General features: G+C 44.9%; 71 protein-coding genes, 2 rRNA genes and 2 other annotated features (2 of these 75 only partly in view). Of the genes, 72 read left to right on the forward strand and 1 reads right to left on the reverse strand.

The window, feature by feature from the left end; all coding sequences use genetic code 11:
• The 70 genes from MHB72_RS00570 to rpsI form a co-directional block, all read left to right on the forward strand.
• Positions 1–259, forward strand: a 23S ribosomal RNA gene (locus tag MHB72_RS00570) (it extends 2,671 nt beyond the left edge of the window).
• A gap of 58 nt (positions 260–317) precedes the next feature.
• Positions 318–433: ribosomal RNA gene (gene rrf, locus MHB72_RS00575) — 5S ribosomal RNA — on the forward strand.
• A gap of 175 nt (positions 434–608) precedes the next feature.
• Positions 609–1,073, forward strand: coding sequence for a CtsR family transcriptional regulator (locus tag MHB72_RS00580; RefSeq protein WP_020449835.1), 465 nt, complete (start codon positions 609–611; stop codon positions 1,071–1,073).
• A gap of 14 nt (positions 1,074–1,087) precedes the next feature.
• Entirely contained in the window at positions 1,088–1,642 is a 555-nt protein-coding gene (locus tag MHB72_RS00585; protein ID WP_003178271.1) for a UvrB/UvrC motif-containing protein, read from the forward strand.
• Positions 1,642–2,733: a protein arginine kinase gene (locus tag MHB72_RS00590; protein ID WP_023855926.1), complete on the forward strand. Its 1,092-nt coding sequence runs from the start codon at positions 1,642–1,644 to the stop codon at positions 2,731–2,733. Before MHB72_RS00585 ends, MHB72_RS00590 begins: the two co-directional genes overlap by 1 nt.
• Positions 2,730–5,162 (forward strand): ATP-dependent protease ATP-binding subunit ClpC, encoded by a 2,433-nt coding sequence (gene clpC / locus MHB72_RS00595; protein ID WP_020449838.1) that lies wholly within the window; start codon positions 2,730–2,732, stop codon positions 5,160–5,162. Before MHB72_RS00590 ends, clpC begins: the two co-directional genes overlap by 4 nt.
• Positions 5,163–5,241: 79 nt before the next feature.
• On the forward strand, positions 5,242–6,621 hold the full coding sequence (radA, locus tag MHB72_RS00600) for a DNA repair protein RadA (RefSeq protein ID WP_020449839.1): 1,380 nt from the start codon (positions 5,242–5,244) through the stop codon (positions 6,619–6,621).
• A 3-nt stretch (positions 6,622–6,624) separates the two neighbouring features.
• The gene (gene disA / locus MHB72_RS00605) at positions 6,625–7,701 is read left to right on the forward strand and encodes a DNA integrity scanning diadenylate cyclase DisA (protein WP_020449840.1); all 1,077 of its coding nucleotides are present in this window, start codon (positions 6,625–6,627) and stop codon (positions 7,699–7,701) included.
• Positions 7,702–7,832: 131 nt separating this feature from the next.
• Positions 7,833–8,921, forward strand: coding sequence for a PIN/TRAM domain-containing protein (locus MHB72_RS00610; RefSeq protein ID WP_009330350.1), 1,089 nt, complete (start codon positions 7,833–7,835; stop codon positions 8,919–8,921).
• 16 nt (positions 8,922–8,937) lie between these two features.
• Positions 8,938–9,633, forward strand: coding sequence for a 2-C-methyl-D-erythritol 4-phosphate cytidylyltransferase (gene ispD, locus MHB72_RS00615; protein WP_020449841.1), 696 nt, complete (start codon positions 8,938–8,940; stop codon positions 9,631–9,633).
• Positions 9,626–10,102 carry a 2-C-methyl-D-erythritol 2,4-cyclodiphosphate synthase gene (ispF, locus tag MHB72_RS00620; protein ID WP_020449842.1) on the forward strand — a complete coding sequence of 159 codons (477 nt, stop codon included), beginning with the start codon at positions 9,626–9,628 and terminating at the stop codon, positions 10,100–10,102. Before ispD ends, ispF begins: the two co-directional genes overlap by 8 nt.
• 81 nt (positions 10,103–10,183) lie before the next feature.
• Complete coding sequence (gene gltX / locus MHB72_RS00625) at positions 10,184–11,641, forward strand: glutamate--tRNA ligase (protein ID WP_216922092.1); 1,458 nt, start codon at positions 10,184–10,186, stop codon at positions 11,639–11,641.
• Positions 11,642–11,872: a binding site (T-box leader), on the forward strand.
• Between the two features lie 74 nt (positions 11,873–11,946).
• Positions 11,947–12,597, forward strand: a complete 651-nt coding sequence (gene cysE, locus MHB72_RS00630; protein ID WP_020449844.1) for a serine O-acetyltransferase — start codon at positions 11,947–11,949, stop codon at positions 12,595–12,597.
• Positions 12,594–13,997, forward strand: a complete 1,404-nt coding sequence (gene cysS, locus MHB72_RS00635; protein WP_216922089.1) for a cysteine--tRNA ligase — start codon at positions 12,594–12,596, stop codon at positions 13,995–13,997. The genes cysE and cysS overlap by 4 nt, the downstream gene beginning before the upstream one ends.
• A gap of 2 nt (positions 13,998–13,999) precedes the next feature.
• Positions 14,000–14,416 carry a Mini-ribonuclease 3 gene (locus tag MHB72_RS00640; protein WP_003178284.1) on the forward strand — a complete coding sequence of 139 codons (417 nt, stop codon included), beginning with the start codon at positions 14,000–14,002 and terminating at the stop codon, positions 14,414–14,416.
• Positions 14,413–15,162: a 23S rRNA (guanosine(2251)-2'-O)-methyltransferase RlmB gene (gene rlmB / locus MHB72_RS00645; RefSeq protein WP_023855918.1), complete on the forward strand. Its 750-nt coding sequence runs from the start codon at positions 14,413–14,415 to the stop codon at positions 15,160–15,162. The genes MHB72_RS00640 and rlmB overlap by 4 nt, the downstream gene beginning before the upstream one ends.
• 5 nt (positions 15,163–15,167) lie before the next feature.
• A complete protein-coding gene (gene rae1, locus MHB72_RS00650; RefSeq protein ID WP_020449848.1) occupies positions 15,168–15,680 on the forward strand; it encodes a ribosome-dependent mRNA decay endonuclease Rae1/YacP in 513 nt (170 codons plus the stop codon).
• A 63-nt stretch (positions 15,681–15,743) separates the two neighbouring features.
• Positions 15,744–16,415, forward strand: a complete 672-nt coding sequence (sigH, locus tag MHB72_RS00655) for an RNA polymerase sporulation sigma factor SigH (RefSeq protein ID WP_003178288.1) — start codon at positions 15,744–15,746, stop codon at positions 16,413–16,415.
• A gap of 83 nt (positions 16,416–16,498) precedes the next feature.
• Positions 16,499–16,648, forward strand: coding sequence for a 50S ribosomal protein L33 (gene rpmG / locus MHB72_RS00660; protein WP_020449849.1), 150 nt, complete (start codon positions 16,499–16,501; stop codon positions 16,646–16,648).
• A gap of 35 nt (positions 16,649–16,683) precedes the next feature.
• Complete coding sequence (gene secE, locus MHB72_RS00665) at positions 16,684–16,863, forward strand: preprotein translocase subunit SecE (RefSeq protein ID WP_003178291.1); 180 nt, start codon at positions 16,684–16,686, stop codon at positions 16,861–16,863.
• Positions 16,864–17,039: 176 nt separating this feature from the next.
• Positions 17,040–17,573 carry a transcription termination/antitermination protein NusG gene (gene nusG / locus MHB72_RS00670; protein WP_003178298.1) on the forward strand — a complete coding sequence of 178 codons (534 nt, stop codon included), beginning with the start codon at positions 17,040–17,042 and terminating at the stop codon, positions 17,571–17,573.
• A 169-nt stretch (positions 17,574–17,742) separates the two neighbouring features.
• On the forward strand, positions 17,743–18,168 hold the full coding sequence (gene rplK / locus MHB72_RS00675; protein WP_003178300.1) for a 50S ribosomal protein L11: 426 nt from the start codon (positions 17,743–17,745) through the stop codon (positions 18,166–18,168).
• A 101-nt stretch (positions 18,169–18,269) separates the two neighbouring features.
• Positions 18,270–18,968: a 50S ribosomal protein L1 gene (rplA, locus tag MHB72_RS00680; RefSeq protein WP_020449850.1), complete on the forward strand. Its 699-nt coding sequence runs from the start codon at positions 18,270–18,272 to the stop codon at positions 18,966–18,968.
• Positions 18,969–19,018: 50 nt separating this feature from the next.
• Positions 19,019–19,160 (forward strand) — a sequence feature (ribosomal protein L10 leader region).
• Between the two features lie 69 nt (positions 19,161–19,229).
• Positions 19,230–19,730 carry a 50S ribosomal protein L10 gene (gene rplJ, locus MHB72_RS00685; protein WP_003178304.1) on the forward strand — a complete coding sequence of 167 codons (501 nt, stop codon included), beginning with the start codon at positions 19,230–19,232 and terminating at the stop codon, positions 19,728–19,730.
• 44 nt (positions 19,731–19,774) lie between these two features.
• On the forward strand, positions 19,775–20,146 hold the full coding sequence (rplL, locus tag MHB72_RS00690; RefSeq protein WP_003178305.1) for a 50S ribosomal protein L7/L12: 372 nt from the start codon (positions 19,775–19,777) through the stop codon (positions 20,144–20,146).
• Positions 20,147–20,285: 139 nt separating this feature from the next.
• The gene (locus MHB72_RS00695; protein WP_216922086.1) at positions 20,286–20,891 is read left to right on the forward strand and encodes a class I SAM-dependent methyltransferase; all 606 of its coding nucleotides are present in this window, start codon (positions 20,286–20,288) and stop codon (positions 20,889–20,891) included.
• Positions 20,892–21,141: 250 nt separating this feature from the next.
• Complete coding sequence (gene rpoB / locus MHB72_RS00700) at positions 21,142–24,723, forward strand: DNA-directed RNA polymerase subunit beta (RefSeq protein WP_020449852.1); 3,582 nt, start codon at positions 21,142–21,144, stop codon at positions 24,721–24,723.
• A 59-nt stretch (positions 24,724–24,782) separates the two neighbouring features.
• Positions 24,783–28,382: a DNA-directed RNA polymerase subunit beta' gene (gene rpoC, locus MHB72_RS00705; protein WP_020449853.1), complete on the forward strand. Its 3,600-nt coding sequence runs from the start codon at positions 24,783–24,785 to the stop codon at positions 28,380–28,382.
• Positions 28,383–28,502: 120 nt separating this feature from the next.
• Entirely contained in the window at positions 28,503–28,751 is a 249-nt protein-coding gene (locus tag MHB72_RS00710; protein WP_023855916.1) for a 50S ribosomal protein L7ae-like protein, read from the forward strand.
• Between the two features lie 104 nt (positions 28,752–28,855).
• The gene (gene rpsL / locus MHB72_RS00715) at positions 28,856–29,272 is read left to right on the forward strand and encodes a 30S ribosomal protein S12 (RefSeq protein ID WP_020449855.1); all 417 of its coding nucleotides are present in this window, start codon (positions 28,856–28,858) and stop codon (positions 29,270–29,272) included.
• A 165-nt stretch (positions 29,273–29,437) separates the two neighbouring features.
• Entirely contained in the window at positions 29,438–29,908 is a 471-nt protein-coding gene (gene rpsG / locus MHB72_RS00720) for a 30S ribosomal protein S7 (protein ID WP_003178317.1), read from the forward strand.
• Between the two features lie 49 nt (positions 29,909–29,957).
• Positions 29,958–32,036, forward strand: coding sequence for an elongation factor G (gene fusA, locus MHB72_RS00725; RefSeq protein WP_023855914.1), 2,079 nt, complete (start codon positions 29,958–29,960; stop codon positions 32,034–32,036).
• Positions 32,037–32,155: 119 nt separating this feature from the next.
• Positions 32,156–33,346: an elongation factor Tu gene (gene tuf / locus MHB72_RS00730; protein WP_023855913.1), complete on the forward strand. Its 1,191-nt coding sequence runs from the start codon at positions 32,156–32,158 to the stop codon at positions 33,344–33,346.
• Between the two features lie 290 nt (positions 33,347–33,636).
• Positions 33,637–33,945, forward strand: a complete 309-nt coding sequence (gene rpsJ, locus MHB72_RS00735; protein ID WP_003156464.1) for a 30S ribosomal protein S10 — start codon at positions 33,637–33,639, stop codon at positions 33,943–33,945.
• Positions 33,946–33,983: 38 nt separating this feature from the next.
• On the forward strand, positions 33,984–34,613 hold the full coding sequence (gene rplC / locus MHB72_RS00740; RefSeq protein WP_020449858.1) for a 50S ribosomal protein L3: 630 nt from the start codon (positions 33,984–33,986) through the stop codon (positions 34,611–34,613).
• Between the two features lie 27 nt (positions 34,614–34,640).
• Positions 34,641–35,264 carry a 50S ribosomal protein L4 gene (gene rplD, locus MHB72_RS00745; protein WP_020449859.1) on the forward strand — a complete coding sequence of 208 codons (624 nt, stop codon included), beginning with the start codon at positions 34,641–34,643 and terminating at the stop codon, positions 35,262–35,264.
• The gene (gene rplW / locus MHB72_RS00750; RefSeq protein ID WP_020449860.1) at positions 35,264–35,551 is read left to right on the forward strand and encodes a 50S ribosomal protein L23; all 288 of its coding nucleotides are present in this window, start codon (positions 35,264–35,266) and stop codon (positions 35,549–35,551) included. Before rplD ends, rplW begins: the two co-directional genes overlap by 1 nt.
• 31 nt (positions 35,552–35,582) lie before the next feature.
• Complete coding sequence (gene rplB / locus MHB72_RS00755) at positions 35,583–36,416, forward strand: 50S ribosomal protein L2 (protein ID WP_020449861.1); 834 nt, start codon at positions 35,583–35,585, stop codon at positions 36,414–36,416.
• Between the two features lie 57 nt (positions 36,417–36,473).
• Positions 36,474–36,752: a 30S ribosomal protein S19 gene (gene rpsS, locus MHB72_RS00760; RefSeq protein WP_003178334.1), complete on the forward strand. Its 279-nt coding sequence runs from the start codon at positions 36,474–36,476 to the stop codon at positions 36,750–36,752.
• Between the two features lie 17 nt (positions 36,753–36,769).
• Positions 36,770–37,114 (forward strand): 50S ribosomal protein L22, encoded by a 345-nt coding sequence (rplV, locus tag MHB72_RS00765; protein WP_020449862.1) that lies wholly within the window; start codon positions 36,770–36,772, stop codon positions 37,112–37,114.
• Between the two features lie 3 nt (positions 37,115–37,117).
• A complete protein-coding gene (gene rpsC / locus MHB72_RS00770; RefSeq protein WP_003178339.1) occupies positions 37,118–37,774 on the forward strand; it encodes a 30S ribosomal protein S3 in 657 nt (218 codons plus the stop codon).
• Between the two features lies 1 nt (position 37,775).
• A complete protein-coding gene (rplP, locus tag MHB72_RS00775; protein WP_020449863.1) occupies positions 37,776–38,210 on the forward strand; it encodes a 50S ribosomal protein L16 in 435 nt (144 codons plus the stop codon).
• Positions 38,200–38,400 (forward strand): 50S ribosomal protein L29, encoded by a 201-nt coding sequence (gene rpmC, locus MHB72_RS00780; protein ID WP_003178343.1) that lies wholly within the window; start codon positions 38,200–38,202, stop codon positions 38,398–38,400. The genes rplP and rpmC overlap by 11 nt, the downstream gene beginning before the upstream one ends.
• A 24-nt stretch (positions 38,401–38,424) precedes the next feature.
• Positions 38,425–38,688 (forward strand): 30S ribosomal protein S17, encoded by a 264-nt coding sequence (gene rpsQ / locus MHB72_RS00785; protein WP_003178345.1) that lies wholly within the window; start codon positions 38,425–38,427, stop codon positions 38,686–38,688.
• Positions 38,689–38,728: 40 nt separating this feature from the next.
• Positions 38,729–39,097, forward strand: coding sequence for a 50S ribosomal protein L14 (gene rplN / locus MHB72_RS00790; RefSeq protein WP_020449864.1), 369 nt, complete (start codon positions 38,729–38,731; stop codon positions 39,095–39,097).
• Between the two features lie 35 nt (positions 39,098–39,132).
• Complete coding sequence (gene rplX / locus MHB72_RS00795) at positions 39,133–39,444, forward strand: 50S ribosomal protein L24 (protein ID WP_003178350.1); 312 nt, start codon at positions 39,133–39,135, stop codon at positions 39,442–39,444.
• A gap of 25 nt (positions 39,445–39,469) precedes the next feature.
• A complete protein-coding gene (rplE, locus tag MHB72_RS00800) occupies positions 39,470–40,009 on the forward strand; it encodes a 50S ribosomal protein L5 (protein WP_020449865.1) in 540 nt (179 codons plus the stop codon).
• A 22-nt stretch (positions 40,010–40,031) separates the two neighbouring features.
• Positions 40,032–40,217 carry a 30S ribosomal protein S14 gene (gene rpsN, locus MHB72_RS00805; RefSeq protein WP_003178353.1) on the forward strand — a complete coding sequence of 62 codons (186 nt, stop codon included), beginning with the start codon at positions 40,032–40,034 and terminating at the stop codon, positions 40,215–40,217.
• Between the two features lie 31 nt (positions 40,218–40,248).
• The gene (gene rpsH / locus MHB72_RS00810) at positions 40,249–40,647 is read left to right on the forward strand and encodes a 30S ribosomal protein S8 (protein WP_003178355.1); all 399 of its coding nucleotides are present in this window, start codon (positions 40,249–40,251) and stop codon (positions 40,645–40,647) included.
• A gap of 29 nt (positions 40,648–40,676) precedes the next feature.
• On the forward strand, positions 40,677–41,213 hold the full coding sequence (gene rplF / locus MHB72_RS00815; protein ID WP_003178356.1) for a 50S ribosomal protein L6: 537 nt from the start codon (positions 40,677–40,679) through the stop codon (positions 41,211–41,213).
• A 31-nt stretch (positions 41,214–41,244) separates the two neighbouring features.
• The gene (gene rplR, locus MHB72_RS00820) at positions 41,245–41,607 is read left to right on the forward strand and encodes a 50S ribosomal protein L18 (RefSeq protein ID WP_020449866.1); all 363 of its coding nucleotides are present in this window, start codon (positions 41,245–41,247) and stop codon (positions 41,605–41,607) included.
• A gap of 24 nt (positions 41,608–41,631) precedes the next feature.
• Positions 41,632–42,132 (forward strand): 30S ribosomal protein S5, encoded by a 501-nt coding sequence (gene rpsE, locus MHB72_RS00825; RefSeq protein WP_023855910.1) that lies wholly within the window; start codon positions 41,632–41,634, stop codon positions 42,130–42,132.
• A gap of 13 nt (positions 42,133–42,145) precedes the next feature.
• A complete protein-coding gene (gene rpmD / locus MHB72_RS00830; protein WP_020449868.1) occupies positions 42,146–42,325 on the forward strand; it encodes a 50S ribosomal protein L30 in 180 nt (59 codons plus the stop codon).
• 30 nt (positions 42,326–42,355) lie between these two features.
• Entirely contained in the window at positions 42,356–42,796 is a 441-nt protein-coding gene (gene rplO / locus MHB72_RS00835) for a 50S ribosomal protein L15 (RefSeq protein ID WP_020449869.1), read from the forward strand.
• Between the two features lies 1 nt (position 42,797).
• Complete coding sequence (secY, locus tag MHB72_RS00840) at positions 42,798–44,093, forward strand: preprotein translocase subunit SecY (RefSeq protein WP_020449870.1); 1,296 nt, start codon at positions 42,798–42,800, stop codon at positions 44,091–44,093.
• 53 nt (positions 44,094–44,146) lie between these two features.
• Positions 44,147–44,800 (forward strand): adenylate kinase, encoded by a 654-nt coding sequence (locus tag MHB72_RS00845; RefSeq protein ID WP_020449871.1) that lies wholly within the window; start codon positions 44,147–44,149, stop codon positions 44,798–44,800.
• Positions 44,797–45,543, forward strand: coding sequence for a type I methionyl aminopeptidase (gene map, locus MHB72_RS00850; RefSeq protein ID WP_216922083.1), 747 nt, complete (start codon positions 44,797–44,799; stop codon positions 45,541–45,543). The genes MHB72_RS00845 and map overlap by 4 nt, the downstream gene beginning before the upstream one ends.
• 10 nt (positions 45,544–45,553) lie before the next feature.
• A complete protein-coding gene (locus MHB72_RS00855) occupies positions 45,554–45,883 on the forward strand; it encodes a KOW domain-containing RNA-binding protein (protein WP_023855908.1) in 330 nt (109 codons plus the stop codon).
• Positions 45,861–46,079 (forward strand): translation initiation factor IF-1, encoded by a 219-nt coding sequence (infA, locus tag MHB72_RS00860; RefSeq protein WP_003178377.1) that lies wholly within the window; start codon positions 45,861–45,863, stop codon positions 46,077–46,079. The genes MHB72_RS00855 and infA overlap by 23 nt, the downstream gene beginning before the upstream one ends.
• Before the next feature lie 33 nt (positions 46,080–46,112).
• Positions 46,113–46,226 carry a 50S ribosomal protein L36 gene (gene rpmJ, locus MHB72_RS00865; RefSeq protein WP_003156543.1) on the forward strand — a complete coding sequence of 38 codons (114 nt, stop codon included), beginning with the start codon at positions 46,113–46,115 and terminating at the stop codon, positions 46,224–46,226.
• A 22-nt stretch (positions 46,227–46,248) separates the two neighbouring features.
• The gene (gene rpsM, locus MHB72_RS00870; RefSeq protein WP_003178378.1) at positions 46,249–46,614 is read left to right on the forward strand and encodes a 30S ribosomal protein S13; all 366 of its coding nucleotides are present in this window, start codon (positions 46,249–46,251) and stop codon (positions 46,612–46,614) included.
• 20 nt (positions 46,615–46,634) lie between these two features.
• On the forward strand, positions 46,635–47,030 hold the full coding sequence (gene rpsK / locus MHB72_RS00875) for a 30S ribosomal protein S11 (RefSeq protein WP_020449874.1): 396 nt from the start codon (positions 46,635–46,637) through the stop codon (positions 47,028–47,030).
• Positions 47,031–47,204: 174 nt separating this feature from the next.
• The gene (locus tag MHB72_RS00880; protein WP_020449875.1) at positions 47,205–48,149 is read left to right on the forward strand and encodes a DNA-directed RNA polymerase subunit alpha; all 945 of its coding nucleotides are present in this window, start codon (positions 47,205–47,207) and stop codon (positions 48,147–48,149) included.
• 77 nt (positions 48,150–48,226) lie between these two features.
• Positions 48,227–48,589, forward strand: coding sequence for a 50S ribosomal protein L17 (gene rplQ, locus MHB72_RS00885; RefSeq protein WP_020449876.1), 363 nt, complete (start codon positions 48,227–48,229; stop codon positions 48,587–48,589).
• 141 nt (positions 48,590–48,730) lie between these two features.
• Positions 48,731–49,576 (forward strand): energy-coupling factor ABC transporter ATP-binding protein, encoded by an 846-nt coding sequence (locus MHB72_RS00890; protein WP_216922081.1) that lies wholly within the window; start codon positions 48,731–48,733, stop codon positions 49,574–49,576.
• Positions 49,552–50,421, forward strand: a complete 870-nt coding sequence (locus MHB72_RS00895) for an energy-coupling factor ABC transporter ATP-binding protein (protein WP_020449878.1) — start codon at positions 49,552–49,554, stop codon at positions 50,419–50,421. The genes MHB72_RS00890 and MHB72_RS00895 overlap by 25 nt, the downstream gene beginning before the upstream one ends.
• Entirely contained in the window at positions 50,418–51,215 is a 798-nt protein-coding gene (locus MHB72_RS00900; RefSeq protein WP_340901540.1) for an energy-coupling factor transporter transmembrane component T family protein, read from the forward strand. The genes MHB72_RS00895 and MHB72_RS00900 overlap by 4 nt, the downstream gene beginning before the upstream one ends.
• Positions 51,216–51,225: 10 nt before the next feature.
• On the forward strand, positions 51,226–51,969 hold the full coding sequence (gene truA, locus MHB72_RS00905; RefSeq protein ID WP_025810423.1) for a tRNA pseudouridine(38-40) synthase TruA: 744 nt from the start codon (positions 51,226–51,228) through the stop codon (positions 51,967–51,969).
• Positions 51,970–52,130: 161 nt separating this feature from the next.
• Positions 52,131–52,568, forward strand: coding sequence for a 50S ribosomal protein L13 (rplM, locus tag MHB72_RS00910; RefSeq protein ID WP_003178393.1), 438 nt, complete (start codon positions 52,131–52,133; stop codon positions 52,566–52,568).
• A 20-nt stretch (positions 52,569–52,588) separates the two neighbouring features.
• A complete protein-coding gene (gene rpsI / locus MHB72_RS00915; RefSeq protein ID WP_023855904.1) occupies positions 52,589–52,981 on the forward strand; it encodes a 30S ribosomal protein S9 in 393 nt (130 codons plus the stop codon).
• A 48-nt stretch (positions 52,982–53,029) separates the two neighbouring features.
• On the opposite strand, the gene MHB72_RS00920 is transcribed toward rpsI, so the two are convergent.
• Entirely contained in the window at positions 53,030–53,488 is a 459-nt protein-coding gene (locus MHB72_RS00920) for a DinB family protein (RefSeq protein WP_023855903.1), read from the reverse strand.
• Between the two features lie 114 nt (positions 53,489–53,602).
• Between MHB72_RS00920 and MHB72_RS00925 the strand changes: the two genes are divergently transcribed.
• Both MHB72_RS00925 and MHB72_RS00930 read left to right on the forward strand, forming a co-directional pair.
• The gene (locus MHB72_RS00925; protein ID WP_216922079.1) at positions 53,603–55,138 is read left to right on the forward strand and encodes an SMI1/KNR4 family protein; all 1,536 of its coding nucleotides are present in this window, start codon (positions 53,603–53,605) and stop codon (positions 55,136–55,138) included.
• A gap of 118 nt (positions 55,139–55,256) precedes the next feature.
• On the forward strand, positions 55,257–55,640 hold the 5' portion of the coding sequence (locus MHB72_RS00930; protein ID WP_023855901.1) for a YbaK family protein. 60 nt of this gene lie beyond the right edge of the window; the window shows 384 of its 444 coding nt (coding positions 1–384); it begins with the start codon at positions 55,257–55,259; its stop codon lies off the right edge, out of view.

Below are 55,640 nucleotides of genomic sequence, written 5' to 3' on the forward strand. Positions count from 1 at the left end.
AGGAGCTGTCCTTAGTACGAGAGGACCGGGATGGACGCACCGCTGGTGTACCAGTTGTTCTGCCAAGGGCATCGCTGGGTAGCTATGTGCGGACGGGATAAGTGCTGAAAGCATCTAAGCATGAAGCCCCCCTCAAGATGAGATTTCCCATTCCGCAAGGAAGTAAGATCCCTGAAAGATGATCAGGTTGATAGGTCTGAGGTGGAAGTGTGGCGACACATGGAGCTGACAGATACTAATCGATCGAGGACTTAACCTAAATGTTTGTGAATTGTCTGACCGTTATCTAGTTTTGAGAGAACACCTCTCATACATAGTTTGGTGGCGATAGCGAAGAGGTCACACCCGTTCCCATGCCGAACACGGAAGTTAAGCTCTTCAGCGCCGATGGTAGTTGGGGGCTTCCCCCTGTGAGAGTAGGACGCCGCCAAGCGATTAAAAAGACCAGCTTATATAAGCTGGTCTTTTTTCTTGTTCCCTAAGGTTTTACGATAGCCAAAAGTGGAAATAATAAAGGACGAAGAGCAATTAGTTGAAAAAAAAGCGAAAACCACTTATAGTAAAGTTAAAGTCAAATATAGTCAAAGTCAAGTGAAGGAGGGGGCTGAGTGGGGAAAAATATTTCTGACATAATCGAACAGTATTTGAAACAAATATTAGAACAGAACGGGAAAGAAATATTAGAGATTAAACGGAGCGAAATAGCCGATAAATTTCAGTGTGTTCCTTCTCAGATCAATTACGTGATCAATACGCGTTTTACGAGTGAGCGCGGATACATCGTCGAAAGCAAAAGAGGCGGCGGCGGTTATATCCGAATTATTAAAATTAAAATGAACGATAAAATTGATTTGATTGACAACATTATGAATCATATCTATACAAGGCTCTCCCAGGCTGCTTCAGACGATATCATTTTAAGGCTGTTAGAAAATGGTGTCATTACAAAAAGTGAAGCAAAATTGATGGTGAGTGTCATGGATCGTTCTGTATTATATATTGATTTGCCTGAACGAGACGAATTAAGAGCAAGAATGATGAAAGCCATGCTTACGTCACTTAAATTTAAGTAAAGCGGGTGAGAAGCGTGATATGTCAAGAGTGTAAAGAAAGACCAGCAACTTTTCACTTTACGAAAGTCATTAATGGCGAAAAAAAAGAAATGCATATCTGTGAACAATGTGCGAAAGAAAACAGTGAGTCATATTCTATGAATGAAAGTGGCGGATTTTCCATCCATAATTTATTATCCGGACTGCTGAATTTTGACTCGTCTTTTACTAACAGCAGCGAGGCTCAGCTTTTTCAACAGCCGGACCAGGTTCTGAGATGCAAAAAATGCAATATGACATTCCCGGAATTTCGAAAAACAGGCCGATTTGGATGTTCGGAATGTTATAAAACCTTCCATTCCTATATCACTCCGGTTTTAAGGAAAGTTCACAGCGGGAACACGGTCCATGCCGGTAAAATACCAAAGCGGATCGGCGGTAACCTGCATGTAAGAAGACAAATTGAAGCATTGAAAAAAGAGCTGAAAGAATTAATTCAGCAGGAGGAATTTGAAAAAGCAGCCAACATTAGAGACCAGATCAGGTCGCTTGAACAAAACCTGAATGCAAACAAGGAGGAGGAGGACTGATGTCACTGCAGCATTTTATTCAGAATGCTTTAAGCAATTGGATGCGGCAGGAAGGCCCTGAAAGTGACATCGTGCTTAGCAGCCGGATCCGTCTTGCTCGCAACTTGGATAAAGTTCGTTTTCCAACGCTTTTTTCAAACGAAGAGGCTTCAGCGATTATTACATTGTTTGAAGAACAATTCACAGGCTATGAAGTGCCAGGTATTGGGAAATTCGAGCTTGTGAAAATGGATCAGGTGCAGCCTTTGGAAAAAAGGGTTCTTGTAGAAAAACATCTGATCAGTCCGCATTTGACGGAAGCTTCCTTTGGCGCATGCCTTCTTTCTGAAAATGAAGAAGTGAGTATTATGCTGAATGAGGAAGATCATATTCGCATTCAATGTCTGTTCCCGGGATTTCAGCTTTCAGAAGCATTAAAAGCAGCAAATCAGGTGGACGATTGGATTGAAGAACGGATTGACTATGCTTTTTCAGAACAAAGAGGCTACTTGACCAGCTGTCCTACAAATGTCGGAACCGGGCTTAGAGCTTCTGTCATGATGCACCTTCCTGCTTTAGTGTTAACTAGACAAATAAACAGAATTATTCCGGCAATTAATCAATTGGGGCTTGTTGTTAGAGGAATTTACGGTGAAGGCAGCGAAGCATTAGGGAATATCTTTCAAATTTCCAACCAAATTACCCTCGGTAAATCGGAACACGACATTGTCGAAGATCTGAACAGCGTCGTTGCTCAGTTGATCGAACAAGAGCGTTCAGCAAGAAAGGCGCTTTATCAGACTTCGCAAATCGAGCTTGAAGACCGCGTCTACAGATCTTACGGCGTACTGTCCAATTGCCGGATGATCGAATCGAAAGAAACAGCAAGATGTCTTTCAGACGTTCGTCTTGGAATTGACCTGGGGATAATAAAAGGTCTTTCCAGCAATATACTTAATGAGCTGATGATCCTCACGCAGCCTGGATTTCTCCAGCAATATTCAGGAGGAGTCTTAAGGCCAAACGAGAGGGACATCAGGCGGGCTGCTCTTATCAGGGAGCGTCTGAAATTAGAAAACAACGGCAATAGACAGGAGGATGAAACGATATGATGTTTGGAAGATTCACAGAAAGAGCACAAAAAGTATTGGCGCTTGCTCAAGAAGAAGCTCTGCGTCTGGGCCATAATAACATTGGAACAGAACATATTCTCCTCGGCCTTGTCCGCGAGGGAGAAGGGATTGCTGCAAAGGCGCTGCAGGCATTGGGACTCAGCCCTGACAAGATTCAAAAAGAAGTTGAAAGCCTCATTGGCCGAGGGCAAGAGATGTCACAATCGATCCATTACACACCGAGAGCCAAAAAAGTGACTGAACTGGCGATGGATGAAGCAAGAAAGCTTGGTCACTCCTACGTTGGAACTGAACACATCCTCCTCGGCTTAATCCGAGAAGGGGAAGGTGTTGCGGCAAGGGTGCTGAATAATTTAGGCGTCAGCTTAAACAAAGCGAGACAGCAAGTATTGCAGCTGTTGGGCAGCAATGAGAGTGGTGGCGCTGCTTCAGGCGCCAACAGCAATGCCAACACACCAACCTTAGACAGTCTTGCCAGGGATCTCACGGCGATTGCAAAAGAAGACAGCCTTGACCCCGTAATCGGCAGAAGCAAAGAAATTCAGCGCGTAATTGAAGTGCTGAGCCGCAGAACGAAAAACAACCCTGTGTTAATCGGGGAGCCCGGTGTCGGTAAGACAGCGATTGCCGAAGGCCTCGCCCAGCAGATCATCAATAACGAAGTACCGGAGATTCTCCGCGATAAGCGAGTTATGACGCTTGATATGGGAACGGTTGTTGCTGGTACGAAATACCGCGGTGAATTTGAAGACCGCCTGAAAAAAGTGATGGACGAAATTCGTCAAGCGGGAAATATCATCCTCTTTATCGATGAGCTGCATACTCTCATCGGAGCCGGGGGAGCGGAAGGGGCCATCGATGCCTCCAATATCCTTAAACCGTCGCTGGCGCGCGGAGAGCTGCAATGCATCGGAGCGACAACCCTTGATGAATACCGCAAATACATTGAAAAAGATGCTGCACTCGAACGGCGTTTTCAGCCGATTCAGGTTGACCAGCCGTCTCCTGAAGAGAGCATTCAAATATTGAGAGGTCTCAGAGACCGCTATGAAGCCCACCACCGCGTATCGATTACGGATGAAGCGATCGAAGCGGCTGTGAAGCTGTCAGACCGGTATATTTCGGACCGTTTTCTGCCTGACAAGGCGATCGACTTAATCGATGAAGCCGGTTCAAAGGTTCGCCTGCGTTCATTTACAACGCCTCCGAACTTAAAAGAGCTTGAACAAAAGCTTGATGAGGTAAGGAAAGAAAAAGATGCCGCTGTCCAAAGCCAGGAATTCGAAAAAGCAGCGTCATTACGGGATACGGAGCAGCGCCTGCGCGAACAGGTCGAAGAAACCAAAAAAACCTGGAAAGAAAAGCAGGGACAGGAAAATTCTGAAGTGACCGTCGACGATATTGCAATGGTTGTTTCAAGCTGGACCGGAGTGCCGGTTTCGAAAATTGCGCAGACTGAAACAGACAAATTACTGAACATGGAGAGCATTCTTCATTCCCGCGTTATCGGCCAAGATGAGGCTGTCGTTGCGGTTGCCAAAGCAGTCAGACGCGCACGTGCCGGCTTAAAAGATCCAAAACGTCCTATCGGTTCGTTTATTTTCCTCGGCCCTACAGGCGTAGGAAAAACGGAGCTTGCCCGTGCACTTGCCGAGTCCATTTTCGGCGATGAAGAAGCCATGATTCGCATCGATATGTCCGAGTATATGGAAAAACATTCAACATCAAGACTCGTCGGTTCCCCTCCGGGATATGTCGGCTATGATGAAGGCGGACAGCTCACTGAAAAAGTGAGAAGAAAACCGTATTCCGTCGTCTTGCTTGACGAAATCGAAAAAGCGCACCCTGATGTCTTCAATATTTTGCTGCAAGTGCTTGAAGACGGTCGCCTGACTGATTCAAAAGGGCGCACGGTCGACTTTAGAAATACGATTTTGATCATGACATCAAACGTCGGTGCGAGCGAACTGAGAAGAAATAAATACGTCGGGTTTAATGTGCAGGATGAAACCCAGAATTATAAAGATATGAAAGACAAAGTCATGGGCGAATTAAAACGCGCCTTCAGACCTGAATTTATCAACCGGATTGATGAGATTATCGTCTTCCACTCTTTGGAGAAAAAACATTTGAAAGATATTGTATCCCTCATGTCAGAACAATTAACTAAGCGTCTGAAAGAACAGGATCTGTCAATTGAGCTGACTGAAGCGGCTAAAGAAAAAATTGCCGATGAAGGCGTGGATCTCGAATACGGGGCGCGCCCTCTCAGAAGAGCAATCCAAAAACACGTGGAGGACCGGCTGTCTGAAGAGCTCCTGAAAGGCCATATTGAAAAAGGCCAGCATATTGTTTTGGATGTAGAAGGCGGAGAATTTGTCGTAAAAACCGAAGCTAAAACGAACTAATATAGAGACAAAAGAAAGAGGCATACGATGTTCATCAGTATGCCTCACTTTCTTATAAAGGGAGCGTTTTGAAAAATCAATGGCTAAAACAAAGACTAAATTCATTTGTCACTCATGCGGTTACGAATCCGCCAAGTGGATGGGGAAGTGCCCCGGATGCGGCACATGGAATACCATGGTGGAAGAAACGATAAAAAAACCCGCCGCCAACAGAAGAACCGCTTTTTCACATTCCGTTCAAACGGTGCAAAAGCCTTCACCTCTCACTTCAATCGAAACAACAGAAGAGCCGCGAATTAAAACGAAACTGGGCGAATTCAACCGCGTCTTGGGAAACGGTATTGTCAAAGGTTCACTCGTTTTAATCGGAGGCGATCCCGGCATCGGGAAATCAACCTTGCTGCTTCAAGTATCTGCCCAGCTCGCTGATTCAAAAGAAAATGTCCTGTACATCTCAGGTGAAGAATCGGTCAAGCAGACAAAGCTGAGAGCAGACCGTCTAGGCATCAACAGTCCCACTCTTCACGTTTTATCTGAAACCGATATGGAGTATATTACGTCTTCTATAGAAGAGATGAATCCATCATTCGTGGTGGTTGATTCGATTCAAACCGTTTACCAAAGTGATATTACATCTGCTCCAGGCAGCGTGTCCCAGGTCAGGGAATGCACCGCTGAGCTGATGAGAATTGCAAAAACAAAAGGGATTCCGATATTTATCGTCGGGCATGTCACAAAAGAAGGTTCGATTGCCGGACCGAGACTTCTGGAACATATGGTCGACACCGTCCTTTATTTTGAAGGTGAGCGGCATCATACATTTCGGATTTTAAGAGCCGTCAAAAACCGGTTTGGATCAACGAATGAAATGGGAATCTTTGAAATGAGGGAAGAGGGTCTGACAGAAGTGCTGAATCCGTCGGAGATCTTTCTCGAAGAGCGCTCGGCTGGAGCAGCCGGCTCGAGTGTCGTGGCTTCAATGGAAGGCACGAGGCCGGTCTTAGTAGAGATTCAGGCGCTGATTTCCCCGACGAGTTTTGGAAATCCGCGCAGGATGGCAACCGGAATTGATCATAACCGCGTCTCATTGCTGATGGCGGTTTTAGAAAAAAGGGTTGGACTGCTGCTGCAAAATCAAGACGCCTATTTAAAAGTCGCCGGCGGCGTCAAGCTGGACGAGCCGGCGATCGACCTCGCCGTTGCGGTGAGCATCGCCTCAAGCTTCAGAGACACCCCGCCTCATCCGACGGATTGTTTTATCGGCGAAGTCGGCTTGACAGGGGAAGTCCGCAGAGTATCAAGGATAGAACAGAGGGTGCAGGAAGCGGCGAAGCTTGGTTTTAAAAGAATGATTATTCCTTCTGCAAATGTGGAAGGATGGACAAAGCCGAAAGGAATTGAAGTCGTCGGTGTTGAAAATGTAGCTGAGGCCCTTCGAGCTTCATTAGGAGGATCATAATATATGGAAAAAGACAAAAAAGGAGCGAAACAGGATCTTTCAGAAATATTGCAGTTTGTCGCCCCCGGCACACCTCTTCGCGAGGGAATCGAAAACGTCCTTCGGGCCAAAACAGGCGGATTAATCGTGGTCGGCTTCAATGATAAAGTGAAAGAAGTGGTTGACGGAGGGTTCCACATTAATTCTTCTTTCTCTCCGGCTCATCTGTACGAGCTGGCTAAAATGGACGGGGCGATTATTCTCAGCGATTCAGGGCAGAAAATTCTATATGCCAATACGCAGCTTATGCCTGAGGCGACGATACCATCCTCTGAGACGGGCATGAGGCACAGAACGGCCGAGCGTGTGGCCAAGCAGACCGGCTGTCTGATCATTGCAATTTCTGAAAGGCGGAATGTGATTACGCTCTATCAGGAAAATATGAAATATATACTCAAAGATATCGGCTTTATCTTAACAAAAGCCAATCAGGCGATTCAGACACTCGAAAAATACAAACTCATTTTGGACCATGCGATTTCCAATTTGAATGCGCTGGAGTTTGAAGAGCTTGTGACATTTGGGGATGTCATCTCTGTTCTGCATCGATATGAAATGGTGCTCAGAATCAAAAATGAAATTAATATGTATATTAAAGAGCTTGGAACAGAAGGCCATCTCATCAGGCTCCAGGTTAGTGAACTGATCACTGATATGGAGCAGGAAGCGGCGCTGTTCGTTAAAGATTATGTGAAAGAAAAAATCAAAGACCCGTTTGTCCTGCTGAAGCAGCTACAGGATATGTCGAGTTTTGAATTGCTGGATGACTCGATTCTCCTTAAGCTTTTAGGCTATTCAGCAACTACGAATATGGAGGAATACGTTTTCCCGAGAGGCTACAGGCTCCTTCACAAAATCCCCCGTCTCCCGATGCCGATCGTAGAAAATGTTGTCGAAGCATTCGGCCATTTAAAGCTCATTATCGAAGCGGATGTAAAAGAATTGGATGAAGTGGAAGGAATTGGGGCGGTCCGTGCCCAAAAGATAAAGAAAGGGTTAAAGAGACTTCAGGAGAAACATTATACTGACAGGCAGCTGTGAGAAAAATTTCTAAAAGTGATTAAAATTTGCAATTGATGGGTATATTATTCTTACTTTTTGTTTTCCCTTTTTCCGGTTGAAACAGCTGCATTCATAAAAATTAAAACGATTATTTTAAAGGAGGTGAAGGTATGTTGAAACGAATAGTTCAAGCGTTCTTTGCGATTTTGGGAGGCGTTATCGGTATTTTTCTCATACCGGAATTGTTTGTGCTGTTAAATGTACAGGACATACCTTTAGTAACAAACCCGTATGCGTCCGCTTGTTTAGGAGCTATCATCTTTTTTCTTCTGGGCATCTGGTGTGCGGATCATGTCATCAACTGGGTGAAACAAATTGAGGATTCCTTGATCAAAGCACCTGTCTCAGATTTATTGTTCGGCTCTTTGGGATTAATCTTCGGACTTATGCTCGCTTATCTTATCGTCAATGTCATTCCGTTAAAAGACATCCCTTATCAGTTGATCAGCACGGTCATTCCGATTGTGTTGGCCGCATTTCTCGGCTATCTCGGATTCCGTGTAGGTTTCAAGAAAAAGGATGAAATGCTGACACTTTTCACATCGAGAAAGAAAAAAGGTTCTGCTGAGGAAGAGCGTCCCGAAGAAGACAAAAAGCTGAAAATTTTAGACACAAGTGTTATTATAGATGGGAGAATTGCTGATATTTGTCAGACCGGATTTCTTGAAGGCGTCATTGTGATTCCTCAGTTTGTGCTTGAGGAGCTGCAGCATATCGCCGACTCTTCAGACGTCCTCAAACGAAACAGAGGACGGAGAGGACTGGATATTTTAAATCGGATCCAGAAAGAGCTCGATATCAAAGTTGAAATTTATGAAGGCGATTTTGAAGATATTCAAGAGGTCGACAGCAAGCTTGTCAAACTGGCGAAATTGACCTCAGGCGTTGTCGTTACCAACGATTTCAATTTGAACAAAGTATGCGAGCTCCAAAAGGTTGCCGTATTGAACATCAACGACCTTGCCAACGCCGTCAAACCTGTCGTGCTTCCGGGAGAAGAAATGAAGGTGCAGGTCATCAAAGACGGGAAAGAACATAATCAGGGCGTGGCTTATCTGGACGACGGCACGATGATTGTTGTGGAAGAAGGGCGAAATTATATCGGCAAACATATCGACGTGCTCGTGACCAGCGTGCTGCAGACAGCGGCTGGCAGAATGATATTCGCCAAGCCAAAACTGCTGGAAAAGGCGCTTTGAAAAAGGGAGAAATAAAATGAATTACGAAGTCGTCATTCCTGCCGCCGGACAAGGTAAACGAATGAATGCCGGGAAAAACAAACTGTTTATCGAGGCGAAAGGAATACCTGTGATTATTCATACATTAAAGGTGTTTGAAAACCATGATGCCTGCAAAAGGATCATTCTTGTCATCAATGAACAGGAATTCGGTGAATTCAGCACCCTTTTAAAAACCTATCATTTTACAACTCCGATCGAGATGGTTCCGGGCGGAAGAGAACGCCAGCAAAGCGTATTTGCGGGTATTAAAGCGGCCGGCAAAGAGGAAACGGTCCTCGTCCATGACGGAGCAAGACCCTTTATTAAACGGGAATATATCGAACAGCTTGTCGAGAAAGCGAAGGAAACAGGGGCTGCTATCGTTGCCGTACCTGTTAAAGACACGATCAAACGCGTTCAAGACGGTGAAGTAGCCGGAACGATTGAACGTTCAAGCTTGTGGGCCGCTCAAACCCCACAAGCTTTTCGTCTTTCTATTCTGATGAATGCTCACCTTGAGGCTGAAACAAAAGGTTTCCTCGGTACGGACGACGCCAGTCTGGTCGAGGAAGCCGGAGGTACGGTTGCAATCATTCAAGGGGATTATCAAAACATCAAACTGACGACCCCGGATGACTTGCTTGTCGCAGAAGCGATATTAGAAGCGGAAAAGAGGAATGAACATGTTTAGAATAGGCCAAGGATTTGACGTCCATCAACTAGTGGAAGGCAGGCCGCTCATTATCGGGGGAATTACGATTCCTTACGAAAAAGGCCTGCTCGGACATTCGGATGCCGATGTGCTTTTGCACACGATTGCAGATGCGTGTCTCGGCGCCGTCGGCGAGGGCGATATCGGAAAACACTTTCCGGATACCGACCCTGAGTTCAAAGATGCCGACTCCTTCAAACTCCTTCGTCACGTCTGGATGATTGTGAAGGAAAAAGGCTATACGCTCGGGAACCTGGATTGTACAATCATCGCCCAAAAGCCTAAAATGGCGCCGTATATCGAAGACATGAGAGCCAGAATTGCCGAAGGGCTTGAGGCGGAAATGTCCCAAATTAACGTAAAAGCGACCACAACCGAAAAGCTTGGATTTACGGGAAGAGCCGAAGGAATCGCCGCTCAGGCTTCCGTTCTGCTCCAAAAGGTATAATTCATTTTGAAGACAGGTTCATTTGATGATAGAATAGGAAATAAATTTGAACTCTGTTAGAGACGAAAGGAAGTTAGACAGATGGGAAACGAAGTTCGGGTTCGTTATGCGCCGAGCCCAACAGGCCATTTACATATCGGAAATGCCAGAACCGCTCTCTTTAATTATTTGTTTGCCCGGAGCCAAGGCGGAAAATTCATCATCCGCATTGAAGATACGGACCGGAAGCGTAACATTGAAGGTGGAGAGCAAAGCCAGCTGAACTATTTAAAATGGCTGGGCATCGACTGGGATGAAAGCGTGGATGTCGGCGGAGAATACGGACCATACCGCCAATCCGAAAGAAACGACATTTACAAAACATATTACGAGGAGCTTCTTGAAAAAGGGCTTGCCTACAAATGTTACTGCACGGAAGAAGAGCTTGAGAAAGAGCGCGAGGAACAGGCTGCCCGCGGAGAAATGCCGCGCTACTCAGGCAAGTGCCGCAATTTAACTAAAGAAGAGCAGGAAAAGCTCGAAGCTGAAGGAAGACAGCCGAGCATCCGCTTTAAAGTCCCTCAAGGAGAAGTCATCAGCTTCAATGACATCGTCAAAGGAGAAATTTCTTTTGAAACAGACGGCATCGGCGACTTCGTTATCGTGAAGAAAGACGGAACGCCTACTTACAACTTTGCCGTAGCTGTCGATGACTATTTAATGAAAATGACGCATGTCCTGCGCGGCGAAGACCACATTTCCAATACGCCGAAGCAGATCATGATTTACAACGCCCTTGGCTGGGACATCCCGGCATTTGGACATATGACATTAATCGTCAATGAAAACCGTAAAAAACTGAGCAAACGGGATGAGTCCATCATTCAGTTTATCGAACAGTACGAAGAGCTCGGCTATTTGCCGGAAGCATTGTTTAACTTCATCACTCTTCTCGGCTGGTCGCCGGTCGGAGAAGAAGAGCTGTTTACAAAAGAACAGTTTATTGAGATATTTGATGTACACCGTTTGTCAAAATCACCAGCGGTATTTGATACGCATAAACTGAAATGGGTCAACAACCAGTATGTGAAAAAACTTGATCTTGATCAGGTGATCGAATTGACCGTTCCGCATTTGCAAAAAGTGGGCAAGGTTTCAGAAGAGCTAACAGGCAGCGAACAGGAATGGGTTCGCAAGCTGATTTCTCTATATCAGGAACAGTTGAGCTACGGCGCTGAAATCGTCGAGTTAACAGAGTTGTTCTTTAAAGACGATATCCAGTATAATCGTGAAGCAAGAACAGTTTTAGAAGAAGAGCAGGTTCCGGAAGTGCTTCGCGTATTTGCCGAAAAGCTTGAGCAGCTTGACTCGTTTACGGCAGATGAGATTAAGGCATCCATCAAAGCCGTTCAAAAAGAAACAGGACATAAAGGGAAAAAGCTGTTTATGCCGATCCGCGTAGCGACGACAGGCCAGACCCACGGTCCTGAACTGCCTCAGTCCATTGAATTATTGGGGAAAGACACCGTTTTAAAACGGCTGAATAACATTATTCAATAAGATAAATCGTTGACAGGGATAAGTATAAAGCCAGGGCCTTTAAAGAGAGAGTCTTCATCGGCTGGAAAAGACTTAAGCGCCGGGCTTTAGAAATGCACCTCTTGAGACCTTTGAAGAACGTTTTTACACAAGTATTCAAAGGCGGTATCCGCCGTTATGGATGAGAGTTGAGAAAACAGCTGTGCTGTTTTCTAAACAGAGTGGAACCGCGCGTCAAAAAGCGTCTCTGTCATTAGACAGAGGCGTTTTTTTATATGGTTTGACAATAGATAGAGACAAAGGAAGCGGGGAACGGGGGGAATCATGTGTTCTTTAAAATGCTGAAAGAAGATGTAGATGTCGTATTTGATCAAGATCCAGCTGCGAGAAGCTACATTGAAGTCATCTTAACTTATTCAGGTTTGCATGCTATATGGGCGCATCGAATTGCACATGCTTTATATAAAAGAAAAAGGTTTTTCATCGCCAGAACGATCTCTCAAATCGCCCGCTTCTTTACAGGAATCGAAATTCACCCGGGTGCCAAGATCGGCAGGAGGTTTTTCATCGATCACGGCATGGGGGTTGTGATCGGCGAAACCTGTGAGATCGGAAACAATGTCACGGTTTTTCAGGGCGTAACGCTAGGAGGAACTGGAAAAGAAAAAGGCAAAAGGCATCCGACAATCGAGGATCATGCCCTGATCTCAACAGGGGCAAAAGTGCTTGGATCCATTACAATCGGAAGAGGGGCGAAAATCGGCGCCGGCTCCGTCGTCCTGCATGATGTGCCTGAATGTTCCACCGTTGTCGGCATCCCGGGCCGCGTCGTCGTACAAAACGGAAAGAAAATCAGACGCGACTTGAACCACCAGGACTTGCCGGATCCGGTGGCTGACCGCTTCAGAGAATTGGAAAACGAAATCAGGCAGCTGAAACAAGAGCTCCGGAGAAAAGAAAGGGAAGATGAGCTGTGACACTAAAACTGTATAATACTCTCACACGAAAAAAAGAGCCGTTTGTGCCTCTTGAAGAAGGCAAGGTCAAAATGTATGTGTGCGGGCCGACCGTATATAACTACATCCACATCGGAAACGCGAGGCCGGCGATCGTCTATGACACGGTCAGAAAGTATTTGGAGTATAAAGGCTATGACGTCCAATACGTCTCCAATTTTACAGATGTCGATGACAAATTAATTAAAGCGGCAAATGAGCTTGGAGAGGAAGTGCCGGTCATCGCCGACCGCTTTATTAAGGCGTACTTCGAAGATGTCGGTTCACTGGGCTGCACAAAAGCGGACTGCCATCCGCGCGTCACTGAAAACATGGATGAAATCATCGATTTTATTCGAACGCTGATCGATAAGGGCTATGCTTATGAGGCAGACGGGGATGTTTATTATAAAACAAGATCGTTTGAAGGCTATGGAAAGCTGTCGCATCAATCAGTCGATGAGCTGAGATCAGGCGCCCGGATCCAAGTGGGCGAGAAAAAAGAAGATGCGCTCGATTTCGCATTATGGAAAGCGGCGAAAGATAACGAAATCTCCTGGGATAGCCCTTGGGGAAAAGGCCGTCCCGGCTGGCATATCGAGTGCTCTGCGATGGCGAAAAAATATTTGGGCGATTCGATCGACATTCACGCCGGCGGCCAGGATTTGACCTTCCCGCATCACGAAAACGAAATTGCCCAATCGGAAGCATTGACAGGGAAGCCTTTCGCGAAATATTGGCTTCATAACGGCTACATTAATATCGATAATGAGAAAATGTCAAAATCGCTCGGTAACTTTGTGCTTGTGCATGACATTATTAAAGAGCATGATCCCCAAGTGCTGCGGTTTTTCATGCTGTCTGTTCATTACAGACATCCGATCAACTATTCGGCCGAACTTCTTGAGAACACAAAAAATGCTTTTGGGCGTCTAAAAACAGCTTATAGCAATTTGCAGCATCGCCTGAAAAGCAGTACAAATTTAACAGAGGGCGATTCAGAATGGCTTGGAAAAATTGAAGAGCAGCGAAAAGCCTTTGAAACGGCAATGGATGATGATTTTAATACAGCGAATGCAATTTCCGTCCTGTTTGATCTGGCCAAACACGCCAACTACTATCTGCAGGAAAAGAATACTTCAGAACATGTCATTCAGGCGTTTCTACAGCTGTTTGACGAGATCTGCTCAGTTCTCGGCTTCTCCCTCAAGGAACAGGAACTTTTGGATAAGGACATTGAAGAACTGATCGAGAAGCGGAATGAAGCCCGCAGAAACCGTGACTTCGCAACATCTGACCAGATTCGCGACCAGCTGAAAAGCATGAACATTATCCTGGAGGACACTCCACAGGGTACACGCTGGAAAAGAGGAGAATCGTAAACATGAATTTGGAAACCATTAAAGACGCCAAACAGCTGAATGGTTTGGCGCTTGCTTACATGGGTGATGCCGTATTAGAGGTATACGTCAGGCATCACCTCTTAAAGCAAGGCATGACAAGGCCCAATGATCTGCACAGGCAGTCGAGGCGCTATGTCTCTGCCAAGTCGCAGGCAAGCATGCTGTTTGCGCTAGAGGAGCAGGAATTTTTCACCGAGGAAGAACAGGCTGTACTGAGAAGAGGACGGAATGCCAAATCCGGAACGGTACCGAAAAATACGGATGTTCAAACATATCGTTACAGTACGGCTTTTGAGGCGGTCATCGGGTATCTTTTTCTTGAGAACAGGGAAGATAGGCTTAATGAACTCATCAAAGCAGCGCTGGAAAAACGGGATGGCAGGGAGGAAGTCAAATGAGTGAGCAGCATGATTACGTCATAGGAAAAAACGCGGTCATCGAAACATTAAAGTCAGGCCGGGAATTGTATAAGCTGTGGATGGCGGAAAACACAGTGAAGGGACAGGCTCAGCAAGTCGTTGAACTTGCCGCCAAAAAAGGCATCACAATTCATTATGTCCCAAGAAAAAAACTCGATCAAATGGTTTCCGGACAGCATCAAGGCGTCGTCGCTCAGGTCGCGGCTTACGAGTATGCCGAGCTGGATGATCTTTTTCAAAAGGCCGAAGACAGAAATGAACAGCCGTTTATCCTCGTTTTAGACGAGATTGAGGATCCGCACAATCTGGGCTCTATTATGCGCACCGCAGATGCGGTAGGGGCTCATGGCATCATCATCCCGAAGAGGCGCGCGGTCGGCCTTACGACGACTGTCGCCAAAGCCTCGACAGGAGCCATCGAACATATTCCGGTCGTCAAAGTGACCAACCTGTCGCGAACCCTGGAAGAAATGAAGCAACGGGGCATTTGGGTAGTCGGTACCGATGCGTCTGGAAAACAGGACTACAGGTCGCTTGACGGAAATATGCCGCTTGCGCTTGTCATCGGCAGCGAAGGAAAAGGCATGGGAAGGCTTGTAAAAGAGAAATGTGATTTTCTCATCCGCCTGCCGATGGCGGGAAAAGTTACGTCCCTGAACGCCTCAGTCGCAGCCGGCCTCCTGATGTATGAAGTGTACCGGAAACGAAGCCCTCTGGGAGAATAGACGGAATGGACATCCTGTTGGTCGACGGTTATAACATGATTGGGGCATGGCCTCAGTTGAAAGATTTAAAAGAAAACAGTTTTGAAGAAGCAAGGGATCTGTTGATACAGAAGATGGCGGAATATCAATCGTATACTGGGTTCCGGGTAATCGTTGTCTTTGATGCGCATCTCGTTAAAGGAATCGAGAAAAAGAAGGTCAATCATCGCGTAGAAGTGATATTCACAAGGGAAAATGAAACGGCTGATGAACGGATCGAGAAACTGGTGTCAGACTTGAATAATATTCAGACGCAACTCCATGTTGCCACATCCGACTACACAGAGCAATGGGCGATTTTCGGCCAAGGGGCCCTGCGCAAATCAGCCAGGGAGCTGCTCAGGGAAGTCGAAGCGATCGAAAGGCAAATCGAAAAAAGGGTGAAACAAATCACCTCAGAACGTCCCGCGGGGAAAATTCCATTGTCAGAAGACGTCTTGAAGATCTTCGAAAAATGGCGGCGTGGCGACTTGGATTAGGTTGACGCTTTTTTGTCCATTACTGTATAATATTTCTATCTACGTGCGGTCGGGGGGATCGGAGTGAACTTACAAAACAACCAGGGAAAATTCAGCAAAGAACAGTTCAGCAAAGAACGTTTTTGCCAGTTGGAAGACGAGCAGGTCATTGAAATGGTTCATGTCGGAGACAGTGATGCGTTAGATTACTTGATTACAAAGTACCGTAATTTTGTAAGGGCAAAAGCAAGATCCTACTTCTTAATCGGGGCTGATCGGGAAGATATCGTTCAGGAAGGCATGATTGGACTCTACAAATCTATCCGTGATTTTAGAGAGGACAAGCTGACTTCATTCAAAGCTTTTGCAGAATTATGCATTACCCGCCAAATTATTACCGCTATCAAAACAGCTACTCGCCAGAAACATATTCCGCTCAATTCTTATGTGTCGCTGGACAAGCCCATTTATGACGAGGAATCAGACCGGACGCTTCTCGACGTGATTTCCGGAGCCAAGGTCATGAATCCTGAAGAGCTGATCATCAATCAGGAAGAATTCGATGATATCGAGCTGAAAATGGGAGAATTGCTTAGTGATTTAGAAAGAAAAGTTCTTGCGCTCTATCTCGACGGAAGATCCTATCAGGAAATATCCGAAGAACTAAACCGCCATGTAAAATCGATCGATAATGCGCTCCAGCGTGTCAAAAGAAAGCTTGAAAAGTACCTGGAGCTCCGCGAAATCAGCTTGTAGCCAATGCTTATGGCATATTGACAGTCATTTTATGACTGTGATATGTTACTTAGGAAAATGATCGTCCAGAAAAAGGTGTAAACATGAAGAAAAAAGTAACGTTAGCCTGCAAAAATTGCGGAAGTCGTAATTATACGACAATGAAAAGCTCCGCAGCTTTGGCTGAACGGCTCGAAGTAAAGAAATACTGCAATAACTGCAATTCACATACAGTACATCTGGAAACAAAATAGGCGTTTTTGTTTTTAGGTTGTGGAGGTTTCTTACCATGGGTATTATCAAATTTTTAAAGAATGTCGGAAAAGAAATGAAAAAGGTCACCTGGCCTAAAGGAAAAGAACTAACGCGCTATACGATCACTGTTATCACCACCGTTATCTTTTTCGCTATCTTTTTTGCACTCATCGATTCGGGTATTACGCAATTAATTCGTTTAATAGTTGAATAATGATCAGCATAACGTGTTATAATAGATCTAAATATGACTTGCCAAAAAACCCGTTTAACGGGTTTTTTCATTGTTTCAAAATATGAGGCTCGTATAAAAGAAAGTGTCAGTTTCCCGGTACGGCCAAAAACTTTTAAGGTGTGGGGAGGGAAGGACTGAAAGGGTCCTGAATGAGAATGGAAAAGAAATGGTATGTGGTTCATACGTATTCCGGCTATGAAAATAAAGTAAAGGCGAATTTGGAAAAACGGGTGGAATCGATGGGGATGCAGGATAAGATATTCCGCGTCGTTGTACCTGAAGAGGAAGAAACCGATATTAAAAACGGCAAGAAAAAAGTCGTTAAAAAGAAAGTATTCCCTGGGTATGTACTTGTCGAACTAGTCATGACGGATGATTCCTGGTATGTTGTTCGAAATACGCCTGGCGTGACCGGGTTTGTCGGTTCAGCCGGATCAGGTTCAAAGCCGACTGCGCTGCTTCCGGGCGAAGCGGAAAAAATTCTGAAGCGGATGGGGCTTGAAGAAAGAAAAACAGAAATCGACTTTGAATTAAAAGAAACCGTCAAGGTGATCGACGGCCCGTTTGCTGATTTCACAGGGACGATCGAAGAGATCGACCACGACAAAAATAAAGTCAAAGTATTCGTTAATATGTTCGGAAGAGAGACCCCGGTTGAGCTCGAATTTACTCAAGTTGACAAATTGTAATGGAAAAGCGCTTGAAATCACTATATAAAAGTGATAATATACAAAGGTGCGTCTTGGCAAAAAGGTCAAGGCAGCTAGCTTGATATTTTCATCATTCATATAAAGAATGAGACCTTGAGTGGGAGGGTTCACCCTATTACCACATCACGGACTTAAGGAGGTGTGTCTCGTGGCTAAAAAAGTAGTTAAAGTTGTAAAATTGCAAATTCCTGCTGGAAAAGCGAATCCAGCTCCGCCAGTTGGTCCTGCATTGGGTCAAGCCGGTGTTAACATCATGGGATTCTGTAAGGAGTTTAACGCTCGTACATCTGACCAAGCTGGTCTGATCATTCCTGTAGAAATTTCGGTTTACGAAGACCGTTCATTTACATTTATCACAAAAACTCCGCCTGCTGCTGTATTGCTTAAAAAAGCGGCTGGAATTGAGTCAGGTTCTGGTGAGCCTAACCGTAATAAAGTCGCAACCGTTAAACGCGATAAAGTACGTGAAATCGCCGAAACAAAAATGCCTGACTTAAATGCGGCAGATGTTGAAGCGGCTATGCGTATGGTTGAAGGAACTGCCCGCAGTATGGGTATTGTGATCGAAGACTAATTTTTGTCTCTTTGCTGGGTTGCGAGTTTGGATCAGACAAGTTCGCAACCCTTATTCGTGGGAGGTTATTCCGCTAAAACCACTAAGGAGGAAATTTTAAAATGGCTAAAAAAGGTAAAAAATACGTCGAAGCTGCCAAGCTTGTAGAGCGTACAAAAGCTTACGACGTAAACGAAGCGATTGAGCTTGTGAAAAAAACAAACACAGCTAAATTCGATGCCACTGTTGAAGCGGCATTCCGTTTAGGTGTTGACCCTCGTAAAAACGACCAGCAAATCCGCGGTGCAGTTGTACTTCCAAACGGAACAGGCAAAACTCAGCGCGTTCTTGTTTTCGCTAAGGGCGAAAAAGCGAAAGAAGCGGAAGCTGCTGGTGCAGACTACGTAGGCGATTCTGATTACATCAACAAAATTCAGCAAGGCTGGTTTGATTTTGATGTAATCGTTGCGACTCCTGATATGATGGGTGAAGTCGGTAAAATCGGACGCGTGCTTGGACCAAAAGGTCTTATGCCAAACCCTAAAACAGGAACGGTTACTTTCGAAGTTGAAAAAGCAGTCAACGAAATCAAAGCTGGTAAAGTTGAATACCGCGTTGATAAAGCAGGAAACATCCACGTTCCAATCGGAAAAGTGTCATTCGAAGAAGGCAAGCTTGTAGAAAACTTCGCGACAATGTACGACACAATTTTGAAAGCGAAACCTGCTGCTGCTAAAGGTGTATACGTGAAAAACGTTTCTGTTACATCTACAATGGGACCTGGAATCAAAGTGGACCCTTCAACTTTCAACGTAAAATAATATTGACTTTTGATAAGACGTTCTGATATAATTCAAAACGTTGTAAAAATAAAATATGTCCATTTATACCGTAGACAGTAGGTGCCGATAAGGCTTAATCTCCTACCGAGGTGTATATATATCACAGCTCTAGCGTTACGTATGCTTGTATATACAGCCTCCATGTCGAATGGAGGCTTTTTATATGGAAGATGTCGTTAAAGAACGTGATCACCGAACGGTATAAGTGTTACACAGATGAATCTTACAGGAGGTGTAACCATGAGCAGCGCAATTGAAACAAAAAAAGTTGTTGTTGAAGAAATTACTTCTAAACTGAAAGAAAGTAAATCAACGATCATCGTTGACTATCGCGGCCTTAACGTAGCTGAAGTAACAGAACTTCGTAAACAGCTTCGCGAAGCTAACGTTGAGTTCAAAGTGTACAAAAACACGATGACTCGCCGTGCGGTTGAACAAGCTGAACTTGATGGTTTGAACGATTTCTTAACAGGACCGAATGCGATTGCATTCAGCACTGAAGATGTTGTCGCTCCAGCTAAAGTTCTTAACGAGTTTGCTAAAAAGCACGAAGCTCTTGAAATCAAAGCGGGCGTAATCGAAGGCAAAGTATCTACAGTTGAAGAAGTGAAAGCTCTTGCTGAACTTCCATCTCGCGAAGGCTTGCTTTCTATGTTGCTTAGCGTACTTCAAGCTCCAGTTCGCAACCTTGCTCTTGCAACTAAAGCTGTTGCAGAACAAAAGGAAGAACAAGGCGCTTAATAGCATCAGTATCTAAAAAATAAAACAAAATGGAGGAATTACAAATGGCTTTAAATATCGAAGAAATCATTGCTTCCGTTAAAGAAGCAACTGTACTTGAATTGAACGACTTAGTAAAAGCAATCGAAGAAGAATTTGGCGTAACTGCTGCTGCTCCTGTAGCTGTAGCTGGCGGAGCTGCTGCAGGCGGTGCTGCTGAAGAAAAAACTGAATTTGATCTTGTTCTTGCTGGTGCAGGAGATCAAAAAATCAAAGTTATCAAAGTTGTTCGTGAAATCACTGGTCTTGGCTTGAAAGAAGCTAAAGAACTTGTTGACAACACTCCAAAACCTCTTAAAGAAGGTATTGCGAAAGAAGAAGCTGAAGAGCTTAAAGCTAAACTTGAAGAAGTTGGCGCTTCTGTAGAAGTTAAGTAATCTTCACCTAATCTTTAGGGGAAAGCTCGCTTTTAAAAGCGGGCTTTTTCTTTGCTAATTAATTGTAGTCCCTTCCGCATAAGATACGCCATCTTGTTTCAAGATATCTGGAGAGTTCACCAACTGAGGAGGTTCTGTGATGACTGACCATTATTATTCGGAAAAACCTTCAGCAAAAAGCAGCAGATCAACGTGGGCATTTCGCTTGAGAAACCGGACGTTTACTTTTATCAGCGACAGCGGAGTTTTTTCAAAAAGAGAAGTGGACTTTGGCTCAAGGCTGCTGATTGAAGCTTTCCGGGAACCGGATACAGAAGGTGATTTTTTGGATGTAGGCTGCGGCTATGGCCCGATTGGTCTTTCGCTTGCTGCGGATTTCGAAGATCGAATGGTTCACATGATCGATGTTAATGAAAGAGCTGTCGAACTTTCGAAGGAAAACGCGTTAAATAATCAGATCGACAACACAAAGATCTATCAGAGTGATCTGTTTGCCAACGTCGAACCTGCAAAAAAATTCGCTTCTATTATTACTAATCCCCCCATACGCGCCGGGAAAAAAACTGTGCACGCCATCTTTGAAAAAAGCGCTGAACATTTGCGGCCTTCAGGAGACCTGTGGGTCGTCATTCAGAAAAAACAAGGCGGGCCTTCTGCCATTGAAAAATTAAAAGAACTTTTTGCGGACGTTGAAGTCGTTCACAAAAAGAAAGGGTACTATATCATCAAAGCAAAAAAAGTTTGACTCGGATTTTCAGCTATGTTAATATTATAAAATGCCAATGTATATATTTTGCTGCTGTTTTTAAGAAACGCCTAGGTTTGTATAAAATATACATTTTTGGGAACACTAATAAAATCGGTATTTTGTTTTTGGATGTGGTTTTCTAAATTAGAAACCCTTTTTTCTTTTGTCTTGTAAAAGTATTTCTTACATATTTGCGGAAGAAATGCTTGTTACACATATATTACGCATGATTTGAGGGGTGAATCAGTTGACAGGTCAACTAGTTCAGTATGGACGACACCGCCAGCGCAGAAGCTATGCACGCATTAGCGAAGTGTTAGAATTACCAAATCTCATTGAAATTCAAACCTCTTCTTATCAGTGGTTTCTTGATGAGGGTCTTAGAGAGATGTTTCAAGACATATCGCCAATTGAGGATTTCACTGGTAACCTCTCTCTGGAATTTATCGACTACAGCTTGGGCGAGCCTAAGTATCCGGTAGAAGAATCAAAAGAGCGCGACGTGACCTACTCAGCTCCGCTGCGTGTTAAGGTCCGCTTAATCAACAAAGAGACCGGTGAAGTAAAGGATCAGGATGTCTTCATGGGTGATTTCCCTATTATGACAGACACTGGAACCTTTATTATCAACGGTGCGGAACGGGTCATTGTATCTCAGCTCGTTCGTTCTCCAAGTGTATATTTTAGTGGTAAAGTAGACAAAAACGGTAAGAAAGGTTTTACCGCGACTGTCATTCCAAACCGTGGCGCATGGTTAGAATACGAGACTGATGCGAAAGATGTTGTTTATGTACGCATCGATCGCACACGTAAGTTGCCGGTTACGGTTCTTTTGCGTGCTCTTGGCTTCGGATCTGACCAAGAGATCATTGATCTCATCGGTGAAAACGAGTATTTGCGCAATACGCTTGATAAAGATAATACGGAAAACACCGATAAAGCGCTTCTTGAAATCTACGAGCGTCTTCGTCCAGGAGAGCCGCCTACAGTAGAAAACGCAAAAAGCCTGCTTGATTCAAGGTTCTTTGATCCGAAAAGATATGACCTTGCAAGTGTAGGACGTTATAAAATTAATAAAAAGCTTCACATCAAAAACAGACTGTTTAATCAGCGGCTTGCTGAAACGCTGATCGATCCTGAAACAGGCGAAATTCTTGCCGAAAAAGGCGCGATTTTAGACAGAAGAACGCTTGACAAAGTCCTTCCGTACCTTGAAAACGGAATCGGTTTTAAAAAGCTGTATCCGAACGGCGGAGTTGTCGAAGATGAAGTGACGCTTCAGTCTATTAAAATCTATGCCCCGACAGATCAAGAAGGGGAGCAGACAATCAATGTGATTGGAAATGCTTATATTGAAGAAGGCGTTAAAAATATTACACCTTCTGATATTATCTCTTCCATCAGCTATTTCTTTAACCTGCTTCACGGAGTGGGCGATACCGACGATATCGACCATTTAGGAAACCGCCGTCTCCGTTCAGTGGGAGAGCTTCTGCAAAACCAATTCCGTATCGGTTTAAGCAGAATGGAGCGTGTTGTTCGTGAAAGAATGTCTATTCAAGATACAAACACGATCACGCCACAGCAGCTGATCAATATTCGCCCTGTCATCGCATCAATCAAAGAGTTTTTCGGAAGCTCGCAGCTTTCTCAGTTTATGGATCAGACGAATCCGCTTGCTGAGCTGACGCATAAGCGCCGTCTGTCAGCGCTCGGACCGGGCGGTTTGACCCGTGAGCGCGCCGGAATGGAAGTCCGTGACGTTCACTATTCCCACTACGGCCGGATGTGTCCGATTGAAACTCCTGAGGGTCCAAACATCGGTTTGATCAACTCGCTTTCTTCATTCGCGAAAGTGAACCGTTTCGGCTTCATCGAAACGCCGTATCGCCGCGTTGACCCTGAGACTGGAAAAGTAACGCCGAGAATCGATTACTTGACAGCTGATGAAGAAGACAACTATGTCGTTGCCCAGGCTAACGCACGTCTGAATGATGACGGATCTTTTGTGGATGACAGCATCGTCGCCCGTTTCAGAGGGGAGAACACCGTTGTTCCGAAAGACCGCGTCGACTATATGGACGTTTCGCCTAAACAGGTTGTCTCTGCCGCGACTGCATGTATTCCTTTCTTGGAAAACGACGACTCAAACCGCGCCCTAATGGGAGCGAACATGCAACGGCAGGCTGTACCTCTTATGCAGCCTGAATCTCCGATCGTCGGAACCGGAATGGAGTATGTATCTGCAAAAGACTCCGGTGCCGCTGTTATTTGCCGCCATCCTGGAATCGTTGAACGGGTGGAAGCAAAAAACATCTGGGTGCGCCGCTATGAAGAAGTCGACGGCCAGAAAGTCAAAGGGAACCTTGATAAATACAGCCTGCTGAAGTTTGTTCGTTCCAACCAGGGAACTTGCTACAACCAGCGTCCGATCGTAAGCGTCGGTGATGAGGTTGTAAAAGGTGAAATTTTAGCTGACGGTCCGTCTATGGAAAAAGGTGAGCTTGCCCTTGGACGCAACGTCATGGTCGGCTTTATGACATGGGATGGCTACAACTACGAGGATGCCATCATCATGAGCGAACGCCTTGTAAAAGACGACGTATACACGTCTATTCATATTGAGGAATACGAATCAGAGGCCCGGGATACAAAACTCGGACCTGAAGAAATTACACGTGATATTCCAAACGTCGGTGAAGACGCTCTTCGCAATCTCGATGAACGCGGAATTATCCGTGTCGGTGCTGAAGTAAAAGACGGAGATCTTCTTGTTGGTAAAGTAACGCCTAAAGGTGTTACAGAGCTTACTGCAGAAGAGCGCCTGCTTCACGCCATCTTCGGCGAAAAAGCGCGTGAAGTCCGCGATACGTCGCTGCGTGTGCCTCACGGAGGCGGCGGTATCATCCTTGATGTAAAAGTGTTCAACCGCGAAGACGGAGACGAACTGCCTCCGGGCGTTAACCAGCTCGTCCGCGTTTACATCGTTCAGAAGCGTAAAATTTCTGAAGGGGACAAAATGGCCGGACGCCACGGGAACAAAGGTGTTATTTCGAAAATCCTTCCGGAGGAAGATATGCCGTATCTGCCTGACGGAACACCGATTGACATCATGTTAAACCCGCTGGGCGTACCATCGCGTATGAACATCGGGCAGGTGTTGGAGCTGCACCTTGGTATGGCTGCACGCCGTCTCGGTCTGCATGTCGCGTCGCCGGTATTTGACGGTGCCCGCGAAGAAGATGTGTGGGAAACGCTTGAAGAAGCCGGCATGTCAAGGGACGCAAAGACAGTCCTTTACGACGGCCGAACTGGGGAGCCGTTTGACAACCGGGTGTCTGTCGGCATCATGTACATGATCAAATTGGCTCACATGGTTGACGACAAATTGCACGCGCGTTCTACAGGTCCTTACTCACTCGTTACCCAGCAGCCTCTCGGAGGTAAAGCGCAGTTCGGTGGACAGCGTTTTGGAGAGATGGAAGTTTGGGCGCTTGAAGCTTACGGTGCAGCATATACACTTCAAGAAATCCTGACTGTTAAATCGGATGATGTCGTAGGCCGTGTGAAAACATACGAAGCCATCGTAAAAGGCGACAATGTTCCAGAACCTGGTGTTCCGGAATCGTTCAAAGTATTGATCAAAGAGCTTCAAAGCTTAGGTATGGACGTCAAAATCCTATCAAGCGACGAAGAAGAAATCGAAATGAGAGACTTGGAAGACGACGAAGACGCGAAACAAAACGAAGGGCTTTCTCTGCCGAATGATGAAGAGTCTGAAGAATTCGTTTCTGCTGACGCAGAGCGCGATGTCGTCACAAAAGAATAAACGAATTTTATACGCAAGTGACAGGGTATAACCCGAAGATAAAAAGGGAGGTAGGCCCCTTGCTGGATGTGAACAATTTTGAGTATATGAACATCGGTCTCGCTTCACCTGACAAAATCCGTTCATGGTCTTACGGAGAAGTGAAAAAGCCTGAAACAATCAACTATCGTACTTTGAAACCTGAAAAAGATGGTCTATTCTGCGAGCGCATTTTCGGTCCTCAAAAGGACTGGGAATGCCACTGCGGAAAGTACAAGCGGGTTCGTTATAAAGGCGTAGTCTGCGACCGTTGTGGAGTTGAAGTAACCCGGGCTAAAGTCCGTCGTGAGAGAATGGGGCATATCGAGCTGGCAGCCCCTGTTTCTCACATCTGGTATTTTAAAGGAATCCCGAGCCGTATGGGTCTTGTGCTGGATATGTCTCCGCGCGCATTGGAAGAAGTCATTTACTTTGCTTCTTATGTCGTAACAGATCCGGCCAATACACCGCTTGAGAAAAAACAGCTTCTTTCTGAAAAAGAGTACCGGGCGTACCTTGATAAATACGGAAATAAATTCCAGGCATCAATGGGTGCTGAAGCGATTCATAAGCTCCTTCAAGATATCGACCTCGATAAAGAAGTGGATATGCTGAAAGAAGAGCTTAAAACGTCACAAGGACAGCGCCGCACACGTGCGATCAAACGCTTGGAAGTATTGGAAGCATTCCGCAACTCCGGAAATAAGCCGTCCTGGATGATCCTCGACGTTCTTCCGGTCATTCCGCCTGAGCTGAGACCGATGGTACAGCTTGACGGTGGACGTTTTGCAACTTCCGATCTGAACGATTTGTACCGCCGTGTCATCAACCGTAACAATCGTTTAAAACGTCTTTTGGATCTTGGAGCGCCAAGCATTATCGTTCAAAACGAAAAGCGCATGCTTCAAGAAGCCGTGGACGCGCTGATCGATAACGGACGCAGAGGCCGTCCTGTTACAGGTCCGGGAAACAGACCGTTAAAATCCCTTTCTCACATGCTGAAAGGTAAACAAGGCCGTTTCCGTCAAAACCTTCTCGGTAAACGTGTTGACTACTCAGGCCGTTCGGTTATCGTCGTAGGTCCGAACCTGAAAATGTATCAATGCGGTCTTCCGAAAGAAATGGCGCTGGAACTGTTCAAGCCATTCGTCATGAAAGAGCTTGTTGAAAAAGGTCTTGCCCACAACATTAAGAGTGCGAAGCGTAAAATTGAGCGCGTTCAGCCGGAAGTCTGGGATGTCCTTGAATCAGTTATCAAAGAACACCCTGTGCTTCTCAACCGTGCACCTACGCTTCACAGATTAGGTATTCAAGCGTTTGAACCAACGCTTGTCGAAGGCCGTGCCATCCGTCTTCATCCGCTTGTATGTACGGCATACAACGCTGACTTTGACGGTGACCAAATGGCGGTTCACGTTCCTTTATCAGCAGAAGCGCAAGCTGAGGCGCGCATCTTGATGCTTGCCGCACAAAACATCCTGAACCCTAAAGACGGAAAACCGGTTGTTACGCCGTCTCAGGATATGGTGCTTGGAAACTACTATCTGACGCTAGAACGCCCAGGCGCAGTCGGCGAAGGTATGGTTTTCAAAGATACGGATGAAGCGCTTCTTGCGTATCAAAACGGATATGTTCATTTGCATACGAGAGTAGCCGTTGCGGTTAACTCCCTGAAAAATGAAACATTTACCGAAGAACAGCGTTCCAAGCTGCTCGTTACAACTGTCGGAAAACTGATCTTCAACGAGATTCTTCCGCCGTCGTTCCCATACATGAACGAACCGACGAAGAGCAACATTGAAGAAAAAACACCTGACCGTTTCTTCTTGGATTACGGTGCAGATGTTAAAGAAGCCATTAAGAACCAGGAAATCAACCAGCCGTTCAAAAAAGGCATTTTGGGTAAAATCATTGCGGAGATCTTCAAAAGATTCCATATTACAGAAACATCAAAAATGCTTGACCGCATGAAAAACCTTGGATTTAAATATTCGACAAAAGCCGGAATTACGGTCGGTGTTTCCGATATCGTCGTATTGGACGACAAACAGGAAATCCTTGAAGAAGCGCAAGGAAAAGTTGATAACGTCATGAAGCAGTTCAGACGTGGTCTGATTACTGAAGAAGAGCGTTATGAACGGGTCATTTCCATCTGGAGTGCAGCTAAAGATACGATCCAAGGCAAGCTGATGAAATCCCTGGATGAAATCAACCCGATCTACATGATGAGTGATTCCGGAGCCCGGGGTAACGCATCAAACTTTACGCAGCTTGCGGGTATGCGCGGTCTGATGGCCAACCCGGCTGGACGGATCATCGAACTTCCGATCAAGTCAAGCTTCCGCGAAGGTTTAACGGTACTCGAGTACTTTATCTCTACTCACGGTGCGCGTAAAGGTCTTGCGGATACGGCTCTGAAGACAGCCGACTCAGGTTACCTGACACGCCGTCTCGTAGACGTAGCCCAAGACGTCATCATTCGTGAGACTGACTGCGGCACAGACCGAGGTATTCTTGCCAAAGCCATCACGGAAGGCACAGAAGTGATCGAGCGTCTTGAAGAGCGTCTTGTCGGCCGATTCGCGAGAAAACCTGTTAAACATCCGGAAACAGGTGAAGTGCTTGTGGATGAAAACGAGCTGATCGACGAAGATAAAGCGCTCGAAATTGTCGAAGCAGGCATTGAAGAAGTGTGGATCCGCTCCGCATTTACATGTAATACGTCACATGGTGTATGTAAACGATGCTACGGCCGCAACCTGGCAACAGGAACCGACGTCGAAGTCGGGGAAGCAGTCGGAATCATCGCTGCCCAGTCCATTGGTGAGCCGGGTACACAGTTAACAATGCGTACCTTCCATACGGGCGGGGTTGCCGGAGACGATATTACACAAGGTTTGCCGCGTATCCAGGAATTGTTTGAAGCGCGAAACCCTAAAGGTCAAGCGACGATCTCTGAAATTGACGGTGTCGTAGCTGAAATCAATGAAGTGCGTGACAAACAGCAGGAAATCGTCGTTCAGGGCGAAGTCGAAAGCCGTTCATATACGGCGCCTTACAACGCGCGCCTGAAAGTCACTGAAGGAGAGAAAATTTCCCGTGGCCAGGTGCTGACAGAAGGTTCGGTTGATCCGAAAGAGCTTCTGAAAGTTACTGACATCACGACGGTGCAAGAATACCTCCTTCATGAAGTGCAGAAGGTTTATCGTATGCAAGGGGTTGAAATCGGGGATAAGCACGTCGAGGTTATGGTTCGCCAGATGCTTCGCAAAGTGCGTGTCATCGATGCCGGCGACACGGAAGTGCTGCCAGGCACGCTGCTCGATATTCACCAGTTTACCGAAGCGAACAAAAAAGTTCTGCTCGGAGGCAAACGCCCTGCAACAGGCCGTCCGGTGCTTCTCGGTATCACCAAAGCATCGCTTGAAACGGATTCCTTCCTGTCTGCCGCGTCATTCCAGGAAACAACACGTGTCCTGACAGATGCAGCAATCAAAGGAAAACGCGATGAGCTTCTCGGCCTGAAAGAGAATGTTATCATCGGTAAGCTTGTTCCTGCTGGAACGGGTATGCTGAACTACCGTAAAGTGAAGCCGGTATTGCAAGTCCAATCATCTGATGAAATGGTTCCGGCTGAATAAATAAAAAAATCCTAAAGAAGGATGTCACTAAAAATTGTCATCATGTGTTGACATCCTTCTTTCAGGATGATAATATAACCAAGGTGCTCAATTTAAACCTGTTACTTTGGAGGATATATGATGTCTTATGATAAAGTATCACAGGCTCAATCTATTATTATCGGTACGAAGCAGACAGTCAAAGCGCTGAAGCGCAATTCTGTTAAGGAAGTCGTCGTAGCAAAAGACGCTGATCCTTTTCTGACGTCAGATGTTATTAACCTGGCAAATGAACAAGGGATTCCCGTCTCAATGGCAGAGTCCATGAAAAAGCTCGGCAAAGCCTGCGGAATTGAAGTCGGAGCTGCAGCTGTTGCCATTATTCAATAACGTACTCGTTGTTTTTGCTTTTATGCAAAGGCATTGTTTTTTGCTTTTAAATGAACCACCTGGGTATGTGGGTTATAAAACATGATGAAGGGAGGAATTACAAAATGCCTACAATTAATCAGCTAGTCCGCAAAGGACGCGTAAGCAAAGTTGAAAATTCTAAGTCTCCAGCACTTAACAAAGGATACAACAGCTTCAAGAAAGAGCACACTAACGTATCTTCACCACAAAAACGCGGAGTATGTACTCGTGTCGGTACAATGACACCGAAGAAGCCGAACTCGGCGCTTCGTAAATATGCCCGTGTTCGTTTAACTAACGGAATCGAGGTTACGGCCTACATTCCTGGTATCGGACACAACCTGCAAGAGCACAGTGTCGTATTGATCCGCGGTGGACGTGTAAAAGACTTACCGGGGGTACGCTACCACATCGTGCGTGGCGCGCTTGATACTGCCGGAGTTGAAAACCGTGCACAAGGCCGTTCTAAATACGGTACAAAACGTCCTAAGAAAAAATAATTCCGTTTAAATACAAATAAAAGGGTTTTTAAAAGCAAGGAGTTCTGGCAATGCTGTTAAGGGCATCAGGCTTTTCGCGCCTAGCGCTGGTTTGATCCCGGCAGCTGAACCGTGAAATCCCTCTGCTTACTGTAAACCCGTAACAAGAGAAGGGAGGATAATCAGATGCCACGTAAAGGTCCTGTAGCAAAAAGAGATGTTTTACCTGATCCGCTTTACAACTCTAAACTGGTTACTCGTTTGATCAACAAAATGATGATCGACGGTAAAAAAGGTAAAGCTCAAACAATCCTATACAAGTCATTCGATATTATTAAAGAACGTACCGGCAACGATGCAATGGAGGTTTTCGAACAAGCATTGAAGAACATCATGCCAGTGCTTGAAGTTAAAGCACGCCGCGTAGGTGGTGCAAACTACCAAGTACCTGTAGAGGTTCGTCCTGAACGCCGTACGACTCTTGGACTTCGCTGGTTAGTAAACTACGCTCGTCTTCGCGGAGAAAAAACGATGGAAGAGCGTTTAGCTAACGAAATCCTTGATGCAGCTAACAACACTGGTGCAGCTGTTAAGAAACGTGAAGATACTCATAAGATGGCTGAAGCAAACAAAGCGTTCGCTCACTATCGCTGGTAATCTCACACGACAAAATATTATTCCCTAAGAAGGAAGGAGAAAAGACCCAATGGCAAGAGAGTTCTCCTTAGAAAAAACTCGTAATATCGGAATCATGGCTCACATCGATGCCGGTAAAACGACAACAACTGAACGTATCTTGTTCTACACAGGCCGTATCCATAAAATTGGTGAAACTCATGAAGGGGCTTCCCAAATGGACTGGATGGAGCAGGAACAAGAACGCGGTATCACAATCACATCCGCTGCAACAACTGCACAGTGGAAAGGTTACCGCGTAAACATCATCGACACACCAGGACACGTAGACTTCACAGTTGAGGTTGAACGTTCCCTGCGCGTACTTGATGGTGCCGTTGCCGTTCTTGACGCACAATCAGGCGTTGAGCCGCAAACTGAAACAGTTTGGCGTCAGGCAACAACTTACGGAGTACCTCGTATCGTATTTGTCAACAAGATGGACAAAACGGGTGCGGACTTCCTTTACTCTGTAGGAACTCTTAAAGACCGTCTTGAGGCGAACGCTCACGCGATCCAATTACCGATTGGCGCCGAAGACAATTTCGAAGGGATCATCGACCTTGTAGAAAACGTTGCGTACTACTATGAAGATGATCTTGGAACACGCTCTGATGCGCGTGAAATCCCTGCCGAGTACAAAGACAAAGCTGAAGAGCTTCGCGCCAGCTTGATTGAAGCTGTTGCTGAGCTTGATGAAGAGCTTATGATGAAGTACTTGGAAGGCGAAGAAATCACAGTTGACGAGCTGAAAGCGGCAATCCGCAAAGGAACTTGTAACGTTGAGTTCTATCCGGTTCTTTGTGGTTCAGCTTTCAAAAACAAAGGTGTTCAATTAGTGCTTGACGCAGTTCTTGACTACCTGCCAGCTCCAACTGACGTACCGGCAATCAAAGGTACTCTGCCTGATTCTGAGGAAGAGGTTACTCGTGAGTCTTCTGACGACGCACCTTTCTCAGCACTTGCATTTAAAGTTATGACTGACCCTTACGTTGGTAAATTGACGTTCTTCCGTGTGTACTCAGGAACACTTGATTCCGGTTCATACGTAAGAAACTCAACAAAAGGCAAACGTGAGCGCGTCGGACGTATCCTGCAAATGCACGCCAACAGCCGTGAAGAAATCTCTACTGTGTACGCAGGGGATATCGCTGCTGCTGTAGGTTTGAAAGACACGACTACAGGGGACACGCTTTGCGACGAGAAAAACCTTGTTATTCTTGAATCTATGGAATTCCCTGAGCCTGTTATCCACGTTGCAATCGAGCCTAAATCTAAGGCTGACCAAGACAAAATGTCTACTGCGCTGGCTAAATTGGCTGAAGAGGATCCAACATTCCGTGCGCATACTGACCCTGAAACAGGTCAAACGATCATCGGCGGTATGGGTGAGCTTCACCTTGATATCATCGTTGACCGTATGAAACGCGAATTTAAAGTTGAAGCCAACGTTGGTGCTCCTCAAGTTGCGTATCGTGAAACATTCCGTGCGAGCGCGCAAGTTGAAGGTAAATTCGTACGTCAGTCTGGTGGACGCGGGCAGTTCGGACACGTTTGGATCGAATTCTCTCCAAACGAAGAAGGAAAAGGCTTTGAGTTCGAAAACGCAATTGTCGGTGGTGTCGTTCCTCGTGAATACATTCCGGCTGTTCAAGCAGGACTTGAAGATTCACTTCAAAACGGTGTAGTCGCAGGTTACCCTGTTATCGACATCAAAGCGAAATTGTTTGACGGTTCTTACCATGACGTCGACTCAAACGAAATGGCGTTTAAAATCGCTGCTTCAATGGCGCTTAAAAACGCGGCAAGCAAGTGTAACCCGGTTATTCTTGAGCCGATCTCCAAAGTTGAAGTCGTTATCCCAGAAGAATACATGGGAGACATCATGGGTGATATTACATCACGCCGCGGTCGCGTAGAAGGTATGGAAGGACGCGGAAACGCTCAAGTCGTTCGCGCGATGGTTCCACTTTCTGAAATGTTCGGTTACGCTACGGCTCTCCGTTCAAACACACAAGGACGCGGTACGTTCACAATGGTCTTTGACCATTACGAAGAAGTGCCTAAGAGCATTGCTGATGAGATCATCAAAAAAAATCAAGGTGAATAATTGATTTTGCCTCTTCATTAAAGTATAAATACTATTGTAAGATGAGAAAGTGAAACATCGCTTTCACTTTCTATCACTCTATATAACAAAAACTAACCTTTTTAAGGAGGATTTTCAGAATGGCTAAAGAAAAATTCGACCGTTCCAAATCACATGCCAACATTGGTACAATTGGACACGTTGACCATGGTAAAACTACATTAACAGCTGCTATCACAACTGTGCTTCATAAGAAATCTGGTAAAGGTACTGCTATGGCATACGACCAAATCGACGGTGCTCCAGAAGAGCGTGAGCGCGGTATCACAATCTCTACTGCACACGTTGAGTACGAAACAGAAACTCGTCACTATGCACACGTTGACTGCCCAGGACACGCTGACTATGTTAAAAACATGATCACTGGTGCTGCGCAAATGGACGGAGCGATCCTTGTTGTATCTGCTGCTGACGGTCCAATGCCACAAACTCGTGAGCACATCCTTCTTTCTCGTAACGTAGGTGTGCCTTACATCGTAGTATTCTTGAACAAATGCGACATGGTAGACGACGAAGAGCTTCTTGAGCTAGTTGAAATGGAAGTTCGCGATCTTCTTTCTGAGTATGAGTTCCCTGGTGACGATGTACCAGTTATCAAAGGTTCTGCACTTAAAGCTCTTGAAGGTGACGCTGAATACGAAGCTAAAATCTTCGAACTGATGGATGCAGTTGACGAATACATCCCAACTCCAGAGCGCGATACTGAAAAGCCATTCATGATGCCTGTTGAGGACGTATTCTCAATCACAGGTCGTGGAACAGTTGCTACTGGACGTGTAGAGCGCGGACAAGTTAAAGTCGGTGACGAAGTTGAAATCATCGGTCTTCAAGAAGAAAACAGCAAAACAACTGTTACAGGTGTTGAAATGTTCCGTAAGCTTCTTGACTATGCAGAAGCTGGAGACAACATCGGTGCACTTCTTCGCGGTGTATCTCGTGAAGATATCCAACGTGGTCAAGTACTTGCTAAACCAGGTACAATCACTCCACATAAAAAGTTCAAAGCTGAAGTTTACGTTCTTTCTAAAGAAGAGGGTGGACGTCACACTCCATTCTTCTCTAACTACCGTCCTCAGTTCTACTTCCGTACAACTGACGTAACGGGTATCATTCAGCTTCCAGAAGGCGTAGAAATGGTTATGCCTGGAGACAACATCGAAATGACTGTTGAATTGATTTCAACAATCGCGATCGAAGACGGAACTCGCTTCTCTATCCGTGAAGGCGGACGTACAGTTGGTTCTGGCGTAGTATCTTCTATCACTGAATAATACTTATAAAATAAAAAACGAGATCCGACCGGGTCTCGTTTTTTATTTGTCCTGAAGTCCTTGATTATCCTTGCTGGAATCTGTATAATAAAAAAAGTGTGCAAAAGCCGGTAATATTCAATATTACCTTGCATCATGCCTATAAATTTTGTATAATAGTGCATGTTGGTCTTTGACTGCGATGAAGTGAGAGGTTGCTGACACACCCGGCCGCTTTGCCATGGCAAGGTGATTCAGGTTTTTCTCACGGAGAATTGTCTAATGTAAGTAGGCGAAAAGGAGGGAAAATAATGGCAAAACAAAAAATTCGTATTCGTTTAAAAGCGTATGATCATAGAATCCTTGATCAATCTGCTGAGAAGATTGTTGAAACGGCTAAACGTTCCGGAGCCAGCGTTTCTGGTCCGATTCCGTTGCCAACTGAGAAATCAGTTTACACAATCCTTCGTGCGGTGCACAAATACAAAGATTCTCGTGAGCAATTCGAAATGCGTACACATAAACGTTTGATCGACATTGTGAACCCAACACCACAAACTGTCGATGCTCTAATGCGATTAGATTTACCATCTGGTGTCGATATCGAAATTAAACTTTAATCTAAAATATAGAATGATTTTTATAGGAGGTGTGACGAATGACCAAAGGAATCTTAGGAAGAAAAATTGGTATGACGCAAGTTTTCGCAGAAAACGGTGATCTTATTCCGGTAACTGTTATCGAAGCTGCTCCTAACGTTGTACTTCAGAAGAAAACTTCTGAAAACGACGGCTATGAAGCGATTCAGATCGGTTTTGACGACAAGCGTGAGAAGCTTGCCAACAAACCAGAAAAAGGACACGTTGCAAAAGCGGAAACTGCTCCTAAGCGCTTCGTTAAAGAATTACGCGGAGTGGATATGGATGCGTATGAAGTTGGTCAGGAAGTCAAAGTTGATATTTTCTCTAACGGAGAAGTCGTAGATGTAACAGGAACATCGAAAGGTAAAGGTTTCCAAGGCGCTATCAAACGCCACGGACAATCTCGCGGACCTATGTCTCACGGTTCACGCTACCATCGCCGTCCTGGTTCAATGGGACCGGTAGACCCTAACCGTGTATTCAAAGGAAAGCTGTTGCCTGGACGTATGGGCGGAGAGCAAATCACTGTTCAAAACCTTGAAATCGTAAAAGTTGATGCAGAGCGCAATCTTCTTTTAGTTAAAGGTAACGTTCCTGGTGCGAAAAAATCATTAGTCGCTGTTAAAAGCGCTGTTAAATCTAAATAATTCTCTTAGGAAAGGAGGAAATTGATCATGCCAAAAGTAGCTTTATATAACCAAAACGGTTCTACTGCTGGTGATATCGAATTAAACGACTCTGTATTTGGAATCGAGCCAAATGAGAGCGTAGTATTCGACGCTATTCTTATGCAAAGAGCTTCCTTACGTCAAGGAACTCATAAAGTAAAAAATCGTTCGGAAGTACGTGGCGGAGGTCGCAAACCTTGGCGTCAAAAAGGTACCGGCCGTGCTCGTCAGGGATCTATCCGTTCACCGCAATGGCGCGGAGGTGGTATCGTATTCGGACCTACACCACGCAGCTATGCATATAAATTACCGAAAAAAGTTCGCCGCTTGGCTATCAAATCAGCATTGTCTTCTAAAGTGAATGACAACAACTTGATCGTTCTTGAAGATCTTAATCTTGATGCGGTTAAAACAAAAGAAATGGCAGCTATCCTTAAAGGTCTGTCTATCGAGAAGAAAGCTTTAATCGTAACTGCGGATGCAAACGAGACAGTTGAACTATCTGCTCGTAACCTTCCAGGAGTTACTGTTGTTGAAGCTAACGGAATCAACGTCCTCGATGTTGTCGGTCATGAGAAGCTTGTGATCACGAAAGCAGCGGTTGAAAAAGTAGAGGAGGTGCTTGCATAATGAAAGATCCTCGTGATGTTCTAAAGCGCCCCGTCATTACTGAACGTTCTGCTGATTTAATGACTGAGAAAAAATATACGTTTGAAGTAGACGTAAGAGCTAACAAAACAGAAGTGAAAGACGCTGTTGAGCAAATCTTTGGAGTGAAAGTTGAAAAAGTCAACATCATGAACTACAAAGGGAAATTCAAACGTGTCGGCCGCTACTCTGGTATGACAAACAAACGCAGAAAAGCGATTGTTAAGCTTACTGAAGACAGCAAAGAAATCGAAATTTTTGAAGCTTAATCACTTGTAAAAAGAAGGAGGGAAATTCAAAATGGCGATTAAAAAGTACAAACCGACCTCTAACGGACGTCGCGGCATGACTACGTCTGATTTCGCGGAAATCACGACAGATCAGCCGGAAAAATCCTTGCTTGCCCCGCTTCACAAAAAAGGCGGACGCAACAACCAAGGTAAATTAACTGTACGTCATCAAGGCGGCGGACATAAACGCCAATACCGTATTATCGACTTCAAACGCGATAAAGATGGTATACCTGGACGCGTTGCTACAGTTGAGTACGATCCAAACCGTTCAGCTAACATTGCTCTAATTAACTATGTAGACGGAGAAAAACGCTACATCCTGGCTCCTAAGGGCCTTCAAGTAGGAACTGAAATCATGTCAGGACCAGAAGCTGACATTAAAGTAGGTAACGCACTTCCACTGATCAACATCCCTGTTGGTACAGTCGTGCACAACATTGAATTAAAACCTGGAAAAGGCGGACAGCTTGTACGTTCAGCTGGTACATCTGCTCAAGTTCTTGGTAAAGAAGGAAAATACGTTCTTGTACGTCTGAACTCCGGTGAAGTTCGCATGATTCTTTCTGCTTGCCGTGCTTCTATCGGTCAAGTAGGTAACGAACAGCACGAACTGATCAACATCGGTAAAGCAGGACGTTCACGCTGGAAAGGCATCCGTCCTACAGTTCGCGGTTCTGTTATGAACCCTAACGATCACCCGCACGGTGGTGGTGAAGGACGCGCTCCGATCGGACGTAAATCACCTATGTCTCCATGGGGTAAACCAACTCTTGGATTCAAAACTCGTAAGAAAAAGAACAAATCAGATAAATTCATCGTACGTCGTCGTAAAAATAAATAACGGGGTTGTCTACGGTTCATATCGGACCGTAGTGCAATCACGAAGGGAGGTTCCAAAATGGCTCGCAGCTTAAAAAAAGGACCATTTGTCGATGATCATCTAATGACAAAAATCGAGAAATTAAATGAAGCGGATAAGAAACAAGTTGTGAAAACTTGGTCTCGCCGTTCTACTATTTTCCCGCAATTTATCGGTCACACAATCGCAGTCTATGATGGACGCAAACATGTGCCTGTTTACATCTCTGAAGATATGGTAGGTCACAAGTTGGGTGAATTCGCACCGACACGCACTTACAAAGGTCATGCTAGTGATGACAAAAAAACAAGACGCTAATGAGAGGAGGCTTTTAAATGCAACAAGCTAAAGCTGTCGCAAGAACAGTCCGTATTGCTCCTCGTAAGGCACGTCTAGTAATGGACCTGATTCGAGGCAAGCAAGTAGGTGAAGCAGTATCGATCTTAAACCTTACGCCAAAAGCTGCTTCCCCGATTATTGAAAAAGTTTTAAAATCTGCTATCGCTAACGCTGAGCACAACTACGAAATGGATGCAAACAACCTGGTTGTTACTCAAGCTTACGTGAACGAAGGCCCTACGTTGAAAAGATTCCGTCCGCGCGCTATGGGACGTGCAAGCCAAATCAACAAACGTACGAGCCACATTACTATCGTTGTATCAGAAAAGAAGGAGGGATAACTCGTGGGTCAAAAGGTAAATCCAGTCGGTCTTCGTATTGGTGTTATACGTGATTGGGAATCTAAGTGGTACGCTGGCAAAGATTACGCTGACTTCCTTCACGAAGATCTGAAAATCCGTGAATTTATTAATCAACGCCTGTCTGACGCTTCTGTTTCTAAAGTGGAAATCGAGCGTGCGGCAAACCGTGTAAATATTACGATCCACACAGCTAAGCCTGGTATGGTTATCGGTAAAGGCGGTTCTGAAGTCGAAGCGCTTCGCAAAGCCCTTAACAGCCTTACTGGCAAGCGTGTACACATTAACATTCTTGAAATCAAAAGAGCTGATCTTGATGCTCAGCTAGTTGCTGATAACATCGCTCGTCAATTGGAAAACCGCATCTCTTTCCGTCGTGCGCAAAAGCAACAAATCCAACGCACAATGCGCGCTGGTGCACAAGGAATTAAAACAATGGTTTCCGGTCGTCTTGGCGGCGCTGACATCGCTCGTTCTGAATACTACAGTGAAGGAACTGTTCCATTGCACACACTTCGTGCAGACATCGACTATGCTACATCTGAAGCTGACACAACTTACGGCAAGCTTGGTGTAAAAGTCTGGATCTATCGTGGAGAGGTTCTTCCTACTAAGAAGAAAACTGAGGAAGGAGGAAAATAATATGTTAATGCCAAAACGCGTTAAATATCGCAGAGAGCATCGCGGAAAAATGCGCGGCCGTGCAAAAGGCGGCTCTGAAGTGCATTTCGGTGAATACGGCATCCAGGCTCAAGAAGCTTCTTGGATTACAAACCGTCAAATCGAAGCTGCGCGTATCGCAATGACTCGTTACATGAAACGTGGCGGTAAAGTTTGGATCAAAATTTTCCCTTCTAAGCCTTATACAGCTAAGCCTCTAGAGGTTCGGATGGGTTCCGGTAAAGGTGCTCCTGAAGGATGGGTAGCTGTTGTAAAACCGGGCAAAGTTTTATTTGAAATTTCTGGTGTGTCTGAGGAAGTTGCTCGTGAAGCTCTTCGTCTTGCATCTCACAAATTGCCAATTAAAACGAAGTTCGTAAAACGTGAAGAAATTGGTGGTGAATCAAATGAAAGCTAATGAAATTCGTGACCTTACCACTGCTGAAATTGAACAAAAAGTAAAGTCTCTTAAAGAAGAACTTTTCAATCTTCGCTTTCAATTAGCGACAGGACAACTTGAAAACACTGCTCGCATTCGTGAAGTGCGCAAGTCAATCGCGCGCATGAAAACTGTGATTCGGGAAAGAGAAATTGCTGCCAACAAATAATTCCGGAGGGAGGTTCTCTAAAACATGAGCGAACGCAATCAGCGCAAAGTCTACCAAGGACGTGTCGTTTCTGACAAAATGGATAAAACCATTACTGTTGTTGTAGAAACTTACAAAAAACATTCACTCTACGGTAAACGCGTAAAGTACTCTAAAAAATTCAAAGCACATGATGAAAATAACCAAGCTAAAATCGGAGACATCGTAAAGATCATGGAAACTCGTCCATTATCTGCGACTAAACGTTTTCGTCTAGTTGAAGTTGTCGAAGAAGCTGTTATTATCTAATAAAGTTCGGAAACCTTTTTCCGAAGGGAGGTAACAAATAATGATTCAACAAGAGACTCGTTTAAAAGTAGCTGATAACTCTGGTGCCCGTGAAGTATTAACAATCAAGGTGCTTGGTGGTTCTGGACGCAAAACAGCTAACATTGGTGATGTCATTGTTTGCACGGTTAAACAAGCAACACCAGGAGGCGTTGTCAAAAAAGGTGAGGTCGTAAGAGCTGTAATCGTACGTTCTAAGAGCGGCGCGCGCAGAAATGACGGATCTTACATCAAATTCGATGAGAATGCATGTGTTATCATCCGTGACGACAAAAGCCCGCGCGGAACTCGTATCTTCGGACCTGTAGCACGTGAACTTCGTGATAACAACTTCATGAAAATTGTTTCTCTAGCTCCAGAAGTACTTTAATGATATCAATGCCGGACTAAGGAGGTGCGATCAGGATGCATGTTAAAAAAGGCGATAAAGTAATGGTTATCTCTGGTAAAGACAAAGGGAAACAAGGTGTGATCCTTGCAGCTTTCCCTAAAAAAGACCGCGTAATCGTTGAGGGTGTCAACATGGTGAAGAAGCACTCAAAGCCGACTCAAGCTAACCCTCAAGGCGGAATTTTAAATCAAGAGGCGCCAATTCATGTGTCAAACGTAATGCCGCTCGATCCTAAAACAGGTGAAGTGACTCGCGTAGGATACAAAGTGGAAAATGGCAAAAAAGTTCGTATTGCAAAAAAATCTGGGCAAGTTCTAGATAACTAGTAATAAAGGAAGGGAGGTCTATCTCATGAACCGCCTTAAAGAAAAGTACAATAAAGACATTACACCTGCATTAATGAAAAAGTTCGAATACAAATCTGTGATGCAAGTGCCTAAAATCGAAAAAATCGTAATCAACATGGGTGTTGGTGACGCTGTTCAAAACGCTAAAGCTATCGATAGCGCTGTTGAAGAACTAACGTTTATCGCTGGTCAGAAACCTGTCGTTACTCGTGCGAAGAAATCTATTGCTGGATTCCGTCTTCGTGAAGGAATGCCAATCGGTGCGAAAGTAACTCTTCGCGGAGAGCGCATGTACGATTTCCTTGATAAACTAATTTCTGTTTCTTTACCACGTGTTCGTGACTTCCGCGGAATTTCAAAAAAATCTTTTGACGGTCGCGGAAACTACACACTAGGAATCAAAGAACAGCTGATCTTCCCTGAAATTGACTATGATAAGGTAACTAAAGTTCGCGGTATGGACATCGTTATCGTAACGACTGCCAACACTGATGAAGAAGCTCGTGAACTGTTAACTCAATTAGGTATGCCATTCCAGAAATAATCAATGAAAGGGAGGCGAAATCGTGGCTAAAAAGTCAATGATTGCGAAACAAAAACGCACACCGAAGTTTAAAGTACAAGAGTACACTCGCTGCGAACGCTGCGGCCGTCCGCACTCTGTTATTCGTAAATTTAAACTTTGCCGTATTTGTTTCCGTGAACTTGCATATAAAGGACAAATTCCTGGCGTTAAAAAAGCCAGCTGGTAATCCCCGTTTATGGGAAGGAGGTTATTAAATAATGGTTATGACAGATCCGATTGCAGATATGCTGACTCGAATTCGTAATGCAAACATGGTACGTCATGAGAAGCTCGAAATTCCTGCTTCGAAGTTGAAAAGAGAAATCGCTGAAATCTTGAAAAGAGAAGGTTTCATCCGTGACGTAGAATTCATTGAAGATAACAAGCAAGGTATCATCCGTGTTTTCTTGAAATACGGACAAAACAACGAGCGTGTCATCACTGGCCTTAAGAGAATCAGCAAACCAGGTCTGCGCGTTTACGCTAAGTCAAACGAAGTGCCTCGCGTACTGAACGGACTTGGAATCGCAATTCTTTCTACATCACAAGGTGTGTTAACAGATAAAGAAGCCCGCGCTAAACAGGCTGGCGGAGAAGTATTAGCATACGTTTGGTAAGAAGTTTAACATGAATGGAGGTGTTTGGTATGTCTCGTGTAGGTAAGAAGCTACTTGAGATTCCTTCAGGCGTTACAGTTACTCTGAACGACAACACTGTAACCGTGAAAGGACCAAAAGGAGAATTAACTCGTACGTTTCATCCTGATATGAAGATTAAAATTGAGGACAATGTACTTACTGTAGAGCGTCCTTCAGATAATAAAGAACACCGTGCGCTGCATGGCACAACTCGCAGCATCATCGGAAACATGGTTGAAGGTGTATCTAAAGGTTTTGAAAGAGGTTTGGAATTAGTCGGTGTCGGTTACCGTGCTTCTAAATCCGGAAACAAACTTGTTTTGAACGTTGGATACTCTCACCCTGTAGAAATCGTTCCTGAAAACGGAATTGAAATCGAAGTTCCATCTCAAACAAAAGTGGTTGTAAAAGGTACAGATAAAGAGCGTGTTGGAGCTACTGCTGCAAACATTCGCGCTGTACGTTCTCCAGAACCTTACAAAGGCAAAGGGATCCGCTATGAAGGAGAAATGGTTCGTCGTAAAGAAGGTAAATCTGCTAAGTAAAACCGCTTAATGTGAGAAAGGAGTGACCCAGATGATTACGAAAACAAGCAAGAATGCTGCACGTCTTAAAAGACACGGTCGTGTTCGCGCGAAGCTTTCAGGAACCCCTGAGAGACCTCGTCTAAATGTTTTCCGTTCAAACAAACATATTTACGCACAAGTGATCGATGATGTGAACGGTGTTACACTTGTGAGTGCATCAACTCTTGATAAAGACTTTAACGCTGAAAATGGCAGCGATACGTCTGCGGCTGCAAAAGTTGGCGAGCTTGTTGCAAAACGCGCTTCTGAAAAAGGTATCACAAATGTCGTGTTCGACCGTGGCGGTTACCTTTATCATGGACGTGTAAAAGCATTGGCTGATGCTGCACGCGAAGCTGGATTAGAATTTTAATAAAAGAAGGAGGGACATATGAATATGCGTCGTATTGACCCAAGCAAATTAGAGTTAGAAGAACGCTTAGTTACCGTTAACCGCGTAGCGAAAGTTGTTAAAGGTGGTCGTCGTTTCCGCTTCGCAGCTCTAGTCGTTGTCGGTGACAAAAACGGACACGTAGGATTCGGTACTGGTAAAGCACAAGAAGTACCAGAAGCGATCCGCAAAGCTGTTGAAGATGCGAAAAAGAATTTGATCGAAGTACCAATGGTTGGAACTACAATTCCACACGAAATCATCGGACGTTTCGGTGCAGGAAACATCTTGTTAAAACCTGCTTCTGAAGGTACGGGAGTTATCGCTGGAGGCCCAGTACGTGCGGTACTTGAGCTTGCAGGTGTAGCTGATATCCTTTCTAAGTCTTTAGGTTCTAACACACCGATCAACATGATCCGTGCAACAGTCCAAGGTTTAAGCGAGCTGAAACGCGCTGAGGACGTTGCGAAGCTTCGTGGAAAATCTGTAGAAGAACTGTTAGGATAAGGAGGGAACATTAATGGCTAAATTAGAAATTACCCTCAAACGCAGTGTAATCGGACGCCCGGAAGATCAGCGTATTACTGTAAGAACGCTCGGTTTAAAGAAAACAAACCAAACTGTCGTTCATGAAGACAACGCTGCAATCCGCGGTATGGTTAACAAAGTATCTCATTTAGTTTCTGTTAAAGAACTTTAAAAATAAACGATAGGCTAAGGAGGTGTCCAAATGAAACTTCATGAATTAAAGCCCGCAGAAGGTTCACGTAAAACGCGCAACCGCGTAGGTCGTGGTATTGGTTCTGGTAACGGTAAAACAGCAGGTAAAGGTCATAAAGGTCAAAACGCTCGTTCTGGCGGCGGTGTACGTCCTGGATTCGAGGGTGGACAAATGCCTTTGTTCCAACGTCTTCCTAAACGCGGTTTCACAAACATCAACCGCAAGGATTTCGCTGTAGTCAACCTAGACAAACTCAACAGCTTTGCAGAAGGGACGGAAGTTACTCCTGAACTTCTTTTAGAAACAGGTGTAATCAGCAAGTTGAAATCTGGAGTGAAAATTCTTGGCGACGGTCAATTAGAAAAGAAATTAACTGTTAAAGCCAATAAATTCTCCGCTTCTGCTAAACAAGCAATTGAGGCTGCTGGCGGTACAGCTGAGGTGATCTAACTTGTTTAAGACAATCTCCAATTTTATGCGTGTGAAGGATATTCGGAATAAGATTATCTTCACTCTTTTAATGCTTATCGTCTTTCGTCTCGGTTCGTTCATTCCTGTGCCGCATGTAAACACAGAAGTTTTAAAGGCACAGGATCAAATGAGCGTATTTGGGATTCTAAACACATTTGGCGGCGGTGCATTGTTCAACTTCTCCATTCTTGCGATGGGAATCATGCCTTACATCACAGCTTCAATCATCATTCAGCTCCTGCAGATGGATGTTGTGCCGAAGTTTACCGAATGGTCTAAGCAAGGAGAAGTTGGTCGCCGAAAACTAGCACAGTTCACAAGGTACTTCACAATCGTTCTTGGATTTATCCAGGCTTTAGGTATGTCTTACGGGTTTAACAACATGGCCGGCGGCGCGTTGATTACAAACCCTGGAGTCGGTACTTATTTGCTTATTGCGGTTGTACTAACTGCTGGAACTGCTTTTTTAATGTGGCTGGGAGAACAAATTACGTCTCATGGAGTTGGTAACGGAATATCCATTATCATCTTCGCCGGTATCGTTGCCGGCATTCCGCAGACGATTAATCAGATCTACGCTCAGCAGTTTGTAGATGCTGGAGATCAGTTATTCTTGCAAATCATAAAGGTTGTCGTTATATTGGTTGCGATTTTGGCGATTGTCGTTGGCGTTATTTTCATCCAACAGGCAGTTAGAAAAATCTCAATTCAATATGCGAAAGGTTCAGGCCGTTCACCGGTTCCTGGCGGCCAGTCTACACACTTGCCGCTGAAGGTTAACCCGGCGGGAGTTATTCCGGTTATCTTTGCAGTAGCATTTATCACCACTCCGCGGACCGTGGCAACATTTTTTGGTACCAATGACGTCACGAATTGGATTCAAAAAACGTTTGATTACACGCATCCGGTCGGAATGGGAGTTTATGCGGCGTTGATCATCGCCTTTACCTATTTCTATGCATTTGTGCAGGTAAACCCTGAGCAAATGGCCGATAATCTTAAAAAACAAGGTGGCTATATTCCGGGAGTTCGTCCAGGAAAAATGACTCAAGATAGAATTACGAGCATTTTGTATCGACTTACATTTGTAGGCTCCATATTCTTGGCCGTGATTGCCATTCTTCCTGTCTTGTTCGTTAATATTGCTGGGCTGCCTTCATCTGCACAAATTGGTGGAACAAGTTTGCTGATTGTCATCGGGGTTGCACTTGAAACAATGAAGCAGCTTGAAAGCCAGCTGGTAAAACGAAACTATCGTGGATTTATGAAGCACTAGAGGAAATGGGGCGTGCCCATTCCCTCTAAAATAGAGAGGACGGGGAATCCGAAATGAACTTAGTCTTAATGGGACTGCCTGGGGCCGGTAAAGGGACACAGGCTGAACGGATTGTTGAAGATTTTGGGATACCTCATATCTCAACAGGAGACATGTTCCGCGCTGCGATGAAAGAAGAAACGGATCTGGGACTCGAAGCCAAATCATACATTGATAAAGGTGAGCTTGTTCCGGATGAAGTGACAATTGGTATTGTCAGGGAGAGACTTGGCAAGAATGATTGTGACGGAGGTTTTCTTCTGGACGGATTTCCGAGAACAGTCGCTCAAGCTGAAGCACTTGAGGAAATTCTTAAAGGACTTGGCAAGTCGATTGACCATGTCATCAACATTCAAGTCGATAAAGATGCATTGATGGAACGTCTGACAGGACGCAGAATCTGCAGAAACTGCGGTGCAACTTATCATTTAGTCTTTAATCCGCCTGCGAAAGAAAATGTATGCGACAAGTGTGGAGGAGAGCTTTATCAGCGTGAAGACGATAATGAAGCTACTGTATCTACACGGTTAGAGGTCAACATGAAGCAAACCCAGCCTTTACTCGATTTCTATGCGGATAAAGGATATCTCGTAAACATTGACGGGCAGAAGCACATCAATGAAGTTTACGCTGATATAAAGGAGCTTCTCGGAGGCCTGGACAAATGATTATTTGTAAAACTCCCCGAGAAATCGAAATCATGCGGGAAGCCGGAAGAATTGTCGCTTTAACTCATCAGGAGCTGAAAAAGCACATTAAACCCGGCATCTCGACAAAAGAACTGGATCAAATTGCCGAACGTTTTATTACAAAGCAAGGTGCAATCCCGTCTTTTAAAGGGTATAATGGTTTTCGCGGGAGCATTTGCGTTTCGGTCAACGAAGAACTCGTGCACGGTATTCCGGGAAAACGGGTCCTTCGCGACGGAGACATCATCAGCATCGATATCGGTGCGAAGCTGAACGGTTATCATGGTGACTCTGCATGGACTTATCCAGTGGGTATGATTAGCGATGATGATCAAAAGCTGCTGGATGTGACAGAGGAGTCTTTATATAGAGGCTTGAAGGAAGCAAAACCGGGAGAACGTTTGTCGAATATTTCCCACGCAATTCAAACGTATGTCGAAAGCGAACATTTTTCAGTCGTCAGGGAATATGTAGGACACGGGGTAGGGCAGGATCTTCATGAGGATCCGCAAATTCCTCACTACGGTCCGCCGAACAAAGGCCCGCGTTTAAAGCCTGGCATGGTCCTGGCCATTGAGCCGATGGTTAATGCAGGCACACGCTATGTCAAAACATTGGCTGACAACTGGACGGTTGTAACTGTGGACGGGAAGAAGTGTGCTCACTTTGAACACACGATTGCCATAACGGAAGCCGGTTTTGAGATACTGACAAAAGCCTAGGTGAAATGAGATGTATCGGAAAACACCTGAAATTGGACAGTTCGTACGCATAGCAAGAGGCCGCGAAATGAACCAATACGCAGTTGTTATTGATATAGTCGATCATCATCATGTGCTGGTAGCAGACGGAGAAAAGCGTAAATTTCATTCTCCTAAGAAAAAGAATATCAATCATTTAACCTTTTATGATTGCGTATCTCCGGAAGTTCAGAACAGTATAAACGAAACAGGGCGTGTGACAAACGGAAAATTGAGATTTTCTCTTTTGAAATTTGTCAGAGAGCAAGTTACTGATTTGAAGAAGGGAGAACACTTGAATGGCGAAAGACGATGTAATTGAAGTGGAAGGTACTGTAGTCGAAACGCTGCCAAACGCAATGTTCAAAGTTGAACTTGAGAATGGCCATACGGTTTTGGCTCACGTATCTGGTAAAATCCGCATGCACTTCATTCGCATTTTACCTGGAGACAAAGTTACGGTAGAATTATCTCCATATGACTTAACTCGTGGTAGAATTACGTACCGTTACAAATAAAGCACTCCGGAAATTGAAGGAGGTTGGAAACACATGAAAGTGAGACCATCAGTTAAACCGATCTGTGAAAAATGTAAGGTCATTCGCAGAAAAGGAAAAGTAATGGTGATCTGTGAAAATCCAAAGCATAAACAAAAACAAGGATAATTTTTAAGGAGGTGCGAGAGAGATGGCTCGTATTGCTGGTGTAGATATCCCACGTGATAAACGTGTTGTTATTTCATTAACATACATCTTTGGAATCGGTCGTACAACGGCTCAGCAAATCTTAAAAGAAGCTGGAGTTTCTGAAGATACTCGCGTTCGTGATTTGACTGAAGAAGAACTTGGTAAAATCCGTGACGTGATTGACAAATTGAAAGTTGAAGGTGACCTTCGCCGTGAAGTGTCTCTTAACATCAAACGTCTGATCGAAATCGGAAGCTACCGCGGAATTCGTCATCGTCGCGGATTGCCTGTTCGCGGTCAAAATACTAAAAATAACGCGCGTACTCGTAAAGGTCCGCGTCGTACTGTAGCTAACAAGAAAAAATAAGCAAGGGAGGTAATTAAACAATGGCTGCTGCTCGTAAAACAAACACGCGTAAACGCCGCGTGAAAAAGAATATTGAATCTGGAATTGCTCATATCCGTTCAACTTTCAACAACACGATTGTTACTATCACAGATGTTCATGGTAATGCTCTTTCTTGGTCAAGCGCCGGATCTCTTGGATTTAAAGGTTCTAAAAAATCCACTCCGTTCGCTGCGCAAATGGCCGCTGAAACAGCTGCTAAAGGTTCTATCGAACATGGACTTAAAACTCTTGAAGTTACTGTAAAAGGACCTGGTTCTGGCCGTGAAGCTGCAATTCGTGCACTTCAAGCTGCTGGACTGGAAGTTACAGCAATCAGAGACGTAACGCCTGTTCCTCATAACGGATGCCGTCCGCCAAAACGTCGCCGCGTGTAATTTGTTTGTATAGATTTTGTGTCCCTGTCAATAATGGGTTATGATACAGTTAATTTATAAAACGAATGCACACTCGTTGCCTGAGCACATACGGGACTAAACAATGGGGAATTTCGGATAGAATCAGAGAAATTCTTTCCGGGGTTTCGACGTTTTGAAGGAGGGTTTTATGAAATGATCGAGATTGAAAAACCAAAAATCGAAACGGTTGAAATCAGCGACGATGCCAAGTATGGTAAATTTGTCGTAGAGCCACTTGAGCGTGGATATGGTACAACTTTGGGTAACTCCTTACGTCGTATCCTTTTATCCTCACTCCCTGGTGCCGCTGTAACATCGATCCAAATAGATGGTGTACTGCATGAATTCTCGACGATCGAAGGCGTCGTTGAAGATGTTACAACGATTATCTTAAACATTAAAAAACTTGCACTGAAAATCTACTCTGAAGAAGAGAAGACGCTTGAGATTGATGTACAGGGTGAAGGAGTTGTAACAGCTGCTGATATTACCCACGACAGTGATGTTGAGATTTTGAATCCTGATCTTCACATTGCGACTCTTGGCCAAAATGCGAGTTTTCGAGTTCGCTTAACCGCTCAAAGAGGTCGCGGGTATACACCAGCTGACTCGAATAAGAGAGACGATCAGCCAATTGGGGTCATCCCGATTGATTCCATCTTTACACCTGTTTCTCGTGTAACATATCAAGTTGAGAATACTCGTGTGGGTCAGATTACAAACTATGACAAACTTACGCTTGACGTATGGACAGATGGAAGCACTGGACCAAAAGAAGCAATTGCGCTTGGTTCAAAGATTTTGACTGAACACCTTAATATTTTTGTCGGTTTGACCGACGAAGCTCAGCATGCTGAAATTATGGTTGAAAAAGAAGAGGACCAAAAAGAAAAAGTTCTTGAAATGACTATTGAAGAGCTCGATCTTTCAGTCCGTTCTTACAACTGCTTGAAGCGTGCGGGAATCAATACAGTTCAAGAACTTGCGAACAAAACTGAAGAAGATATGATGAAAGTTCGCAACCTGGGTCGCAAGTCGCTTGAAGAAGTAAAAGCGAAACTTGAAGAACTTGGACTTGGCCTTCGCAAAGACGATTGACTAGTTTCCATGTGAACTAGGATTTTCGTGTGTTTTTTATTTCAGATCGAGTATTTCAATAAAGGAGGGGACACCACATGTCATACAGAAAACTAGGACGCACTAGTGCACAGCGTAAAGCAATGCTGCGTGATCTTACAACAGACTTGATCATCAACGAGAGAATCGAAACAACAGAAGCTCGCGCGAAAGAACTTCGCTCTGTTGTAGAAAAAATGATTACACTTGGCAAGCGCGGAGATTTACACGCACGCCGCCAAGCAGCTGCATACATCCGCAATGAGGTTGCAGATGCAGAGAAAGACCAAGATGCACTCCAAAAACTTTTCTCTGATGTAGCACCTCGTTATGAAGAGCGCCAAGGCGGATACACACGTATTATGAAGCTTGGTCCTCGCCGTGGTGACGGAGCACCAATGGCTATCATCGAATTGGTTTAATCACATATTTTGTGTGTCTAAAGAAGGGCGGGACAGTTTTTAACTGGATCTATGCCCTTTTTTTAGATACCGGGGAATTTTCTATGATAAAAGAATAGTCAGAAAAGCAGAGCTTTAGAGGAGAGGAGGCCGGACGGGCAAATGAATCAAGATCGATTAATCGCTGCAGAGGATATCACGTTTCGCTACCAGAAAGATGCGGACAGGCCTGCGCTTGATCATGTATCTTTCCAAGTGTCGAAAGGAGAATGGCTTGCGATCGTAGGTCACAACGGCTCAGGGAAGTCGACGCTCGCCCGTGCTTTAAACGGACTGATCCTGCCTGACGAAGGATCGATTGATGTCGGCGGTATTCAGCTGATGGAAGAGACGGTCTGGGATGTCCGAAAAAAAATCGGCATGGTGTTTCAAAATCCGGATAACCAATTTGTCGGGACAACCGTTCGCGATGATGTGGCTTTTGGTTTAGAAAACAACGGAGTTCCAAGAGAAGACATGGTGGAAAGGGTGGATTGGGCCGTTCAACAGGTGAACATGCAAGAATTTCTCGATCAAGAGCCGCACCATCTCTCTGGAGGGCAAAAGCAGCGTGTTGCGATTGCGGGAGTGCTTGCCGCCCGTCCTGACATCATGATTCTCGACGAGGCGACTTCCATGCTCGACCCGATGGGACGGGAAGAAGTGCTGGATACGGTCAGAAGGCTGAAAGACCAGGGAATGGTTACGGTCATTTCGATTACACATGACTTAAACGAAGCTGCAAAGGCCGACCGGATCATCGTCATGAACGGCGGAAGAAAATTTGCCGAAGGCACGCCGCAGGAAGTCTTTCGTCTGAATCAAGACCTGATAAAAATCGGGCTTGATTTGCCTTTTTCTTTTCAGCTCAGCCAAATGCTGAAGGAAAGCGGTCTGGCTTTGAAAGGCGATCATCTGACACAAGAAGGATTGGTGAATGAGCTATGGACATTGAAATCAAAGATGTAGAGCACCGATACCAGATGAAAACGCCTTTTGAACGCCTTGCGATCTATGATGTCAACGCCGTGATTAAAGAAGGAAGCTATGTCGCAGTGATCGGCCATACAGGATCGGGAAAATCGACGTTGCTTCAGCACCTGAACGGGCTTTTAAAACCGACAAAAGGACAGATACGCCTCGGCGGGGACGTTCTCGAAGCAGGCAAAAAGAATAAACACTTAAAAGCTTTGCGGAAAAAGGTCGGGATTGTCTTTCAGTTTCCTGAACATCAGCTGTTTGAAGAAACAATTTTAAAGGACATTTCATTCGGCCCGATCAATTTCGGCATGAGCCGGGAGAAGGCGGAAGAAAAGGCGAGGGAAATGCTGAAGCTTGTAGGTTTGGATGAGGAGCTGTCCGACAGGTCCCCGTTTGAACTAAGCGGCGGGCAAATGCGCCGCGTGGCCATTGCGGGAGTGCTGGCGATGGAGCCGGAGGTTCTCGTCCTCGATGAACCGACGGCAGGGCTCGACCCAAGAGGCCGCAAAGAGATCATGGACATGTTCTACAGCCTCCATAAGCAGAGGAATCTGACGACGATTCTCGTCACCCACAGTATGGAAGATGCGGCGGCGTATGCAGATGAACTGATTGTGATGCATAAAGGCACGGTCAAAGCAAAAGGGACGCCGCGGGAGCTTTTTTCAAGGAAAGACGATATCGCTGCCTTTGGGCTTGATTTGCCGGAAACGATTAAATTCCAAAAACGTCTTGAAGAAACGCTGGGCATTACGTTCAAAGCGCCGATCTTGACGATTGAAGAAGCAGCCTCCGAAATTAAAGCTCTTTTTCAGGAGGAAAATGCCCTATGATGGACAATATCATTATCGGCAAATATGTACCCGGGACATCGATCATTCACCGGCTTGATCCGCGTACAAAGCTGTTAACCATTTTCCTTTTTGTCTTTATCGTTTTTTTCGCGAATAATACGGAAACATATGCACTGCTCGGCCTGTTTACGGTCGCAGCCGCAGCTTTGTCGGGCGTTCCGGTGCGATTCCTTTTAAAAGGGATAAAGCCCGTGTTCTGGATTGTGCTGTTTACGTTTCTGCTTCATATTTTTATGACAAGGGAAGGGCCGCTTCTCGCCGATCTCGGCTTGTTTAAAATTTATGAGCAGGGGCTTGTTCAAGGGATTTTTATTTCGCTGCGCTTTGTTTACCTCATCATGATCACAACGATTTTAACATTGACGACGACTCCAATCGAAGTGACCGATGGTTTGGAGCATTTGCTCGGTCCGTTTAAAAAATTAAAGCTTCCCGTTCATGAACTCGCTCTCATGATGTCCATCTCCCTCAGATTTATACCGACTCTGCTCGAAGAGACGGATAAGATCATGAAAGCGCAAATGGCAAGAGGCGTTGATTTTACGAACGGCCCGGTCAAAGAACGTGTCAAAGCGATCGTTCCTCTTCTTGTTCCGCTGTTTGTCAGTGCCTTTAAAAGAGCCGAAGAGCTTGCAACTGCGATGGAGGCGCGAGGATACAGGGGAGGGGAAGGCCGTACAAAATACAGGCAGCTGACGTGGAAATGGAAGGATACTTCCGTGCTCCTCATTTTAGCTGGTCTTGGCGTATTGCTAATTTTATTGCGGACTTAGGTGATAGACGATGAGAATGAAGTGTACGATTTCATATGACGGACACCTTTTTTACGGCTACCAAGTGCAGCCTGGTCAAAGAACGGTGCAGGATGAGCTTGAAAAAGCGCTGCAAACGCTCCATAAAGCGAAGGAGCGTATTCCTGTCGTTTCATCCGGGCGCACCGACAGCGGCGTTCACGCGGTCGGACAGACGATTCATTTTGACAGTCCGCTATCCATCCCTGAGGCGAAATGGCCGTATGCTTTGAATGCCCTGCTGCCTGATGATATATCGGTCCACAATGCGGAAGCTGTCGATGATCAATTTCATGCGAGGTTTTCTGCAAAAAGAAAAGAATACCGGTATATGATTTACAGGGGCAGACATCCGGACGTTTTTAAACGCCACTATGCATACCATGTTCCGTATGACCTTGATATGGAAAAAGTCCAAGAAGCCTCCCGCTTTCTGGTTGGAACCCATGATTTCACAAGCTTTTGTGCAACCAAAACCGAAGTGAAGGACAAAGTTAGAACGGTCTATGAACTCGAATGGTCTGACACAGGGGACGGACTGCAGATGAGGATTGTGGGCAGCGGATTTTTGTATAACATGGTTAGAATCATTGCCGGCACGCTTCTTGATGTAGGAACCGGAAAATTTTCCCCTGGAGACATTGAAAAGATGATTCTTGCCAGAAGCCGCGATGCCGCAGGGCGCACTGCACCGGCGCACGGCTTGTATTTATGGCGTGTTATCTATGACAACTAAACCAGGTGTAACATTTTCTTGACAGAGAGTACAGAAAGTTATAAGATATCATATGGTATGTATTTCAACCCCACGATAAGCCCCGGAAACTTATTGTGTTTTGAAATAGAACGTAATTGAAGTTTATTGAAAATGGCAGATTTATTTAGGAGGGAAATTTAATGCGTACAACACCTATGGCTAACGCAAGTAATATTGAACGCAAGTGGTTAGTTGTTGATGCTGCTGGCAAGACGCTAGGACGTCTTTCTACAGAAGTTGCATCTATCCTTCGCGGAAAACATAAACCAACTTACACACCACACGTTGACACTGGAGATCATGTGATCATCATCAACGCTGAAAAAATCGAGTTAACTGGTAAAAAGTTAACGGACAAAATCTACTACCGTCACACTCAACATCCAGGCGGTTTAAAATCAAGAACTGCTCTTGAAATGCGTACAAACTACCCTGAGAAAATGCTTGAACTTGCGATCAAAGGCATGCTTCCAAAAGGTTCTCTAGGTCGTCAAATGTTCAAAAAATTGAACGTATACCGTGGTTCTGAGCATCCACACCAAGCACAAAAACCTGAAGTTTACGAACTTCGCGGTTAATTAAAAAGGAGGTTACCAATTTGGCACAGGTTCAATATTACGGTACTGGCCGTCGTAAAAGCTCTGTAGCGCGTGTGCGTTTAGTTCCAGGAGAAGGCCGTATCATCGTGAATAATCGTGAAATCAGCGAGCACATCCCATCTGCAGCTCTAATCGAAGATATCAAACAACCATTAAATTTGACTGAAACAGCTGGTACTTATGACGTTTTAGTAAACGTTCATGGAGGCGGCTTATCCGGTCAATCCGGAGCAATCCGTCACGGTATCGCCCGCGCTTTGCTTGAAGCAGATCCGGAATACCGTTCAACTCTAAAACGTGCCGGTCTACTGACTCGTGACGCACGTATGAAAGAACGTAAAAAATACGGACTTAAAGGCGCACGCCGTGCACCTCAGTTCTCAAAACGTTAATTTATGGCGTTTCAAAGGCTCTCAAGACTTTTGTCTTGGGGGTCTTTTTTATTGCTGCCGTCCTACATATGAAGCGGATACCGGAACACGGTTCATCTCCCGCGCCCAGACGGATATTTGTCCGATGTGATGTATTTCATGGGCGATCAAATGCCTTAAAATGTCGCCTTGTGTATAGGTATCTTCTGACCAAGACGTTTTGACAGGCTTTTGTTCGGCTGTGCTGGAAAAATGAAAAACCACACTCTCAACCTCGGGACGATACGCTTCAGAAAACTTGATAATGTGCTGAATCGACGGATAGTCGGAAAACTCGGGAGTGAAGTCCGGCTTGTCTAAAATGGCATACATCCAGCTCACCTCAACATCGACAATATGAAACAAGTTTTTCAAAATGCTTTCCATACCGCCTGAACGCTTCTTTTCGATTTCCTCCGGCTGCTGCTTCAGGCACCAGTCAAACCATTCATCACGAACTTGCCAATTATACTGAAACAAACCTTTCATCTCATGCTCACCTCTCCTAATATGTTCGGCTTTTCGCTCTGTTTCCCTTCCCGGATTGCCAAGGATACACATTCATGATGTAATTAGTCTTACAAAGCATGAAGGAGAGAAAAGATGATTCAAACAATGATGAAACAGTTGCATACTGAATTAAAACAACATTTCCGTCCGTTTTTGAATCCTCCTGCAACAGAGGAAGACATTCAAAAAGCTGAAAATGAAATGGAAGCTACGTTTCCTGAAGAGCTCAGGGCGCTTTATCTTACCCATAATGGTGAAAAAGAATCGGGCCCCGGATTATTTTTCGGACTTCCTTTTCTTTCCTTGCAAGAAATGCTCACGGAGTGGCGAATATGGAAGGGGCTTGAAGGAGATGGAGAATTGGGAGAGATCGATGCATATTCGGTTCCGCCGTGTTGGATTAAAGAAAAATATGTGAACCGCCGATGGATTCCGATTAGCAGGGATTACGGAGGAAATCATATTGGTGTAGACCTTGATCCTGATCAGGAGGGGCAAGCCGGACAAGTGATCAATTTCGGGCGAGACGAAGAAATAAAGTATGTGATTGCTCATCATGTGACAGATTTACTGATCCATATAACAAATACGCTCAAACATGGTCATTATACGATTGATGAATATGATGATGCTGTCAGCTGGAGCTACGGCAAAGAGGAAGAGCTTCATTTCCTGGATGCCATCCGTTCTATGGAACTTCCGGTGTTGCATGCAAGACCGCAGGAAGCCGATCCTGAACATGCGGACCGATGGCTTCGTCAGCTGGACGATCGCTGGACTGCGATTGTGGAAACGATGGCTGAAAGTCCAAAGGTATTTTGTAACAAGATAAAGCTGCGTTTAGCGGGCAGGGAGCTGACACACATTAAACCGCTATCAATCTGTACGGATATGAGGGAATTAAATATAAGTGCAAATCGTATTCATGATTTAACGCCTTTGCAAAGCATGATCTTTTTGAAAAAGCTTTATCTTGGAAATAACCCGGTAGCAGATTTAAAGCCAATCGCTCAATTGAAACATCTGCAGTATTTAAATGTGGAGAAAACATGCGTGACCGATTTGTCTCCGCTTGCGGATTTATCATCTTTGAGAGAATTGGATATGACAGATATTCAAGCTGCAGAATACGCGCCGCTCAGTCACTGTAAAAACCTTGAGTTTTTAAAGGTAGATGTTTGTAACGAAAAGCAAATAAACGATATTTCTCAAATCAGCACGTTGAAACGATTACATATACGCGGAGATGAACATGTATCCGAAGAAGAGATAAAAGCGATAGCAGGTTTGAAAACATTAAGGTCTTTAACGGTTGAAAATATTACGTTAGAAAACGTTGATTTCTTAGGCACGATTCATACGCTTCAAACACTAACACTTATAAATTCGTCCGTTAAAGACGGAACCGTTCTTGCCGGCCTGGAACATCTGAAAAGACTGGAATTGGATGGTTCTGAAATCGTAAACCTTAAAGTGGTGGCCCAATCTCCTTCGTTAGAGGAGTTTACCGGTTCTTTTGACCAATTTTATGTATTGAAGGACATATGCAAGAAAAAAGTGGATTTCTCTAAAGTAATTGGCGATATGTCTGAAGAAGAAGAGGAGATATGGAGCAGCTATGTGAGGTGAATAGCTTTTCATCTCGCGGCTCCTAATATTTTCGGCTTCTTCCTCCGTTTCCCTTCCTTAGAAAAGCATGATTTCCGGCTCCTGACTGCACAATACAAGGTAAAAAGGAGGCGGTTCTATGGGGACGGTCGTATCTTTTAACAATGAAAAACAAAAGAAGCAGATCAATTTGGAAAAAAAGCTTCTGCGCGAACTGTCTTTGGAAAAAATGCTGAATTCTGCGGAGGAATGCTTTGCTCCTCTTTTTCACTTTTTTTCTAAGCACACGGATATTTTGTATGACGGCTGCATCGATTTTGCCATTGAGGCCTATTTGCTGGGAGCCGAGTACGGAAAGTTCGGCTATCACGGAGAACCCGTTCAACGAGCGATGGTCCGCTCAGAAAAAGAAGAAAAACAGCTTCTGCACGAGCTTTATGAATATGCGGTGAGCTGGTCTGAGGCTTTTAATATTCAAACGGCTCATGAACCGCTGTATTATGCGTGCGAATACTTCATCCAA

The sequence above is a fragment of the Bacillus sp. FSL K6-1284 genome (assembly GCF_038002625.1).
Lineage (GTDB): Bacteria > Bacillota > Bacilli > Bacillales > Bacillaceae > Bacillus > Bacillus paralicheniformis.

Coding starts and splice junctions, on each gene's coding strand:
- MHB72_RS00590 (WP_023855926.1), top strand. CDS start 1,642: ATGTCACTGCAGCATTTTATTCAGAATGCTTTAAGCAATTGGATGCGG.
- clpC (WP_020449838.1), top strand. CDS start 2,730: ATGATGTTTGGAAGATTCACAGAAAGAGCACAAAAAGTATTGGCGCTT.
- radA (WP_020449839.1), top strand. CDS start 5,242: ATGGCTAAAACAAAGACTAAATTCATTTGTCACTCATGCGGTTACGAA.
- disA (WP_020449840.1), top strand. CDS start 6,625: ATGGAAAAAGACAAAAAAGGAGCGAAACAGGATCTTTCAGAAATATTG.
- MHB72_RS00610 (WP_009330350.1), top strand. CDS start 7,833: ATGTTGAAACGAATAGTTCAAGCGTTCTTTGCGATTTTGGGAGGCGTT.
- ispD (WP_020449841.1), top strand. CDS start 8,938: ATGAATTACGAAGTCGTCATTCCTGCCGCCGGACAAGGTAAACGAATG.
- ispF (WP_020449842.1), top strand. CDS start 9,626: ATGTTTAGAATAGGCCAAGGATTTGACGTCCATCAACTAGTGGAAGGC.
- gltX (WP_216922092.1), top strand. CDS start 10,184: ATGGGAAACGAAGTTCGGGTTCGTTATGCGCCGAGCCCAACAGGCCAT.
- MHB72_RS00640 (WP_003178284.1), top strand. CDS start 14,000: ATGAATTTGGAAACCATTAAAGACGCCAAACAGCTGAATGGTTTGGCG.
- rlmB (WP_023855918.1), top strand. CDS start 14,413: ATGAGTGAGCAGCATGATTACGTCATAGGAAAAAACGCGGTCATCGAA.
- rae1 (WP_020449848.1), top strand. CDS start 15,168: ATGGACATCCTGTTGGTCGACGGTTATAACATGATTGGGGCATGGCCT.
- rpmG (WP_020449849.1), top strand. CDS start 16,499: ATGAAGAAAAAAGTAACGTTAGCCTGCAAAAATTGCGGAAGTCGTAAT.
- secE (WP_003178291.1), top strand. CDS start 16,684: ATGGGTATTATCAAATTTTTAAAGAATGTCGGAAAAGAAATGAAAAAG.
- nusG (WP_003178298.1), top strand. CDS start 17,040: ATGGAAAAGAAATGGTATGTGGTTCATACGTATTCCGGCTATGAAAAT.
- rplA (WP_020449850.1), top strand. CDS start 18,270: ATGGCTAAAAAAGGTAAAAAATACGTCGAAGCTGCCAAGCTTGTAGAG.
- rplJ (WP_003178304.1), top strand. CDS start 19,230: ATGAGCAGCGCAATTGAAACAAAAAAAGTTGTTGTTGAAGAAATTACT.
- rplL (WP_003178305.1), top strand. CDS start 19,775: ATGGCTTTAAATATCGAAGAAATCATTGCTTCCGTTAAAGAAGCAACT.
- MHB72_RS00695 (WP_216922086.1), top strand. CDS start 20,286: ATGACTGACCATTATTATTCGGAAAAACCTTCAGCAAAAAGCAGCAGA.
- MHB72_RS00710 (WP_023855916.1), top strand. CDS start 28,503: ATGTCTTATGATAAAGTATCACAGGCTCAATCTATTATTATCGGTACG.
- rpsL (WP_020449855.1), top strand. CDS start 28,856: ATGCCTACAATTAATCAGCTAGTCCGCAAAGGACGCGTAAGCAAAGTT.
- rpsG (WP_003178317.1), top strand. CDS start 29,438: ATGCCACGTAAAGGTCCTGTAGCAAAAAGAGATGTTTTACCTGATCCG.
- fusA (WP_023855914.1), top strand. CDS start 29,958: ATGGCAAGAGAGTTCTCCTTAGAAAAAACTCGTAATATCGGAATCATG.
- tuf (WP_023855913.1), top strand. CDS start 32,156: ATGGCTAAAGAAAAATTCGACCGTTCCAAATCACATGCCAACATTGGT.
- rpsJ (WP_003156464.1), top strand. CDS start 33,637: ATGGCAAAACAAAAAATTCGTATTCGTTTAAAAGCGTATGATCATAGA.
- rplC (WP_020449858.1), top strand. CDS start 33,984: ATGACCAAAGGAATCTTAGGAAGAAAAATTGGTATGACGCAAGTTTTC.
- rplD (WP_020449859.1), top strand. CDS start 34,641: ATGCCAAAAGTAGCTTTATATAACCAAAACGGTTCTACTGCTGGTGAT.
- rplW (WP_020449860.1), top strand. CDS start 35,264: ATGAAAGATCCTCGTGATGTTCTAAAGCGCCCCGTCATTACTGAACGT.
- rplB (WP_020449861.1), top strand. CDS start 35,583: ATGGCGATTAAAAAGTACAAACCGACCTCTAACGGACGTCGCGGCATG.
- rpsS (WP_003178334.1), top strand. CDS start 36,474: ATGGCTCGCAGCTTAAAAAAAGGACCATTTGTCGATGATCATCTAATG.
- rplV (WP_020449862.1), top strand. CDS start 36,770: ATGCAACAAGCTAAAGCTGTCGCAAGAACAGTCCGTATTGCTCCTCGT.
- rplP (WP_020449863.1), top strand. CDS start 37,776: ATGTTAATGCCAAAACGCGTTAAATATCGCAGAGAGCATCGCGGAAAA.
- rpmC (WP_003178343.1), top strand. CDS start 38,200: ATGAAAGCTAATGAAATTCGTGACCTTACCACTGCTGAAATTGAACAA.
- rpsQ (WP_003178345.1), top strand. CDS start 38,425: ATGAGCGAACGCAATCAGCGCAAAGTCTACCAAGGACGTGTCGTTTCT.
- rplN (WP_020449864.1), top strand. CDS start 38,729: ATGATTCAACAAGAGACTCGTTTAAAAGTAGCTGATAACTCTGGTGCC.
- rplX (WP_003178350.1), top strand. CDS start 39,133: ATGCATGTTAAAAAAGGCGATAAAGTAATGGTTATCTCTGGTAAAGAC.
- rplE (WP_020449865.1), top strand. CDS start 39,470: ATGAACCGCCTTAAAGAAAAGTACAATAAAGACATTACACCTGCATTA.
- rpsH (WP_003178355.1), top strand. CDS start 40,249: ATGGTTATGACAGATCCGATTGCAGATATGCTGACTCGAATTCGTAAT.
- rplF (WP_003178356.1), top strand. CDS start 40,677: ATGTCTCGTGTAGGTAAGAAGCTACTTGAGATTCCTTCAGGCGTTACA.
- rplR (WP_020449866.1), top strand. CDS start 41,245: ATGATTACGAAAACAAGCAAGAATGCTGCACGTCTTAAAAGACACGGT.
- rpsE (WP_023855910.1), top strand. CDS start 41,632: ATGCGTCGTATTGACCCAAGCAAATTAGAGTTAGAAGAACGCTTAGTT.
- rpmD (WP_020449868.1), top strand. CDS start 42,146: ATGGCTAAATTAGAAATTACCCTCAAACGCAGTGTAATCGGACGCCCG.
- rplO (WP_020449869.1), top strand. CDS start 42,356: ATGAAACTTCATGAATTAAAGCCCGCAGAAGGTTCACGTAAAACGCGC.
- MHB72_RS00845 (WP_020449871.1), top strand. CDS start 44,147: ATGAACTTAGTCTTAATGGGACTGCCTGGGGCCGGTAAAGGGACACAG.
- map (WP_216922083.1), top strand. CDS start 44,797: ATGATTATTTGTAAAACTCCCCGAGAAATCGAAATCATGCGGGAAGCC.
- MHB72_RS00855 (WP_023855908.1), top strand. CDS start 45,554: ATGTATCGGAAAACACCTGAAATTGGACAGTTCGTACGCATAGCAAGA.
- infA (WP_003178377.1), top strand. CDS start 45,861: ATGGCGAAAGACGATGTAATTGAAGTGGAAGGTACTGTAGTCGAAACG.
- rpmJ (WP_003156543.1), top strand. CDS start 46,113: ATGAAAGTGAGACCATCAGTTAAACCGATCTGTGAAAAATGTAAGGTC.
- rpsM (WP_003178378.1), top strand. CDS start 46,249: ATGGCTCGTATTGCTGGTGTAGATATCCCACGTGATAAACGTGTTGTT.
- rpsK (WP_020449874.1), top strand. CDS start 46,635: ATGGCTGCTGCTCGTAAAACAAACACGCGTAAACGCCGCGTGAAAAAG.
- MHB72_RS00880 (WP_020449875.1), top strand. CDS start 47,205: ATGATCGAGATTGAAAAACCAAAAATCGAAACGGTTGAAATCAGCGAC.
- rplQ (WP_020449876.1), top strand. CDS start 48,227: ATGTCATACAGAAAACTAGGACGCACTAGTGCACAGCGTAAAGCAATG.
- MHB72_RS00890 (WP_216922081.1), top strand. CDS start 48,731: ATGAATCAAGATCGATTAATCGCTGCAGAGGATATCACGTTTCGCTAC.
- MHB72_RS00895 (WP_020449878.1), top strand. CDS start 49,552: ATGGACATTGAAATCAAAGATGTAGAGCACCGATACCAGATGAAAACG.
- MHB72_RS00900 (WP_340901540.1), top strand. CDS start 50,418: ATGATGGACAATATCATTATCGGCAAATATGTACCCGGGACATCGATC.
- truA (WP_025810423.1), top strand. CDS start 51,226: ATGAGAATGAAGTGTACGATTTCATATGACGGACACCTTTTTTACGGC.
- rplM (WP_003178393.1), top strand. CDS start 52,131: ATGCGTACAACACCTATGGCTAACGCAAGTAATATTGAACGCAAGTGG.
- MHB72_RS00920 (WP_023855903.1), bottom strand. CDS start 53,488: ATGAAAGGTTTGTTTCAGTATAATTGGCAAGTTCGTGATGAATGGTTT.
- MHB72_RS00925 (WP_216922079.1), top strand. CDS start 53,603: ATGATTCAAACAATGATGAAACAGTTGCATACTGAATTAAAACAACAT.